This window comes from Sphingomonas sp. (assembly GCF_019749955.1).
Classification (GTDB): domain Bacteria; phylum Pseudomonadota; class Alphaproteobacteria; order Sphingomonadales; family Sphingomonadaceae; genus Sphingomonas.
Window position 1 is genome coordinate 53,349 of record NZ_JAIEPC010000033.1, and the last position, 56,217, is coordinate 109,565.

At 65.6% G+C, this 56,217-nt stretch carries 54 protein-coding genes (1 of these 54 cut by a window edge); 23 read left to right on the forward strand and 31 right to left on the reverse strand.

The window, feature by feature from the left end; translation table 11 throughout:
• Window positions 1–42 precede the first annotated feature (42 nt).
• The 3 genes from K2W81_RS09270 (at window position 43) to K2W81_RS09280 (ending at window position 2,800) form a co-directional block, all read left to right on the forward strand.
• The gene (locus K2W81_RS09270) at window positions 43–672 is read left to right on the forward strand and encodes a histidine phosphatase family protein (protein WP_294103605.1); all 630 of its coding nucleotides are present in this window, start codon (window positions 43–45) and stop codon (window positions 670–672) included.
• Window positions 669–1,148, forward strand: a complete 480-nt coding sequence (locus K2W81_RS09275; RefSeq protein WP_294103606.1) for a hypothetical protein — start codon at window positions 669–671, stop codon at window positions 1,146–1,148. Before K2W81_RS09270 ends, K2W81_RS09275 begins: the two co-directional genes overlap by 4 nt.
• A gap of 101 nt (window positions 1,149–1,249) precedes the next feature.
• The gene (locus tag K2W81_RS09280; RefSeq protein ID WP_294103608.1) at window positions 1,250–2,800 is read left to right on the forward strand and encodes a DUF1570 domain-containing protein; all 1,551 of its coding nucleotides are present in this window, start codon (window positions 1,250–1,252) and stop codon (window positions 2,798–2,800) included.
• A gap of 1 nt (window position 2,801) precedes the next feature.
• Here K2W81_RS09280 and hemA read toward each other — a convergent pair whose 3' ends face one another.
• Window positions 2,802–4,043 (reverse strand): 5-aminolevulinate synthase, encoded by a 1,242-nt coding sequence (gene hemA, locus K2W81_RS09285; protein WP_294103610.1) that lies wholly within the window; start codon window positions 4,041–4,043, stop codon window positions 2,802–2,804.
• Between the two features lie 73 nt (window positions 4,044–4,116).
• Window positions 4,117–4,914: a glutamate racemase gene (gene murI, locus K2W81_RS09290; RefSeq protein WP_294103612.1), complete on the reverse strand. Its 798-nt coding sequence runs from the start codon at window positions 4,912–4,914 to the stop codon at window positions 4,117–4,119.
• A 131-nt stretch (window positions 4,915–5,045) separates the two neighbouring features.
• Between murI and plsY the strand changes: the two genes are divergently transcribed.
• A complete protein-coding gene (gene plsY / locus K2W81_RS09295) occupies window positions 5,046–5,633 on the forward strand; it encodes a glycerol-3-phosphate 1-O-acyltransferase PlsY (protein ID WP_294103708.1) in 588 nt (195 codons plus the stop codon).
• Window positions 5,626–6,705, forward strand: a complete 1,080-nt coding sequence (gene dprA, locus K2W81_RS09300; RefSeq protein WP_294103613.1) for a DNA-processing protein DprA — start codon at window positions 5,626–5,628, stop codon at window positions 6,703–6,705. The genes plsY and dprA overlap by 8 nt, the downstream gene beginning before the upstream one ends.
• 23 nt (window positions 6,706–6,728) lie before the next feature.
• On the opposite strand, the gene K2W81_RS09305 is transcribed toward dprA, so the two are convergent.
• Together K2W81_RS09305 and K2W81_RS09310 are read right to left on the reverse strand one after the other, a co-directional pair.
• A complete protein-coding gene (locus K2W81_RS09305) occupies window positions 6,729–6,995 on the reverse strand; it encodes a Txe/YoeB family addiction module toxin (protein WP_294103617.1) in 267 nt (88 codons plus the stop codon).
• Window positions 6,992–7,240: a type II toxin-antitoxin system Phd/YefM family antitoxin gene (locus K2W81_RS09310; protein WP_294103618.1), complete on the reverse strand. Its 249-nt coding sequence runs from the start codon at window positions 7,238–7,240 to the stop codon at window positions 6,992–6,994. Before K2W81_RS09310 ends, K2W81_RS09305 begins: the two co-directional genes overlap by 4 nt.
• A gap of 124 nt (window positions 7,241–7,364) precedes the next feature.
• Between K2W81_RS09310 and topA the strand changes: the two genes are divergently transcribed.
• Window positions 7,365–9,974 (forward strand): type I DNA topoisomerase, encoded by a 2,610-nt coding sequence (gene topA / locus K2W81_RS09315; protein ID WP_294103620.1) that lies wholly within the window; start codon window positions 7,365–7,367, stop codon window positions 9,972–9,974.
• A gap of 147 nt (window positions 9,975–10,121) precedes the next feature.
• Here the strand turns inward: topA and K2W81_RS09320 are convergent, their stop codons facing one another.
• Both K2W81_RS09320 and K2W81_RS09325 read right to left on the reverse strand, forming a co-directional pair.
• Window positions 10,122–10,481, reverse strand: a complete 360-nt coding sequence (locus K2W81_RS09320; protein WP_294103621.1) for a bleomycin resistance protein — start codon at window positions 10,479–10,481, stop codon at window positions 10,122–10,124.
• A gap of 2 nt (window positions 10,482–10,483) precedes the next feature.
• Window positions 10,484–11,272, reverse strand: coding sequence for an SDR family oxidoreductase (locus K2W81_RS09325; RefSeq protein WP_294103622.1), 789 nt, complete (start codon window positions 11,270–11,272; stop codon window positions 10,484–10,486).
• A 51-nt stretch (window positions 11,273–11,323) separates the two neighbouring features.
• Here K2W81_RS09325 and K2W81_RS09330 point away from each other — a divergent pair, with 51 nt between their 5' ends.
• Window positions 11,324–12,106: an ABC transporter ATP-binding protein gene (locus K2W81_RS09330; RefSeq protein ID WP_294103623.1), complete on the forward strand. Its 783-nt coding sequence runs from the start codon at window positions 11,324–11,326 to the stop codon at window positions 12,104–12,106.
• Window positions 12,103–13,635 (forward strand): ABC transporter permease/substrate-binding protein, encoded by a 1,533-nt coding sequence (locus K2W81_RS09335; protein ID WP_294103625.1) that lies wholly within the window; start codon window positions 12,103–12,105, stop codon window positions 13,633–13,635. Before K2W81_RS09330 ends, K2W81_RS09335 begins: the two co-directional genes overlap by 4 nt.
• 144 nt (window positions 13,636–13,779) lie before the next feature.
• Here the strand turns inward: K2W81_RS09335 and K2W81_RS09340 are convergent, their stop codons facing one another.
• From K2W81_RS09340 to panC, 11 genes are all read right to left on the reverse strand, one after another.
• Window positions 13,780–15,750 (reverse strand): ferritin-like domain-containing protein, encoded by a 1,971-nt coding sequence (locus tag K2W81_RS09340; RefSeq protein ID WP_294103627.1) that lies wholly within the window; start codon window positions 15,748–15,750, stop codon window positions 13,780–13,782.
• An 8-nt stretch (window positions 15,751–15,758) separates the two neighbouring features.
• Complete coding sequence (locus K2W81_RS09345; RefSeq protein ID WP_294103629.1) at window positions 15,759–17,225, reverse strand: efflux transporter outer membrane subunit; 1,467 nt, start codon at window positions 17,223–17,225, stop codon at window positions 15,759–15,761.
• Complete coding sequence (locus K2W81_RS09350) at window positions 17,222–20,416, reverse strand: efflux RND transporter permease subunit (RefSeq protein WP_294103631.1); 3,195 nt, start codon at window positions 20,414–20,416, stop codon at window positions 17,222–17,224. Before K2W81_RS09350 ends, K2W81_RS09345 begins: the two co-directional genes overlap by 4 nt.
• 1 nt (window position 20,417) lies before the next feature.
• On the reverse strand, window positions 20,418–21,620 hold the full coding sequence (locus K2W81_RS09355) for an efflux RND transporter periplasmic adaptor subunit (RefSeq protein WP_294103633.1): 1,203 nt from the start codon (window positions 21,618–21,620) through the stop codon (window positions 20,418–20,420).
• A 156-nt stretch (window positions 21,621–21,776) separates the two neighbouring features.
• Entirely contained in the window at window positions 21,777–22,709 is a 933-nt protein-coding gene (locus tag K2W81_RS09360; protein ID WP_294103635.1) for an acetyl-CoA carboxylase carboxyltransferase subunit alpha, read from the reverse strand.
• A gap of 11 nt (window positions 22,710–22,720) precedes the next feature.
• Window positions 22,721–26,404, reverse strand: a complete 3,684-nt coding sequence (locus tag K2W81_RS09365) for an SDR family oxidoreductase (protein WP_294103637.1) — start codon at window positions 26,402–26,404, stop codon at window positions 22,721–22,723.
• A gap of 133 nt (window positions 26,405–26,537) precedes the next feature.
• Window positions 26,538–32,009, reverse strand: a complete 5,472-nt coding sequence (locus tag K2W81_RS09370; RefSeq protein WP_294103639.1) for an AMP-binding protein — start codon at window positions 32,007–32,009, stop codon at window positions 26,538–26,540.
• Between the two features lie 171 nt (window positions 32,010–32,180).
• Window positions 32,181–32,588 carry an MAPEG family protein gene (locus K2W81_RS09375; RefSeq protein ID WP_294103640.1) on the reverse strand — a complete coding sequence of 136 codons (408 nt, stop codon included), beginning with the start codon at window positions 32,586–32,588 and terminating at the stop codon, window positions 32,181–32,183.
• Between the two features lie 66 nt (window positions 32,589–32,654).
• Window positions 32,655–33,533: an aminoglycoside phosphotransferase family protein gene (locus tag K2W81_RS09380; RefSeq protein ID WP_294103641.1), complete on the reverse strand. Its 879-nt coding sequence runs from the start codon at window positions 33,531–33,533 to the stop codon at window positions 32,655–32,657.
• Between the two features lie 37 nt (window positions 33,534–33,570).
• Window positions 33,571–33,867, reverse strand: coding sequence for a hypothetical protein (locus tag K2W81_RS09385; protein WP_294103643.1), 297 nt, complete (start codon window positions 33,865–33,867; stop codon window positions 33,571–33,573).
• 71 nt (window positions 33,868–33,938) lie between these two features.
• Window positions 33,939–34,793, reverse strand: coding sequence for a pantoate--beta-alanine ligase (gene panC / locus K2W81_RS09390; protein WP_294103644.1), 855 nt, complete (start codon window positions 34,791–34,793; stop codon window positions 33,939–33,941).
• Between the two features lie 77 nt (window positions 34,794–34,870).
• Here panC and K2W81_RS09395 point away from each other — a divergent pair, with 77 nt between their 5' ends.
• Genes K2W81_RS09395 through pgmG form a run of 3 tightly spaced genes read left to right on the forward strand, consistent with a single transcriptional unit; the run spans window position 34,871 to window position 37,358 of the window.
• On the forward strand, window positions 34,871–35,653 hold the full coding sequence (locus K2W81_RS09395) for a division plane positioning ATPase MipZ (RefSeq protein ID WP_294103645.1): 783 nt from the start codon (window positions 34,871–34,873) through the stop codon (window positions 35,651–35,653).
• Window positions 35,653–35,937: a DnaJ domain-containing protein gene (locus tag K2W81_RS09400; RefSeq protein ID WP_294103646.1), complete on the forward strand. Its 285-nt coding sequence runs from the start codon at window positions 35,653–35,655 to the stop codon at window positions 35,935–35,937. Before K2W81_RS09395 ends, K2W81_RS09400 begins: the two co-directional genes overlap by 1 nt.
• 38 nt (window positions 35,938–35,975) lie before the next feature.
• Window positions 35,976–37,358, forward strand: coding sequence for a phosphoglucomutase/phosphomannomutase PgmG (pgmG, locus tag K2W81_RS09405; RefSeq protein ID WP_294103647.1), 1,383 nt, complete (start codon window positions 35,976–35,978; stop codon window positions 37,356–37,358).
• 15 nt (window positions 37,359–37,373) lie between these two features.
• Here the strand turns inward: pgmG and K2W81_RS09410 are convergent, their stop codons facing one another.
• Window positions 37,374–37,559 carry a hypothetical protein gene (locus K2W81_RS09410; RefSeq protein ID WP_294103648.1) on the reverse strand — a complete coding sequence of 62 codons (186 nt, stop codon included), beginning with the start codon at window positions 37,557–37,559 and terminating at the stop codon, window positions 37,374–37,376.
• A 140-nt stretch (window positions 37,560–37,699) separates the two neighbouring features.
• Between K2W81_RS09410 and K2W81_RS09415 the strand changes: the two genes are divergently transcribed.
• Window positions 37,700–38,458: a 3'-5' exonuclease gene (locus K2W81_RS09415; RefSeq protein WP_294103649.1), complete on the forward strand. Its 759-nt coding sequence runs from the start codon at window positions 37,700–37,702 to the stop codon at window positions 38,456–38,458.
• 30 nt (window positions 38,459–38,488) lie between these two features.
• Here the strand turns inward: K2W81_RS09415 and gyrB are convergent, their stop codons facing one another.
• Window positions 38,489–40,981 carry a DNA topoisomerase (ATP-hydrolyzing) subunit B gene (gene gyrB, locus K2W81_RS09420; protein ID WP_294103650.1) on the reverse strand — a complete coding sequence of 831 codons (2,493 nt, stop codon included), beginning with the start codon at window positions 40,979–40,981 and terminating at the stop codon, window positions 38,489–38,491.
• Between the two features lie 293 nt (window positions 40,982–41,274).
• Between gyrB and K2W81_RS09425 the strand changes: the two genes are divergently transcribed.
• The 4 genes from K2W81_RS09425 to K2W81_RS09440 all read left to right on the forward strand — a co-directional run bounded on the left by K2W81_RS09425 (window position 41,275) and on the right by K2W81_RS09440 (window position 44,057).
• Entirely contained in the window at window positions 41,275–41,856 is a 582-nt protein-coding gene (locus K2W81_RS09425) for a TlpA disulfide reductase family protein (protein WP_294103651.1), read from the forward strand.
• A gap of 120 nt (window positions 41,857–41,976) precedes the next feature.
• Window positions 41,977–43,107: a hypothetical protein gene (locus tag K2W81_RS09430; protein WP_294103652.1), complete on the forward strand. Its 1,131-nt coding sequence runs from the start codon at window positions 41,977–41,979 to the stop codon at window positions 43,105–43,107.
• Window positions 43,108–43,114: 7 nt separating this feature from the next.
• Complete coding sequence (locus K2W81_RS09435) at window positions 43,115–43,558, forward strand: MarR family transcriptional regulator (RefSeq protein WP_294103653.1); 444 nt, start codon at window positions 43,115–43,117, stop codon at window positions 43,556–43,558.
• Between the two features lie 88 nt (window positions 43,559–43,646).
• The gene (locus K2W81_RS09440) at window positions 43,647–44,057 is read left to right on the forward strand and encodes a hypothetical protein (protein ID WP_294103654.1); all 411 of its coding nucleotides are present in this window, start codon (window positions 43,647–43,649) and stop codon (window positions 44,055–44,057) included.
• Here K2W81_RS09440 and K2W81_RS09445 read toward each other — a convergent pair whose 3' ends face one another.
• The 8 genes from K2W81_RS09445 to K2W81_RS09480 all read right to left on the reverse strand — a co-directional run bounded on the left by K2W81_RS09445 (window position 44,058) and on the right by K2W81_RS09480 (window position 50,256).
• Complete coding sequence (locus tag K2W81_RS09445) at window positions 44,058–44,591, reverse strand: TetR/AcrR family transcriptional regulator (RefSeq protein ID WP_294103655.1); 534 nt, start codon at window positions 44,589–44,591, stop codon at window positions 44,058–44,060. It abuts the gene before it with no gap.
• Window positions 44,592–44,623: 32 nt separating this feature from the next.
• The gene (gene recF / locus K2W81_RS09450; protein WP_294103656.1) at window positions 44,624–45,694 is read right to left on the reverse strand and encodes a DNA replication/repair protein RecF; all 1,071 of its coding nucleotides are present in this window, start codon (window positions 45,692–45,694) and stop codon (window positions 44,624–44,626) included.
• A 39-nt stretch (window positions 45,695–45,733) separates the two neighbouring features.
• The gene (locus K2W81_RS09455; protein WP_294103657.1) at window positions 45,734–46,171 is read right to left on the reverse strand and encodes a DUF3429 domain-containing protein; all 438 of its coding nucleotides are present in this window, start codon (window positions 46,169–46,171) and stop codon (window positions 45,734–45,736) included.
• Window positions 46,171–46,824, reverse strand: a complete 654-nt coding sequence (locus tag K2W81_RS09460) for a class I SAM-dependent methyltransferase (protein WP_294103658.1) — start codon at window positions 46,822–46,824, stop codon at window positions 46,171–46,173. Before K2W81_RS09460 ends, K2W81_RS09455 begins: the two co-directional genes overlap by 1 nt.
• A 3-nt stretch (window positions 46,825–46,827) precedes the next feature.
• The gene (locus K2W81_RS09465; protein ID WP_294103659.1) at window positions 46,828–48,045 is read right to left on the reverse strand and encodes a DUF3419 family protein; all 1,218 of its coding nucleotides are present in this window, start codon (window positions 48,043–48,045) and stop codon (window positions 46,828–46,830) included.
• Window positions 48,046–48,319: 274 nt separating this feature from the next.
• Window positions 48,320–48,871 (reverse strand): fasciclin domain-containing protein, encoded by a 552-nt coding sequence (locus tag K2W81_RS09470; RefSeq protein WP_294103660.1) that lies wholly within the window; start codon window positions 48,869–48,871, stop codon window positions 48,320–48,322.
• A gap of 96 nt (window positions 48,872–48,967) precedes the next feature.
• Window positions 48,968–49,690 carry an anti-sigma factor gene (locus tag K2W81_RS09475; RefSeq protein WP_294103662.1) on the reverse strand — a complete coding sequence of 241 codons (723 nt, stop codon included), beginning with the start codon at window positions 49,688–49,690 and terminating at the stop codon, window positions 48,968–48,970.
• Entirely contained in the window at window positions 49,687–50,256 is a 570-nt protein-coding gene (locus tag K2W81_RS09480; RefSeq protein WP_294103664.1) for a sigma-70 family RNA polymerase sigma factor, read from the reverse strand. The genes K2W81_RS09475 and K2W81_RS09480 overlap by 4 nt, the downstream gene beginning before the upstream one ends.
• Before the next feature lie 181 nt (window positions 50,257–50,437).
• On the opposite strand from K2W81_RS09480, the gene rpiB reads away from it, so the two are divergent.
• Genes rpiB through K2W81_RS09505 form a run of 5 tightly spaced genes read left to right on the forward strand, consistent with a single transcriptional unit; the run spans window position 50,438 to window position 53,649 of the window.
• Window positions 50,438–50,884, forward strand: a complete 447-nt coding sequence (gene rpiB / locus K2W81_RS09485) for a ribose 5-phosphate isomerase B (protein WP_294103665.1) — start codon at window positions 50,438–50,440, stop codon at window positions 50,882–50,884.
• The gene (glyA, locus tag K2W81_RS09490; RefSeq protein WP_294103667.1) at window positions 50,881–52,194 is read left to right on the forward strand and encodes a serine hydroxymethyltransferase; all 1,314 of its coding nucleotides are present in this window, start codon (window positions 50,881–50,883) and stop codon (window positions 52,192–52,194) included. Before rpiB ends, glyA begins: the two co-directional genes overlap by 4 nt.
• Window position 52,195: 1 nt before the next feature.
• On the forward strand, window positions 52,196–52,450 hold the full coding sequence (locus K2W81_RS09495) for a hypothetical protein (protein WP_294103669.1): 255 nt from the start codon (window positions 52,196–52,198) through the stop codon (window positions 52,448–52,450).
• 3 nt (window positions 52,451–52,453) lie between these two features.
• Complete coding sequence (nrdR, locus tag K2W81_RS09500) at window positions 52,454–52,927, forward strand: transcriptional regulator NrdR (protein ID WP_294103671.1); 474 nt, start codon at window positions 52,454–52,456, stop codon at window positions 52,925–52,927.
• On the forward strand, window positions 52,924–53,649 hold the full coding sequence (locus K2W81_RS09505) for an RNA methyltransferase (protein ID WP_294103674.1): 726 nt from the start codon (window positions 52,924–52,926) through the stop codon (window positions 53,647–53,649). Before nrdR ends, K2W81_RS09505 begins: the two co-directional genes overlap by 4 nt.
• A gap of 12 nt (window positions 53,650–53,661) precedes the next feature.
• Here the strand turns inward: K2W81_RS09505 and K2W81_RS09510 are convergent, their stop codons facing one another.
• The gene (locus tag K2W81_RS09510) at window positions 53,662–53,967 is read right to left on the reverse strand and encodes a chorismate mutase (RefSeq protein WP_294103676.1); all 306 of its coding nucleotides are present in this window, start codon (window positions 53,965–53,967) and stop codon (window positions 53,662–53,664) included.
• Between the two features lie 225 nt (window positions 53,968–54,192).
• Between K2W81_RS09510 and rpsD the strand changes: the two genes are divergently transcribed.
• Together rpsD and K2W81_RS09520 are read left to right on the forward strand one after the other, a co-directional pair.
• On the forward strand, window positions 54,193–54,807 hold the full coding sequence (gene rpsD / locus K2W81_RS09515; RefSeq protein ID WP_294103678.1) for a 30S ribosomal protein S4: 615 nt from the start codon (window positions 54,193–54,195) through the stop codon (window positions 54,805–54,807).
• A 9-nt stretch (window positions 54,808–54,816) separates the two neighbouring features.
• Window positions 54,817–55,104: a hypothetical protein gene (locus K2W81_RS09520; protein WP_294103680.1), complete on the forward strand. Its 288-nt coding sequence runs from the start codon at window positions 54,817–54,819 to the stop codon at window positions 55,102–55,104.
• Here the strand turns inward: K2W81_RS09520 and K2W81_RS09525 are convergent.
• From K2W81_RS09525 to K2W81_RS09535, 3 genes are all read right to left on the reverse strand, one after another.
• Complete coding sequence (locus K2W81_RS09525) at window positions 55,098–55,565, reverse strand: GNAT family N-acetyltransferase (protein WP_294103684.1); 468 nt, start codon at window positions 55,563–55,565, stop codon at window positions 55,098–55,100. The genes K2W81_RS09520 and K2W81_RS09525 overlap by 7 nt on opposite strands.
• Before the next feature lie 74 nt (window positions 55,566–55,639).
• A complete protein-coding gene (locus K2W81_RS09530) occupies window positions 55,640–56,161 on the reverse strand; it encodes a tail fiber protein (protein ID WP_294103686.1) in 522 nt (173 codons plus the stop codon).
• Window positions 56,162–56,172: 11 nt separating this feature from the next.
• A protein-coding gene (locus K2W81_RS09535; RefSeq protein WP_294103688.1) for a tail fiber protein crosses the window boundary here: on the reverse strand, window positions 56,173–56,217 show its end. The gene runs 471 nt beyond the window's last position; 45 of the gene's 516 nt are visible here — the last part of the coding sequence; its start codon lies beyond the right edge, outside the window; the stop codon is at window positions 56,173–56,175.

Sequence of the window (56,217 nt, forward strand, 5' to 3'; positions counted from 1 at the left end):
GCCGTCAAGCGTTGCATCTGGGGCGGACTATCGGGAGGCGACATGCGGCAGGGCAGGGATTTCATCGCGCGGCACGGCGAGACGGTGTTCAACGCCGCGCGGCGGTTGCAGGGCGATGCACCGCATACGCCGCTGACGCGCGCGGGCTTTGCGCAGGCCGATGAAATGGGCGCCGCGCTCGCCGCCTATCTCGGCCAACGTCCACCGTTGACGCTCTGGTCTTCGAGCGCGGGCCGCGCACTGCAAACGCTGGCGATCATGGCCGAGCATATCGGGCTCGATTGGCACGCGGCGCATCCCGACGACCGGCTGGTCGAAATCGGCATGGGGCGCTGGGGCGGGCGCTATTACGCTCAGCTGATCGCCGAAGTCGGGTCGGTGATCGATCCGGCGAGCGGGTTGCTGACCCCGTCGCCCGATGGTGAGACTTATCCGCAGATTGTCGCGCGGGTCTCGGCGTGGCTGGCCGATACCAACGATCATCCGGGCGATCGGCTGGTTATCATGCACGGCGTGTCGAGCTGCGTGCTGCGCGGGGTGATGACCGGCCTGCCGGTGTGGCCCTCGCTCGGCGCCCCGGCCGCCAAGGGATTGCCGCAAGGATCGCTGGTGATGATCGAAGGCGGCGCTGAAACGGTGATCCACTTGGGTGGCGGGCACGCTCCCGCATGAAGCGATTGCTGCTCGCCGGGCTGTTGGTGGCGGGGTCGGCGCAGGCGCGCGACGCGCTTGGCGTTTATGATCGTTGGGCTGCCTTTCGCGATCCGTCGCCGCTGCATTGTTATGCGATTTCGAGCCCGGTCGGGGCGGCAAAAGCTGCTGCTTCACGCCCCTTCGTCAGCCTCAACAGCTGGCCGCGCCAAGGTACGCATGGTCAGCTCCATGTCCGGCTCAGCCGCGCGCGCGATCCCCGCGCGCGGGTGACGCTCAGCATTGGTGAACGGCGTTTTGAACTGGTCGCGGGCGATGCCGATGCCTGGGCGCCTGACGCGCGGACCGATGCCGCCATCGTTACCGCGATCCGCGAAGGGCGTTCGCTCAGCGTCGAGACATTGGCGAAGGGCGGACGCCCCTTTGCCGATGTCTATCCGTTGCGGGGTGCTGCAACCGCGATCGACGCCGCCGCGCTCGGCTGCCTGCCGCGCTGAGCGCGCTCGTTCAAATTATTCCGGCCTCACACGCGAGATTCCACCTTCATCACCCGAAAAATCGCTTTAAACATGCGGTGTTGCACGAAGTGGAGAAGGTGATGCGTCGCATGCTCAGGTGGCTGGCTTTAGCGCTGGCGTTCGCCGCGATAGCGGGGCCCGCGCAAGCCGAATGGCTGGAGGCCAGCAACAAGCATTTCATCGTCTACGGCAATATTTCGCGGCGTCAGCTCGCCACCTTCACCGATCGGCTCGAACGCTATGGCGCAGCGGTGCGCTATTTGTTCCGGTTGCCTGAGCCGCCCGGCGCTGGCGCCAATCGCGTCACGATCTATGTCGTCGGCGGCACCGGGGCGGTCCAGAAATATTATGGCGGGCGCGGTGGCGGCAATGTCGCAGGCTTTTATCGCACCAGCGTCGAAGGGTCGTTCATCGTCACCCCGCTCAACGTCGACAGCGACAGCGAAGACTTTAACGCCAATCTCGTCCTGTTCCACGAATATGCCCACCATCTGCTGCTCGGCAACAGCAGCGCCATTTACCCCGGCTGGGTGAGCGAAGGGCTCGCCGAACTGCTGTCGACCGCGATCATCAACGATCAGGGCGCGGTGACGTTCGGCGCGGCGAACAATGCGCGCGCGGAAAGCATCTTTGCCGACAGCCTGATGTCGGTGAAATCGCTGCTCGATTCCGATGCGCGCAAGCTTGACGATCAGGCGACCGACCAGAAATATGCGCGCGGCTGGCTGCTGGTGCATTATCTGATGTTCAGCCGCAAACGCGACGGCCAGATCGACCAGTTTCTGCGGCTGATCGCGCAAGGCACGCCGCCGGTAACAGCGGGGACGCAGGCCTTTGGCGACCTCAGCAAGCTCAATGCCGAGGTCAACGCGTATCGGACCCAGCGGCTCAACGGGCTGATCATCAAGCCCGACCGATTCACCACCGATCCGGTCACGGTGCGCGCGCTGTCGCCGGCCGAAGCCTCGATCATGCCGCTGCGCTTCGAATCGGCGACCGGTGTGACCACGGCGGAAGCGAAGAAGCTCATCCCCGGCGCGCGCAAGATCGCCGCTGCCAATCCGACCAATGGCTGGATTCAACGCATCGTGGCCGAGATGGAATATGACGCTGGCAACGACACCGAGGCCGAGGCAGCGTGCGACCGTGCGCTGGCGATCGACCCCAAAAATCTGATGGCGATGGTCTATAAGGCGCGCGTCCATCTGCGCCGCGCCGTAACGGCGAAGCCCGGCGATCCAGCGCTGTGGCGCGATGCGCGGCAATGGATCGTCAAGGCGAACCGCATCGATCCCGATTATGCGCTGCCGCTGGTACTCTTCTACACCAGCTATTTGCTGGCGAACGAAACCCCGCGGCCCAGCGCCATCGATGGACTGCTCCGCGCGGTCGAGCTGGCGCCGCAGGAAGACGAGGTGCGCGTGTTGGCGTTCCGTGAGCTGCTCGACAAGGGCGATTTGCCCGCCGCACGCCACGTGCTGGCGCCGGTCGCGTTCAATCCGCACGCAACCGGCGACAATCCCGTGCGCGCGATCGTTCAACTGATCGATTCGGGTGCCGATGTGGCGGCGGTCCGCGCGGCCGCTGCCAAGGCGAAGCTCGTGGGCGACGCCGAGGCCGCTGGCGAATGACTCAGGCCGCGAGTCGCAGCGCCATCCGGTCCCAGATTTCAACGAGTGCCTGCGTCAGCTCGTGCATCATCGCTGCATCATGCGCGGGGCCGGGCGTGAAGCGCAGCCGCTCGGTGCCGCGTGGCACGGTCGGGTAATTGATCGGCTGGACGTAAACGCCATATTCGGCGAGCAAAATGTCGCTGATCCGCTTGGCCTTGACCGGATCGCCGACCATCAGCGGCACGATATGCGTTTCGCCCAGCATCACCGGCAGCCCGGCGTCGGCGAACATCGCCTTGAGCTGCGCGGCGGCAGCTTGCTGGCCGTCACGCTCGACGCTTGATGCTTTCAGATGGCGCACGCTGGCGAGCGCGCCGGCCACCAGCACCGGCGACAGGCTGGTGGTGAAGATGAACCCCGGCGCATAGGACCGGATCACGTCGACGATCACCTGATCGGCAGCGATATAGCCGCCCATCACCCCGAAAGCCTTGCCGAGCGTGCCTTCGATGATCGTCAGCCGGTGCGCGAGCCCGTGCGCTTCGGAAATGCCGCCGCCGCGCGCGCCATACATGCCGACGGCATGGACTTCGTCGAGGTAGGTCAGCGCATTATAGTTGTCGGCGAGATCGCAGATCGCAGCAATCGGTGCGACATCGCCTTCCATCGAATAGACGCTCTCGAACGCGATCAGCTTCGGCGCCTGGGGGTCAGCGGCGGCGAGCAATTCTTCGAGATGCGCCACGTCGTTGTGCCGGAAGATACGCTTGTCGCAGCCCGAATTGCGGATGCCGGCGATCATCGACGCGTGGTTCAGTTCGTCCGAAAAGATGATCAGTCCGGGCAGGATCTTGCCCATGGTGCCCAAAGTCGCTTCGTTCGAGACATAGCCCGAGGTGAACAGCAGCGCCTGTTCCTTGGCGTGCAGATCGGCGAGTTCGGCTTCGAGGTCGACATGATAATGGGTGTTGCCGCCGATATTGCGCGTGCCGCCCGAGCCTGCGCCGACGTCGTGCAGCGCTGCCTCCATCGCCGCGATGACAGCGGGATGCTGGCCCATCGCGAGATAGTCGTTCGAGCACCACACCGTGATCGGCTTCGGGCCATTATGCCCGGCAAAGCAGCGCGCATTCGGGAAGGCACCCTTGTTGCGCAAAATGTCGATGAAGACGCGGTAGCGGCCCTCGGCATGCAGCCGATCGATCGCCTGAGTGAAGGCGCGGGCATAATCGACGCGCGGCGCGGGCACGGGGGAGTTCATGCCGCGCGCCTTAGCGACGAATGCGCGGCCGTGAAAGGGCACAGAATCGGTCACGTAGATCGCTTTTGCCGCGCTACAGCGCCTCGATCCGGGTGAGGCCGTGGCGAGCGAGCGCGGGCGCCAGCGCCGCTTCGGGCGCGCCGAGCCTAGTGAACACGGCAATTCCGTCAGGGCGCGCGTCGGGCCATGCCTGTCCTTGCGTCAAATGCGCGATCCGCTGCGCGATCCCCGCGCTGCCGTCGACAAAAGCCAGCGGGCGGGGCGCGGCGGCGGCAAGTTCGGCCTGCACCAGCGGAAAATGCGTGCAGGCCAGCACGACCGTATCGATCCGCGCCCCGCCCGGCTGGTCGAGCAGTCCGGCGAGCGCCGCGGCATAGCGCGCAGGATCGATCGGCTCGCCACGGAGTTTCGCCTCGGTCGCTGCCACCAGATCGGCCGAGCCGTGGCGGAGTACGAGGCAATCGGCAGCAAATTGCGCCGCCAGATTGTCGACATAGGCCTGCCGCACCGTCGCATCGGTGCCGAGCACGCCGATCGCCCGGGTAAGGCTAGCCTCCGCAGCGGGCTTGATCGCGGGGACAGTCCCGACAACGGGCAGATCGAGCGCGGCGCGCACGCCGGCCAGCGCGATCGTCGAGGCCGTGTTGCAGGCGATCACGATCAGTCGCGGGCGATAGCGTTCGGCCAGCCGCCCCAGCAATGCCGGCACGCGGACGGCAATCTCGGCTTCCGATTTGGTACCATAGGGAAAGCCCGCCGAATCGGCGGCATAGACGATCGGCATCAAGGGCAGGCGCGCGCGCGCCGCCGCCAGGACAGATAGTCCGCCGACACCGGAATCGAACAAAAGCACGGGGCGCGGATCGCTCATCCGCGTCAGATGGCGGCAATGCGCCATTTTGGCAATTGATGCAGCGCGATACCGATTATTGCGTGCTTGGCACGCTGACGGCTATTGAAGAGGTCAGATCGGGGGCACACGTGGCGCAGAACATGGACTGGATGACGCTGCTGCTACCCGCGCTGACCGGCTATTTGCTCGGGTCGATCGCGTTCGGGCTGCTCCTGACGCGGGCAGCGGGCGCGGGCGACCTGCGCCAGATCGGCTCGGGCAATATCGGCGCCACCAACGTGCTGCGCACCGGGCGCAAGGGGCTGGCCGCCGCGACTCTGCTGCTCGATGCGGCCAAGGGCTGGGCGGCCGTGGCGATTGCGGGGCATTTCTGGCCCGGCAGCGAACTGGTGGCAGCGGCGGCTGCCTTCATCGGCCATTGCTATCCCGTCTGGCTGCGGTTTCGCGGCGGCAAGGGCGTCGCGACGCTGATGGGGATCGTGCTCGCGCTCCACCCGCCGAGCGCGCTGGTTTATGCGCTGGTATGGCTCGGGCTGCTGGGGCTGGTGCGGATTTCGTCGGTGGCGGGGATGGCGGCGGCGGTCAGCGCGCCGGTCGCCGCCGCGTTCTTCGGTCGGATCGATCTCGTGCTGGTGCTGCTCGCACTGAGCGCCATCGTGCTCTGGAAGCACCGCGAGAATATCGACCGGTTGGTCAAGGGCATCGAACCCCGCATTGGCAGCAAGCAGGATGGCTGACGACGCCGCCGATCGGCTGCGGCTTATCCGCTCGGCCAATATTGGCCCGGTGACCTATGGCCAGTTGATCGCGCGTTTCGGCACGGCAGCCGCCGCGATCGAAGCAATCCCGATGCTTGCCGCACGGGCGGGGGGGCGAGCGCCAGTGGTGGCCGACGCCGCGATCATCGCGCGCGAGCAAGCAGCGGTTGCAAGGCTCGGCGCGCGCTACCTGTTTCTCGGCGACGACGACTATCCGCCGCTGCTGGCGGAGCTTGAGACGGCCCCGCCGGTGCTGATCGTGCGCGGCGACCCGGCGCTGGCGTTGCGACGGGTGGTGGCGATCGTCGGGGCGCGCAATGCATCGGCGGCGGCCTGCCGCTTCGCGCGTGACCTCGCCTTTGCGCTGGCGGGCGAGGGGCTTGTTGTCGTCTCGGGATTGGCGCGCGGGATCGACACCGCCGCGCATCAGGGATCGGTCGACGGCGGCACGATCGGCGTGATCGCGAGCGGCATCGACGTCGCTTTCCCGCCCGAAAATGCCGAGCTGCAGGAACGCGTCGCGCGCGAAGGGCTGCTCGTCACCGAACATCCACCGGGGACCGAACCGCTCTCGCGTCATTTTCCACAGCGCAACCGCATTATTGCCGGGATCGCGGTCGGCACCGTCGTGGTCGAGGCGGCGCCGCGGTCAGGCTCGCTGATCACCGCGCGGCTCGCTGGCGAAGCAGGACGCGATGTGATGGCCGTCCCTGGCTCGCCACTCGATCCGCGCGCGCAGGGCTGCAATCTGCTGATCCGCGAGGGCGCAACGCTGGTCCAATCCGCCGCCGATGTGATCGAAGCAATCGGCCCGATCGACGCACGCATGCTGCGCTCCCCCGCCAGCGGCTATGGCGCGCCACTGCCGACCGACGCGAGCGATGCCGAGCGGCGGCGCGTGATCGGGCTGCTTGGCCCGGTTGCGGTCACGGTCGATGAACTCATCCGCCAATCGGGGATGGCCCCTGCCGTGGTCCAGATGGTGCTGCTCGAACTCGAACTCGGCGGCAGGCTTGAGCGGCATTCGGGCGGGCGCGTGAGTTTGGCCTGAGGCCACAGGCGCCTGTGCCTTCCTCAATAATGATAGCGGCATTGCGCGATCTGGAGCGTCTGCTCGTCGCCGCTGCCGGATACGCGGTACACCAGCCGGTGCTCGTAGTTGATCCGACGCGACCACCAGCCCGACAGATTGCCGCTGAGGGCTTCGGGCTTGCCGGTGCCCTTGAAGGGATGGCGGCGGCATTCCTCGATCAGGCTGTTCAGCTTGGCCGACATCTTGTCGTCATGGTCCTGCCAATGGCGGAAATCCTCCCACGCCGTCGGCCAGAAGGCGACGTTCACGGGTAGGGCACGCCCTTCGGATCGCTCGCCTCGAGGCCGCGGACGGCTTCGATCAGCCGCTGGGCATTGGCGGGTGACGACAGCAGATAGAGCGTTTCCTGGATCGCCTCCCAATCGCTTTGTGACACCAGCACGGCGCCTTCGCCGCGCTGGCGCGTGATCGCGATGGGAGCGTGATCGGCGACGACCTGGTCGATCACCGACTTCAGATTTTCGCGGGCTTCGGAATAGCTGATGGCGTACATGTCAGTTCATTGGACAATTTTCTGTCCAATGTCAAGATCACCGCCGCTCCGCGCCGAGGCGCATGCCGCTTGACGAACACCGCAAAGGCTTCCCACCCTCGCGCGTACGCGTAAGGGAGCATCCATGCAGCTTGTGATCGTCGAATCGCCCGCCAAGGCGAAAACCATCGAAAAGTATCTGGGCAGCGATTACCGCGTGCTCGCGAGCTATGGCCATGTCCGCGACTTGCCCGCGAAGGATGGCTCGGTCGATCCCGACCATGGCTTTGCGATGGAATGGGAAAATTACGCCGACAAGGCCAAGCAGCTCAAAGCGATCACCGATCTGGCGAAAACCGCCGACCGCCTGATCCTCGCGACCGACCCTGACCGCGAGGGCGAGGCGATTAGCTGGCACGTGCAGGAAGTGCTGCGCGCCAAGAAAGCGCTGCCCAAGGATGTCCAGCGCGTTACCTTCAACGCGATCACCAAGGCGACGGTGACCGAGGCGATGAAGCACCCGCGCGCGCTCGATACCGATCTGATCGACGCTTATCGCGCGCGCCGCGCACTCGATTATCTGGTCGGTTTCACCTTGTCGCCGGTGCTGTGGCGCAAGTTGCCGGGCGCCAAGTCGGCGGGGCGGGTGCAGTCGGTCGCGTTGCGGCTGATCGTCGAGCGCGAGCGCGAGATCGAAGCGTTCGTCGCTCAAGAATATTGGTCGGTCACCGCCAACCTTGAGCATGACGGCACGCCCTTTACCGCGCGGCTGAGCAAATGGCGCGGGGCCAAGATCGACCGGCTGACGATCGGCAAGGAAGGCGATGCGCTTGCCGCCAAGGCCGATGTCGAGGCCGGACGCTTCAGCGTCGCCAGCGTCGAGACCAAGCCCGCCACGCGCAATCCGCCGCCGCCCTTCACCACCTCGACCTTGCAGCAGGAAGCATCGCGCAAGCTCGGATTCTCGGCCGATCACACGATGCGGATTGCGCAGGCGCTCTACGAGGATGGCGCGATTACCTATATGCGCACCGACGGCGTGCAGATGGATTCGAGCGCGATTTCGGCGGCACGGCTCGCGGTCGCCAACCGCTATGACGCGAGCTATGTCCCCGACAAGCCGCGCCAATATACGTCCAAGGCGAAGAACGCGCAGGAAGCGCATGAAGCGATCCGTCCGACCGATTTCGGCAAGGACCGCGCGGGTTCGGGCGATCACGCGCGGCTGTACGAGTTGATCTGGAAGCGCGCACTCGCGAGCCAAATGGCGTCGGCGCGGATGGAGCGCACCACGGTCGAGCTGACCGACGGCACCGGCCTGCACGCCCTGCGCGCGACGGGGCAGGTGGTGCTCTTCCCCGGCTATCTCGCGCTGTATGAGGAAGGCAGCGACGACGTTTTTGTTGGCGGCTCTGGCAAAAATGCCGACGCCGTGGCCGACGAGGAAGCCCGCCGCCTGCCGCGCCTGCGCGAAGGCGATGCGCCGGCCAAGAAAGCCGTCAACGCCGATCAGCATTTCACCCAGCCGCCGCCGCGCTTTTCCGAAGCATCGCTGGTCAAGCGGCTCGAGGAGCTCGGCATTGGGCGGCCTTCGACCTATGCGTCGATCATCAAGACATTGAAGGACCGGCTCTACGTCCGGGTCGAAAAGAACCGCTTTTTCGCCGAGGAAAGCGGGCGGCTCGTCACCGCGTTTCTCGAACGCTTTTTCGAAAAATATGTCGGCTATGATTTCACCGCCGGGCTGGAAGACGAACTCGACGAAGTCTCCGGCGGGCGCGCCGAATGGCAGGCCGTGCTCGAAGCCTTTTGGCGCGACTTCAAACCGCGCACTAGCGAAGTGATGGCGTTCCAGCCGAGCGAAGTAACGGCTGCTCTCGACGAATTTCTCGGCGCCTATCTCTTCCCCGACAAGGGCGACGGCAGCGATCCACGGTTATGCCCCAATTGCGGTGAGGGCAGGCTTTCGCTGCGCGGCGGGCGGTTCGGCGCCTTCGTTGCCTGCTCCAATTACCCCGCATGCAAATACACCCGCCGCTTCGCCCAAGGCGGGGCGGAAGCGACCGGCGATGCCGGGCCCGAAGTGCTCGGCACCGATCCCGAAACCGGGCTTGAGGTGTCGAAGCGGTCGGGGCGGTTCGGGCCGTATGTCCAGCTCGGCGACGGCAAGGAAGCCAAGCGCGCATCGATCCCGAAGGATCTGCCGGGCGAGCTTGACCTCGACTGGGCGTTGAAGCTGCTGAGCCTGCCGCGCACGATCGGGACGCACCCTGAAACGGGCGAGCCGATCACGGCGTCGATTGGGCGCTATGGGCCGTATCTCGCGCACAACGGCAAATATGGCCGACTGACCTCGACCGCCGAAGTCTTCGAAACCGGCATGAATGCTGCGGTGGTGAAGCTCGCCGAAGCAGCAGCAGGCGGCGGACGGCCGCAGCGGGGCGCTCAGGCGGCGCTCAAGGTGCTCGGGCTGCACCCGCGCACCGAGCTCGAAATCAAGCTGATGGAGGGCCGCTACGGCGCTTACGTCACCGACGGCACCACCAACGCGACCTTGCCCAAGACGATCGAGAAGGACGCGCTGACGCTGGAGGAAGCCGCGCAACTGATCGACGCGCGCGCGGCGGCAGCGCCGACGAAGGGCAAGAAGAAGGTCGCCAAAAAGGCCCCGGCGAAGAAGGCAGCGCCCAAGGCTGCGGCGAAGAAAGCGCCCGCGAAGAAAGTGGCCAAGCCCAAGGCGAAGGCGGCGGGCTGAGCTGGGCGTCCGCGCCAGTTTTGCGCCTTATGCCCCCCACCCGTTGGTCCCGAGCGACGTCGAGGGACCGGCCACAGGCGGTGCGCGAGGTGTCTCGACTTCGCTCGACACGAACGGCTGGGGATTGAGTTGGGTAGGGCGGCCGTCCTAATTCTGGATCAGCCGCACCAAGGCCCCATCGGGATCGACCAGATAGGCGATCGTGATGCCGCTTGCTTCTTTGCGTGGCGGATGGAGGCGCGGGAAGCCGACTGTCTGCTCGGGAATTCCCGCCGCGAGGCACGCCGCGTAGAGCCCCGCCAGATCGTCGACCCGGAGGCAGCAGCTGAACGAACTGCTCCACGGATCGAGATCGGGATAAGGGAAGAACTCGAGCATCAGCCCGCCGCGCTCGAGAATCATCCACCCGTTGTCGCGCCAGCCCTGCTCGAACCCAAGCCTGCGATAGAAATCCGCGCTCGTAGAAAAATCGCGCGACGGCAGATTGGGGGTGGCATGATCGACCATTGTCAGCCCCCCAGCCCGCGCTTCCTCATGCCCTTGCGCAAGCCACCGGGCATCCAGCGCGCGGCGAACATCAGCCGCTTCGCCGTCTTGCCGACGGGCGTGTGCAGCCGCTCACCGTGCACGGCGTCCCACGCCGCCTGCGCCACTTCCTCGACGGGGGTAATCTCCAACCCACCCTCGACCACCGTCTCACGCACGCTGCGGTTCGATCCCGCCATCCCGGCGGCGAGCAACGGCGTTTCGATGAAGCTCGGCATCAGCGCGCGCACCTTGATGCCGTCCGCCGCCCATTCGCCATCAAGGCTTTCGGTCAGCGCGCGAACGCCGAACTTGGTGACCGCATAGATGCCGATCCCCGGCCCGCCATAGATCCCCGCCGCCGATGACGTATTGAGCAGGCACGATCCCGGCGTCGCCTTGAGATAGGGATAGGCGAGCTTGGCACCGTTCACCACGCCCATGAGGTTGATGCCGACGACGCGGTCGATCTCCTCGAAGCTGTTGGCGGCGAGCGTCCCGCCGACCGCGATCCCGGCATTGTTGAACACCACGTCGAGCCGCCCGCCGCTCACCGCTGCAAACGCTGCGAGCGACGTCTCCCACGCATCACGGTCGCGGACGTCCATCTGATAGCTGGTCGCCATGCCAGCGGGCAGCATCGCCGCGGTTTCGGCCATCCCGGCTGCGTTCACATCGGCGAGCCCCACGCGCCAGCCGCGCGCGGCAAACAGCAGCGCCACCGCGCGCCCGATGCCCGATCCGCCGCCCGTGATAAAAATCGCCTTCGTCATGTCGCCGTCCCCGTTTGACCTTGCCGCTCTCATCCCGCATCACCGCGACCGATGCCACAGGAATCGACCCGCGGACCCTCGGTCGCTTTCGAGCGCGTGTCGAAACGCTATGCTGGCACCGCCGATGCCGTCGCCGATGTGTCGCTGACGATCGCGGCCGGGAGCTTTGTGGCCTTGGTCGGGTCCTCAGGGTCGGGCAAGTCGACTTTGCTCAAGACCATCAACCGCTTGGTCGAGCCGAGCGACGGTCGCGTGCTGGTGGGTGGTGCGCCCGTCGGCGATGAGGAGCCGCACGCCCTGCGCCGCCGGATCGGCTATATCTTCCAGAACATCGGGCTGTTTCCCCACTTCACGGTGGGCGAAAACATCGCCATCGGGCTGCGGTTGACCGGCACCAAGCATAATGCTGCCCGGATCGATGAACTGCTCGATCTGGTCGATCTACCCCGCGATTTTGCCAGCCGCTTTCCCGATGAACTTTCGGGCGGGCAGCGCCAGCGCGTCGGCGTCGCACGCGCGCTCGCGACCGAACCGGGGCTGCTGATCATGGACGAGCCGTTCGGTGCGCTCGATCCGGTGACGCGCGACCAGCTTGGCGAAGCGATTCGCGGCCTGCACGACCGTCTGGGGCTCACCACGATCATGGTCACGCACGACATGGCCGAGGCCCTGCTGCTCGCCGACCGCGTGCTGGTGATGGACGCCGGGCGGATCGTCGCCGATTGCACCCCGGCGCAATTGATTGCGGGCGAAGGCGGCCCCGAAGCCGCCGCGCTCGTCGCCGTGCCGCGCGAGCAGGCGCGACGGCTGCGCGCGCTGGAGGAGCGCGCATGAGTCCCTTCCTCGAAGCGATGCAGCGCGTGCCCGATCTGCTGGCGGCGCATCTGCTCTTGGCGGCGTCGGCGTTGGTGCTCGGCCTGGTGATCAGCCTGCCGCTGGCGATCTGGTCGGCGCGGCGGCCGCTGGTGGCGCGCGCCGCGCTCGGTTTTGCGAGCCTCGTCCAGACGATCCCGAGCCTTGCCTTGCTCGCACTCTTCTACCCGCTGCTGTTGTCGCTCTCGGCGTTGGTCGGCGGCGGGATTCCCGCGCTCGGCTTCCTGCCGTCGGTGCTGGCGCTGACGCTCTACGCAATCCTGCCGATCCTGCGCAACGGGGTGACGGGCCTCGCCAATCTCGACCCGGCGGTGATCGAAGCGGCGGATGGCGTCGGCATGACCGGTTGGCAGAAGCTGATCATGGTCGAAGCGCCGCTGGTCTCGCCGGTACTGATGGCGGGCATCCGCACGGCGGCCGTGTGGACGATCGGGGCCGCCACTCTTTCCACCACGGTCGGCCAGCCCAGCCTTGGCGACATGATCTTTGCGGGGCTCCAGACCCAGAATTGGGCGCTGGTGCTCGCCGGTTGCCTGAGCGCCGCGCTGCTCGCGCTCAGCGTCGATGCGCTGCTCGGCGTCGTCGAGCATGGCATTGCCGAGCGCAAGCGTGGCCGCGTCATCGTCGCGCTGGTCGTGCTCGCGATCGGGGTGCTCGCGGCGCTCGCCCCGGCAATGCCGACGGGCCAGAAAACCGTCACCGTCGGCGCCAAGGGCTTCGGCGAGCAATATATCCTCGCGCGGCTGATCGGCCACCGGCTCGAACGCGCAGGCTACCGCGTGCAGTACCGCGAGGGGCTGGGGTCGGCGGTCGTGTTCGGCGCGCTCGTGGGGGGCGATATCGATGTCTATGTCGATTATTCGGGCACGATCTGGACCAACGAAATGAAGCGGCAGGACGTGCCGCCGCGCCCCGACATCGTGCGCGGGATCGGTGCCTGGGCCGCGAAGACGCACGGGATCAAGCTGCTCGGCCCGCTCGGGTTCGAAAATGCCTATGCCTTTGCGATGCGGGAGAGCGAGGCGACCAAGCGCGGGATCAAGTCGCTCGACGATCTGGTGGCCCAAGCGCCCGCGCTCAAACTCGGCTCGGATTTGGAGTTTCTCGAACGCCCCGAATGGGCCGCCGTGAAACGGTCCTATCCGCTAAAGTTCAAGGCGGCGCAGGCCTATAATCCCACCTTCATGTACCGCGCTATTGAGAGCGGGCAGGCCGATGTGATCTCGGCCTTCTCCTCCGACGGGCGGATCGCCGCGCAGAAGCTGACGGTGCTGAGCGACCCCAAGGGCGCGATTCCCGGCTATGACGCGATCCTGATGGTGACGCGGGGGCACGCCGACGACGCCGATTTCATCGGCGCGATCCAGCCGCTGGTCGGCGCGATCCCGGTCGATCTGATGCGCGAGGCCAATTACATGGTCGACCGCGACAAGGACAAGGTCAGCCCCGAGCAGGCGGCAAGGTGGCTGGAGGGGAAGTTGCGGCGTTAGTTGGTTGGGTGCGCAAACCCCCAACCGTTCGTGCTGAGCTTGTCGAAGCACCGTTCTTCTATCGCGAGCCGGCGGCGGAAGAAGGACAGCCCTTCGAAAAGCTCAGGGCGAACCGGGGAGTGGGTTAGCTCTGTCCGAAATCGGTCAACTCACGAACCCGATCCGCCGATGCGTCCCGTCGCAATAGGGCTTGGTTGCCGATCCGCCGCAGCGGCACAGCCGCGCCGAGGTTACCCGGTCAAAGGTGCGCCCCGTTCCCGAACAAAGCTCGAGATTGCCCGTCACCACCAATGGCCCGTTGCGCTCGGGGTCGATCGCGAGCGTCCCGCCGCGCGCGGCCAGGGGTTGCGACTCACGCGTCGCGGGTTCGCCGGTCGCTTCGAAGGGGATCGCGCTATGGCTGCCGTCGCAGAACGGCTTGTTCTTTGAGGCACCACAGCGACACAAAGTCGCTCTATAGCCGACGCGCTCGCCATCCAGCACCATATCGGCGCGCACGCCGATCGGGCCATTTTCGCGCAATTGGACGAGATTGACCGGCGGCGCTTCTTCTTCCGGCCCACCGTCATGGCGCTGATACTGGATCGCGCCCGAGGGGCACATGTGCGCAACCGTCACCAGCCCTTCGGTGGTGGTGGCGTCAGGGTCGATCCACGGGCCGACGACATTGGCCTTGAACACGCCGGGCTGGCTGAGCACGCAGTGGCGCGCGTGGATGCAGCGCGGCATGTTGAAAATCAGATCGACGTCCTCGCCGGGGATGCGCTCGACGCCATCGCCCTCGGCAATCGGGGCAGGCGGGCCGTCCGCGGCAGGGGGAGTGTCAGTCACCGGCGCCGCTTGCCCGGCATCGGCACGATCGGCAATCTGCGTCCGGCCGAGTTTCGTCGCGAGCGTTTCAAGCGCAGAGGCCGTGAGCTCGGTCAGTTCGGCCACGCTCGCGTCCCCCGCGCCAATCGAGGTCGCTCGGGCGGCAATATCGCGCAGCCGCTCGACCAGCACCGGAATCGCCCCCGGCTCGGGTGGCAGCGCCGACGCCGACCGCAGGGTCGCGAAGCTCAAGCCCGCGGTGCAGCCGGGCGCTTCGTCGTTTGCGGGCAGCGCCGTCAGCCGCTCGGCGACCGGCGTCAAAATCCGCATCAGCTCGATTGCGGCGTCGACGAGGCCGCGCTGCGCCTGCCGGTCGACCCCGGCATAGCCGAGCGCGAGGCAGCGCAGGCTGTGATTGTAGATCGCATTCCCCAGATCGAGCAGGCTCGCGGCCGGCTCGGCACCGATCCACAGCTTGCCCTCGGGCTTCGGCGGGCGCCGCATCACCGGGTTGTGCGCGGCGGCGCGGCCCGGCGCGAAATCGGCGCGGCTGCCCAACAGTGCCTGATACTCGTCGCGAATCTTCAGGAAGCGGCGATAGTGCGACCCTTCCTCATCGGGGTCCGATCCCTCGCCCTGGCGGACAATCGCGTCGATCGCCGCAATCGCGCTCTTCACGCAGCGGACCACGGCCAGATTAGGCAGCGACACCACTTCGGGGCTGATCTGATGGCAAGGATCGCCGACGAACAGCGCATCCTCACCCAGTTCCTGCGCGAGCCGCTGAATGCCTTCCTCGATTGACGCATAGAGCTGGCCGACGGTCGCATAATCGAACGTCCCCGACATCAGCCGGTCGGCGGCGAGCGTGCGGCTATAGACGTGGTCGGGTGCGAAGCCCGCGCCATCGGGCATCTCGATGCTTTCGGGGCGTTCGAGGAAGATGAAATGGTCGAGCGTTTCGGCATTGAACGGCGCGAGCTTCACGACGACACCGGCCGGGTGATAGCCGGGCGCCACCGGGAAATTTTGGCGCCAGAAATGCGCCGGGGCGCCGACCGCCGACAATATGTTCGACACGATCGCCAGATGCGCCATTTCCTCGATGGCCACATCAAGGATTTCGCCGCGCCAACGCCGGATCGCGACCAGCTCTTCGTCAGACACGCCCTCGTCAACCGCGCTCTTCAGGCTGAACATCGCATAGAGATAGCAGCACATCAGATTATGCTCGATCTCGGCCGCCTCAAACAGGATCGCCCACAATTGCTCGCGGGAGGCAGGGACGGGGCGCTGTTCGGTCATATCGGCTCCTATTGGGCGGCGGCGGGGGTGTCGCGGCGGATGGGGGCAGGCGCGTCCTGCCAGCCGCCGCCGAGCGCCTTGAACAGGCTGACCTGTGCATCGGCGACCGCTGCGTCGGATTGCGCGCGCGCGGCCCGCGCGCTGGCGCGGTCGCTCTCGGCCTGGATCAGCTGGAGGAAATTGTCGGCGCCCGCATCAAAGCGCAGCCGCGACAGCCGCGCTGCTTCGCCGCTCGACTTTTCGGCGCGCACAAGCGCGGCATTGCGATCGAGTGCCCCGGCGTAGCGCGCCAGCGCCTGTTCGGTTTCGTTAAGCGCGGTCAGCACTGCGCCGTCGAACCGCGCGAGGCTGGCATCGGCGGATGCGCGCGCTTGCCGGATGCGCGCGCGCGCGATCGTCTGGTTGGGGAAATTCCAGCTGATCAGCGGGCCGAACGAATAGCGGACGGCGGTCGGCTGAAAGAACTGGCTGCCGCGCGTCGCATTCTGGCCGATGCTGCCGAGCAGCTGGATCCGGGGATAGAGATCAGCAATCGCCACGCCGATGCGCGCGGTATCCGCGGCGAGGCTGCGCTCGGCGGCCCGGATGTCGGGACGGCGGGCAAGCAGCGCGGCGCCGTCGCCTGCGGGAATCACCGACTTGATCGTCGGGGGCGCCGTGCAGTTCGCCGCGTCGGCGTCTATTTCCGCAGCCGGTCTGCCGGTCAACGTCGCCAGCGCATAGAGCGCGGCACGCCGCTCGGCATCGAAGCCGGGAAGCTGCGCCTGTGTTTGCGCGAGCAGGACATCGGCGCGCTCGACGTCGCGCCGTGTCCCGCGCCCGGCATCGAATAGCGTCGTCGTCAGCTTGAGCGTCTGCTCCTGCAACTCGACCGTCTCGTGCGCGACCGCGAGCTGCGCGGCATTGGTGCAGACGGCGACATAAGCACGCGCGGTTTCCGCCGCGATCGAGACGCGCGCCGCATCGAGCTGCGCGGCGGATGCCGCAACATCGCCGCGTCCGGCCTCGATCGCGCGGGTCACGCCGCCGAACAGGTCGAGTTCGTAGCTGACGTCGAAGCCCGACTGGAACAGATCGAACTGGAAGGTGCGCACGCCGGCGCCCGTGCCGCCAAAAGCGGCGGCGGCGGCGCTATTGCCTTGCTGGCGCGAATATTGCGCGCTGAGATCGGTCGACGGCAGCCGCGCGCCGCGCTGCTCGGACAGGACGGCGCGGGCACGCTGCAGATTGGCGGCGGCTTCGCGGATGCTGGCGTTGTGCGCCAGCGCTTCGGTCACCAGCCGGTCGAGTGCCGGATCTTCGTACAACTGCCACCAATGATCGGGCAGCGGTTGCGCTGACACGGCAGCGGGCGTCTGCACCCCTTCGGCAAGCGTCCCGCTTGCGCGCGGCGCGGTGCCGGGCCGCTCGTAATTCGGGCCGACCGCGCAGCCCGACAGCAGCGCCGCAATGGCGACGGTCATCGATCGCTTCATGGCAATGCCTCCGGGGCGGGATCGGCGGGGGGTGTGGCGGGCTTGCGGCGCAGATAGCGGCTCGCGTGGTCGCCCAGCTTGCGGCTGATCACATAAAAGCTCGGCGTGAACAGCAGCCCGAAGGTCGTCACCCCAATCATCCCGAAGAACACCGCGACCCCCAGCGCGCGGCGCATCTCCGCGCCCGGCCCCGTGCCGATCACGAGCGGCAAGGTGCCGAGGATGAACGCGATCGAGGTCATGATGATCGGGCGCAGGCGCTGCGCGGCGGCATGGCGGGCGGCTTCGCGCAGCTCCATCCCGGCGTCCTCATTCGCTTTCGCAAATTCGACGATGAGGATGGCGTTCTTGGCTGCCAGGCCAATCAGCACCACCAACCCGATCTGTGTCAGAATGTTATTGTCCATCCCCATCAGATTGACGCCGACAATCGCTGCCAGCAGGCACATCGGCACGATCAGGATCACCGCGAACGGCAGCACGAGACTTTCGTAATTGGCCGCCAGCAACAGGAACACGAACAGCACAGCGAGGCCAAACACCAGCGCGCCGGTATTGCCCGCCTGCTGCTGTTCGAACGCGAGTTCGGTCCATTCGAACTTCATGCCCGCCGGCAGCGTTTCGTCGGCCAGCTTCGCCATCGTTTTGAGCGATTGCCCCGACGAGAAGCCGGGCGCGGTATCGCCCTGCAGCTCGGCCGACGGATAGAGGTTGTAGCGCACGACGCGGTACGGCCCGCTGTCGTTCTTGAGCGTCAGCACCGCGTCGAGCGGCACCATCGCGCCCGATGCCGACCGCGTCTTCAATTTGCCGATATCGGCGATGTCGTCGCGGTAGGGCGCATCGGCCTGCGCCGTCACGCGGTAGGTACGGCCGAGGAAATTGAAGTCGTTGATATAGCTCGAACCGAGATAGGTGCCGAGCGTGCGGAAGATATTCTGCACCGGCACGCCTAACTGTTCGGCGCGCGGCCGGTCGATATCGGCATAGAGCCGCGGCGTGCGCACGTTGAAAGTGGTGAAAGTGCTGGCGATGCCGGGGGTCTGGTTGGCCTTCATCATCATCGCAAAGGCAGCACCCTCGAGCGCGGCATAGCCCTGATTCTGCCGATCCTCGATCAGCATTTTCCATCCGCCCCCCGTGCCGATGCCGCGCACCGGCGGTGGCGGGATCACGAGCAGCACGCCATCGGTGATCGACCCCATCGCCTGCCGCAGTTCGTTCGCGACGGCATCAGCACCTTTGCGCTGATCATGCGGCTTGAGCGGGATGAACATCGCGGCGGCATTGGGCGCGTTGGAGAAGGTCGCGCCGTCGAGCCCGGCAAAGGCAACCGTGCCGATTGCTGCGGGGTTCTTGAGCGCGATCGCCTGCGCACGCTGGAGCACATCGGTGGTGCGCTGGAGCGACGATCCCGGCGGCAACTGCGCCGCGACGATCAGATAGCCCTGATCCTGCGCCGGGATGAAGCCCGTCGGTGTCGCGGTGAAGCGCCAGCCGGTCAGCCCGATCAGCACGGCATAGACGATGACGATCAGGCCAAGCGCCCGGATCGCGCGCGCGGTGAACTTGCCATAGCGATCGGCTAGTGCATCGAACGCGCGGTTGAAGCCGCGCGCAAACCGCGTGCCCCAGCCGCGAACGCCGGGTGCGGGCGGCGGGGCGGCGTCGCCGTGCGGCTTGGGTTTGAGCACCAGCGCGGCGAGTGCGGGCGACAGGGTGAGCGACACAAAGGCCGAAATCGCGGTCGCCGACACGATCGTCAGCGCGAACTGGCGGTAGAACTGCCCCGAAATGCCCGGAATGAAGCTCGTCGGGATGAACACCCCGCACAGCACCAGCGCAATCGCGATCAGCGCGCCCGACACTTCGTCCATCGTCTCATGCGCAGCGGCGAGCGGCGTCAGGCCCTTTTCGGCCATCAGCCGTTCGATATTTTCGACGACGACGATCGCGTCATCGACGACGATGCCGATCGCCAGCACCATGCCGAACAGCGACAGATTGTTGATCGAAAAGCCAAACGCCGCGAGCACCGCGAACGAACCGATGAGCGACACCGGAATGGCGATGATCGGGATCAGCGCCGCGCGCCAGCTTTGCAGGAACAGCAGCACGACCAGCGCGACCAGAATCAGCGCTTCGAACAATGTGCGCTGCACTTCCTCGATCGACGCCGAGATATATTCGGTCGGGTTATAGGGGATGGCATAGGTCATCCCCGGCGGGAAGCTCTTGGCCGAACTCGCAATCTCGTCGCGCACCGATTTGGCGGTGGTCAGCGCGTTCGATCCGGGCAGCTGGGTAATGCAGACCGTCGTCGTCGGCTGGTTCGAGAAAAAGGGATTAATCCCGTAATCCTGCGCGCCCAGTTCGATCCGCGCGACATCGCGCAGGCGCGTCAGCCGCCCTTGATCATCGCGCTTGATGATGATCTCGCCGAATTGTTCGGGGCTGGTGAGGCGCCCTTCGGTCTGGATGCCAAGCTGGAATGCGGTGCCGCCGCGATTGAACGGCGGCGCGCCGATCGATCCGACGGCGACTTGCGCATTCTGGTTGCGAACGGCGCCCGTGATTTCATCGACCGTCAGGTTGCGCGCGGCCGCCAGATCGGGATCGATCCAGACGCGCATGTTGTAATCGCGCGCGCCGAAAATGCGCGCCCCGCCGACGCCCTGGATGCGGGTGAGCCGGTCGATGATCTGGGTTGTGGCGTAGTTGGAAATATATTGCCGGCTAAGCGACTTGTCGGGCGAGAACAGCGTCGCGCACATCAGAATGTCGGGTGAATTCTTGCGTACTGTAACGCCGATCTGGCGTACTTCCTCCGGCAGGCGCGGTTCGGCGGAGGACACGCGGTTCTGCACCAGCACCTGCGCCTGATCGACATTGGTGCCTTGCTTGAAGGTCACCGTAATCGCGATCGCGCCGTCGCCGGTTGATGACGACGACATATAGATCATGTGTTCGACGCCGTTGATCGATTCCTCGAGCGGGGCGGCGACCGTTTCGGCGAGCGTTTCGGCGGTGGCACCCGGATAACTGGCGCTCACCACCACGGTCGGCGGCGCGATTTCGGGATATTGCGCAACGGGCAGGCCGGGATAGGCGACCAGCCCGAACACCACGATCAGGATCGACAACACAGCCGCGAAGATCGGCCGGTCGATGAAGAAATGCGGAAAGCGCATCCTACTTGGCTTGCGCTTCGGCGGCGGGCGGTGTCGAAAGGGGCGCCGAGACGGGCGCGGTATTGGCGGCGCGGGGCTTGAGCACCGTCATCGTCGCCTTCACCGGCATACCCGGCTGGAGTCGTGTCAGGCCATTGATGACGACATGGTCGGTCGGGGCAATCCCTTCCTTGACGACGCGCAGACCCTCGACCGGGGGGCCAGTGACGACGGGGCGGGGGCTGGCCTTCCCGTCCTTGCCAACGACATAGACGAGCTTGCGGGTCTGATCGGTGATGATCGCTTCATCCGGGACAAGCAGTGCGCGATAGGTGCCCGAGCCGAGGAGCCGCGCGCGACCGAACAGCCCCGGCGTCAGAAAGCCATCGGGATTGGCGACGACGGCATGCGCGCGGATCGTGCCCGAATTGGCGTCGATCGCATTGTCGACGAACTGCATCCGCCCATGCCAGCGATAGCCGCTTTCGTCGGCGAGCTGGATTTCGATCGGATTGGGCGTGTTGCGCGACGATCCGCGCGAGCCATCCTTATCCTGGCGCAGATATTTCAGATAAAAACTCTCGGCGCCCTCGAACGAGAACCAGATCGGATCGGTCGACACGACGCGCGTCAGCACCGTCGTCCCCTCGGCGACGAGATTGCCGCGGCTGACCTTGCGGTCCGAAATCCGCCCGGTGATTGGCGAATGCACCGTGGTGAAGCCCAGATTGAGCGCGGCGGTCGACGCCTGCGCTTGTCCGGCGGCGACATCGGCGCTGGCAGTGCGCACCACCGCCAGTTTCTGCTCATATTCCTCTTTGGAAATCGCCTGCGCGTCGAGCAATGTCTTGGCGCGCGCGAGTTCGGTCTGGGCATTGGCGAGCGTCGCACGCGCCTTTTCGGTCTGGGCGCGCGCTTGGGCAAGCACCGCGCGATAAGGGCGCGGATCGATCACGAACAGCGGCTGGCCCTGGCGCACGAGCTGCCCATCGGTGAACAGCACACGGTCGATCGCACCCGACACGCGCGGGCGCAGCTCGACATCCTGAATCGCTTCGAAGCGACCGATATACTCGTCCCAATCGACGATTTCGCGCTTCAGTGGCGTGGCGACGGTGACCTGCGTCGGTGGCGGCGGCGGCGGGGGCGTGCCGTTCGAGCAGGACGCCAGCGCGCTGCCCATCATGGCCGCCACGATACCACCGCGAATCATCCGAGTGCGCATTGCCTGATCCCCTGTCGCATTGGGCCGTGCCCCGGCCCGTGAACGCGTCGCAGAGATGCTGCACATGCTCACGTTGGTTAAAAGGTGCGGTTTCGTCTCTCGATTTGCAAGGGTCGCAATGAAAACATTCAGTTACACAAATATTTCGACTGACGGTCAGAGCGCGCGACCGAGCCGCAGGAACTTCTCGCGTCGCCCCGCAACCAAGGCGTCGCGTGATCGCAGCACCAGTGGGGCGAGTTCTTCGGCGATTGCCGTGGCGGTGCGGCGCATCGTGAGCGCGTGGTCGCGGTGCGCGCCGCCGGCGGGTTCATAGATGATCCGGTCGATCACGCCGAGCCGCAGCAAGTCGGCGGCGGTGATCCGCATCGCTTCGGCGGCCTCCCCCGCATGATCGGCACTGCGCCACAGGATCGACGCACAGCCTTCGGGCGAAATCACCGAATAGACCGAATGTTCGAACATCAGCACACGGTCGGCGGAGGAGATCGCCACCGCGCCGCCCGATCCGCCTTCGCCGGTGATAATCGCAATCATCGGCACGCCAAGCGACAGGCACCGCTCGGTCGAGCGCGCGATGGCCTCGGCCTGACCGCGCTCTTCGGCATCGAGCCCGGGGAAAGCACCGGGGGTGTCGACTAAGGTGATCACGGGCAGCCCGAAGCGGTCGGCCAAATCCATCAGCCGGATCGCCTTGCGGTATCCCTCGGGCCGCGCCATCCCGAAGTTATGCTTGAGGCGGCTGGTGGTGTCCTCGCCCTTGGCATGGCCGATCACCAGCACCGACCGGCCCTGAAACTTGGCGAGGCCACCGATCAGCGCCTGATCATCGGCAAAGGCACGGTCACCGGCGAGCGGCATGAAGTCGGTGAACAGCCCGCCCACGAAATGGCTGAAATGCGGGCGCGCCGGGTGGCGCGCGACTTGCGCGCGCTGCCACGGGGTCAACTGGCTATAGAGGTGCGCGAGCTGGCGCTGCGCGCGTTCCTCCATCTGCCGCGCTTCATTCTCATGCGCGCCGTCGCGCCGCAGTTGGACGGCGTTCTTGTCGAGCAGCTCGATCGCTTTTTCGAAGGGCAGATAGTGCATGCGCGCTTCCGTCAGACCGTCATCGCCATGCCGCGATAGATGCGCGCACGGTAGCGCGAATCCTCGGCATCGGGCAGCGGCGCCCCGAGCAACAGCACCGCACGGGCAAAGCGCTTCACTTCTTCGAGATGCTCGTCGAGATCGCGCGGCTCCTCCGACTGGACGCGGCGGGTGAGGTTGACCTGATTGACCGGCACGTCGTGCACCAGTCGCTCATTCTCGACCGCGAGCGTCGCGGTGAAGGCATGCAAGGTCGTCTTGATGAAATTGGCGAGTGCGAAGGCCGGACTCTTGTCGCCCATTGCGACATCGGGCGAGGCCAGCACGAGCTGGCAATCATCATAAAGCGAGGCCTTGCGCGCGACGCGGAAGTGGTTGGTCAGATTGTCGGCGACCAACTGCCGGAAAGCGTCGGGCGTCAGCGGCGCGTCGAGCTCGAACAGCCGCTGCGGCAACGGTTCGAACGGCGTCGACAGGATCGTCGTCGGGCGGCCCCAGTGCAGCAGCGCGGCATTCATCGCGCCTTCGATGCCGCTTTCGGCAACGATCGACGGCAGATCGGCATCGGGCAGATCGGCCAGCTCGGTCTTGAGCGCGGCATAGCCTTCCGCCGTCTTGGTGATCAGCACCACGCGCGCAACATGGCAGTCATTGACGAAGGCGCGCACCGTTTCGGCGATGTAATCGACCAGATGCTCGCCGATGATCCACACGGTCTTGCCGCGCATCGCCTCGAGCCGTTCGGCCTTCGGGCTGCCGAACAGCTCGCGCTCGGTGGTCGAACGTTCGACGCTCAGGCCACCCGAGGGCATGAAAGTTTCGCCCGAGACGGCGCGGTCGGCGAGGAAAAACACGGTCGCCTGCGCGACATCGGTTTCGGTCGGCATCTTGCCGAGGTGGAGCTTCGACAGCACCCCGCCGCCGACCTTCTTGGCTTCGATCGCGATCCTGTCGGCGGGCAGGAAGGGCTTGTCGGCGGGCGGCGAGCGCAGCAGCCAGTTGCTGTTGGCTTCCTCCGTGTCGGGCCGATCGGCCCAGCCCGGCGAATCGAGGAAATAGCCGCCCTTGCGCAACCGCGAGACGAGCGCGGCTGCAATCGGCGGGGTCAACAGATACTGGTCCCAGGTGCAAACGCCGTCGCCTTCGCGCGCGCAGGCAAGCGCCAGATCGCGGATTTCGCGCGGGTTGTTGGTGTCGTGCGACATCCGCACGGTGTCGTTGCGGGCAAGCCGGGTGAGCAAAGCCTCGACACGCACCCCGCGCCGCAAGGCCTTGACCGACGCCGCGTGGATGGCGTTCAGCCGCTTGTTTTCGAGGATCAGCTTGCCGCGCCGCTCGAACAGCCCGGGCTTGCCGCCCGTGCCCGCCAGCCGGTCGCCGTCGACCGGGCCGGGCGCAATCGCGTTGAACTGGACTTCGGGGCCAAGGTAGCGCGCCATGCTCTCGACCATCGCGCGTTGGCCCGATTTTGACACGGCATAATCGGCGCGATTGGGATAGGCGACCGCGAGATATTTCTCACCGCCGAAATAGGACGAGACGTTGAGGATATAGCCCGAACCCTGCGCCTTCATCAGCGGCACGACATGGTGCATCAGGAAATAATTCGACACCAGATTGGCATCGAGCGTGTAGTTCCATGCATCGACGCTCATGTCGACGACCATGTCCTCGGCGCCCGCGACACCGGCATTGTTGATCAGATAGTCGATCCGGCCAAAGGCTTTGAGCGTCGCGTCGACCGCCCCTTTGAGCGACTCGAAATTGCTGACATCGACATTGGCGAGTGTCTGCACCCGGCGTTCGACCCCGGCAAAGCCGATGTCTTCGAGCTCGGATACGATCCGCGCGCGGGCCACTGCGAGTTCGCTGTCGCGGCGTGCGACCATCATCACCTTGGCGCCTGCAAGCGCCAGCAACCGCGCGACTTGCCCGCCGATCCCGGCCGAGCCGCCGGTGATCAGTGCAACCTTGCCGAGGTGCAAGCCGGTGATGTTCTCGCTGAACCCCGGCATCGCCTTGCGCGATCCGGTCGCGTCGCCGATGCTGGCGGGCACATAGAGCGTGACTTCGCGGATCTTGCTTTCCTTGAGCAAAATGCGCGCGGCATGCCCGGCGGTGAAGCGCGTATTCTCGGCTTCGGCATTGGTGAAGCGCACGATCTGATTGCCCCATTCGGCCTGCCGACGGCGGCCGTGCGCGACATCGATCTCCGATTCGTCGCGCCAGATGCGGATGAGCTGTTCTACGCTCGCGCGCAGCATCTGCGCATAGACATCGCCCTTGCCGTCGCTCGGGTTGGTGAGGAAGACGAAGCGCGGCTCCTGCAGCAGATTGTCGTGCCGCTTCCAGTAACGGCTGAGCGTGCGGGCGAGCGCGATGCTGCCTGCGAGTTCGACGTCCATGAAGCTCACAACATCCTCGTCGCTGGCATCGACCAGATCGCCGACCAACTCGCCCGGCCCGAGCACCGGCATGAACACCGCCGCCGTGATTGGCGCGTTTTCCTGCGTGTACGCTTCGAGCGCGGCTTCCATCGCCGCCGGCTCGGTACGGTTGAAGCGGATGATGCTGAGTTTGTCGCCGACATCCTCGGCCTTGGCGCGCGCCTGCGCGATGGCGACATCGGCTTGCCGCGTCAGCCCGAGCAGCACTTGGGCGCCGCATGCGATCTGGATGCGCGCCATCTCCAGCGCTTCCTCCCAGCCATCGCCCGCCGCGATCAGCACCGCGAGCCCCGATCCATCCATCGACCGCATCGTCGGGCGCGACAAATAGGTCGATCGCTCTTCCTTGCGCACCGTCATGCCGTGCGTCACTTCGAAATCATGGCCGTTGAGCGCGGCCGATTCGTCGCTGCCCAGGAACACGCACGTGGTGGCGATGTCGGCAGGCGTCGGGAAGGTCTTGGCCTTGGCATTGCCGCCGGTTGCGCGTTCGAGCGACATCATGTCGAAGAATTGCGTCGCGGTGGTGCCCGCTTCGTCGCCGCGCATCTTGTCCATCGTTGCGAACACGCTGCGAATGCGCTCGCTTTCAATCGGGCCAGGGAAGACGAGATTGACGCGGATACCGCGTGGCCCGAGTTCCAGCGACAATTCGCGCGAAAAGGCATTCATCGCGGCCTTGGGCACGACATAGGCGGTGCGGGCATAATAAGGCGTGCGCGAGAAGATCGTCGACACGTTGATGATCGACCCGCCCTCACCCATCGCCGAGGCGGCGGCGCGCGACACATTCCACGCGACGCCGAAGATGTTGCGGATCGCATCGCCCACGGTCTCGCTATCGGTCGAGCCTGCTGTTTGGAGCGCGGCGAGTTCGTCCGCCGTGACGGGGAGCTGCTCAAGTGGTGCTTTCGGCCCCGCCGATCCGGCATTGTTGACCAGAATGTCGATGCGCCCGAAGCGCTTGACGATATCGGCAATGCCCGCGCGCACCGACTCCGGATCGCCGCCGTCGAGCGCCACCGTCGCCAGCCGTTCGGGCGCAACACCGGTTTCGGCGCGAATCGCTTCTGCCGCCGCATCGGTGCGGGCAGGCGTGCGCCCGGTCATCACCACCGTCGCGCCCTCGGCCAGATAATGGCGCACGATATGCCCGCCGAGGTTACCGGCAGCACCCGTTATGACGGCGATCTTGCCTGCCAGCCGACCGGTGGTCGCAGGGGTCGATGGGGTCGGTGCCTTGGCCATGTCACTCTCCAGTATAGCTTGAGGCGCTCAACGCCCGCTGCAACTTGATGTCTTTCCGAGCCTGGGGAGGGCTTGTCGTGTCTATCGCGGGTCGGGGCTGAACTGCAACGCTGCACAGCTCGCTCGCGTCGCATTACGGGTCAGGCGGCCCCGCTTCCGCCGCTGCCCATGCCTCGAGCAACGCATCGCGGCTGCGCAAGCCGAGTTCGGGCAGCGCATGGTTGACGACATAAGTCGCGCCCGCATGCCGGTTTTCCCACATCGACTGATGCGCCTCGGGCAGGCCTTCCCATGGCACCACGCTCGGCTCGGTCACTTCGAGCAGGCCGGCCGCGATCATGTCGTTCATCCGCGCGACTTCGTAAGCGTTGCACAAATGCGTGCCGAGGATCGACGCGGTCGGCATCAGGATCTTGCGCTGCCGCGTCCAGACCTGCGGCGCGTAGAAGGTGAAGCGCTGGCCGGTCAGGTCTTCGGCAAACACCACGCGGCCCGTGAACGGCTTCACCAGCGACGTCGAAACGCCCAGCGTATCCTGGCCTGCGCGCTCGAATATCAGATCGGGGCTGCCGCGCGGGTTGTCGGGCGAACGCAGGATCTTGCCGACGGCCGAGCCGAACGGCTTCATCACCCGGTCCTGATAATCGCGCACTGCCGCCTTGAAGACTTCGATGTCGAGCTTCGAATCAGGCAGGCGCGGCATCGTGTCGGGCCAGAGGAAATTCGCCCCCTCGCGCCGCCGGATTGCCTCCAGACTGACGATGCCTTCGATCGCGTCTTCGAGGCCCAGCGATTGCAGGAATTCGCGCTGGCCGTCGGTGGTGGTCGCCACCACGCTGCGCGCGTTGAAGCGTCGTGCCGCCTCGATGATCTCGAGCCCCTTCTCGTCGAGCAAGTCGGTCGAGCCCGGGCCGTAATAAATCAGCACCGCTTCGCCGCCGCGTAAGCCCGCCTTGCGCAGCATGTCCTCCGGCGACGCCGCCCCGGGCTTGCCCATGAAGCTGAAGTGATAGCCCGACGACGCGCCGTAGAAGGCGAGCGTCCCGCCTTGCGCCAACAACTGGAAACTGCGCGGGAACGCCGTCTCGCCGGCATGGCTGACGACATAATCGGCGAGATTGCCGCCGTTGAGCGCCTGATATTCGGCGACCAGCGGCGCGCCCGCCGCTTCCCACGCGCGGGCCTCATCGGCATCCTCGGGCACCACGCTGTAGAGCGCGGCGAAACGCGGGTCCTTGCGGTCGATCGCGCCGGTTGCCCCTTGCTGGCCGGTGATGAAGTCGGCGCGCTCGCGGCTCGACACCAGCCCCGTCACTTGCAGGCCCGTCCGCACCGATGAGCGCAGCGCATCGAGCCCGGTGCCGGTCGCGGCCCCTTCGACGAACAATGTCCGACCCGGCGCGATCTGCAGCGTGGTGAACAAACAGCGCGCGACGGTGCCGAGATTGAGGACATAGCTGCCCGCCTGTTCGAGCGTCAGATCGGGCGGGATCGCGTGCATCTGCGGCGCTTGCACCGTCAGGAACTGCGCATGGCTGCCGGTCTCGGTCTCATAGCCCTGAATCGAGAAATCGGCGTACATCGGGTCGTTGCCGACTTGCGGGGACAGCAGATCATTGGTGCCCGAATAGACGGTGACGAGATCGCCGACCTTCACCCGCCCCTCGGCCCGCGTCTCGCTGCCGAGTGCCGCGACCAGCGCAATGCCGCCCGATCCGGTGATCTGGACGTCTTCCTCATGGCTGTCGAACGGCGAGACCGGAATGCCGGTCAGCGCCCAGATGTCGTTGAAGTTGACCTCGCTGGTCAGCATGTAGAGCAGCGCCTCGTTCGGCGCCGGTTCGGGCACCTTGACGATAAGCTCGCGCTCATGGGTCGCGGGCGGGCCGAAGCGTGGGCTTCCGGTGTCGGGATCGCGCGCGATGCCGAAGGCGTATTGGAATTCCGGGATTGCGGTGACGCCGGGGTAGAAGGGCGCACCGACCGGGAGCAGCACGCCTGATGCTTCCAGCGCCTTGCCACGCGCTTCGTGTTCATCGTCCATCCACACGCCGTCGCGGCGCACGGGGAGCGGTGGGCTGACCTTGTCGATGAACTGGCGGATGCCGGTTTTGCCGCCCTCAGGGTCAACGATCGCATCGGCGAACAGGGCGGCTTCGCGCGCAAGGCCGGCAGCCATGCCTTCAGCAAGGCCCGTGTGCACGGCTTCGATCGCGCGCGCGCCCGCCGTGCCGCGACCTGCCCAGTCGAGTTGGCGCAGGATGCGCTGAAGGAAGTCGTCCTGCAGCACCGTGTCGAGGTCGATTGCGGCGCGGCTTTCCCAGCGCTCGGTCTGCGCCTGGCGTGCGGTAAAAGCAGCGCCGAGCGGACTGGCGGCACCGTGCTTCACATATGTCCGCACCGCGGCATGCGCCTGCGCCAGTGCATCGCACGCGCCGTCGACCAGTTCGTCGACCACGCCAATGCTCCGCGCTGCCGCTGCGTCGATGCTCCGCCCGCCGAGGATCAGGTCGAGCGCGTCGCGCACCCCTTCCGACCCGCGCTTGTCGAGCAGCAGCCGCGGCAGCCGCTGCGTCCCGCCATAGCCCGGCAGCAGCCGCAGACGGATTTCGGGCTGGCCAAAACGCGCGGTCGGCTCGGCAATGCGGTAATGGCAGGCGAGCGCAAACTCCATCCCGCCGCCGAGTGCCACGCCTTGGACGGCGGCGATGCACGGCTTGCCCATCGTCTCGATCTTGCGGAACGCGAGCTGGGCATTGTTGGGCAGCACCATCGCTTCGTCCCGGGTGTGGATTTCCTCGAGCATCTGGCGGATATCGGCGCCCGCCACGAACGAGGCGGTGCCCTGGCCGGTAAAGACCACCGCGACGACATCATCCTTGCGCGACAGATGCTCGACCACGATCACCAGCTCGTCGATCGCGCGTTCGTTGAGCGCGTTGACCGGCGGATTGGTGACGGTGACGGTTGCAACGCGCTTGCCGGGCGCCACGACATTGTACTGGATCAGGAAATAGCGATAGCGCTCGAACAGCGATTGCTCTTCGGACAGCTTCTGCTTGCGCTGCCAGATGTCGATCGCGGTCTTGAGTTCGGTGAGCGCTTCGGGATTGCGCAACGTCGTCACGTCGCCGACCCCAACGCCTTCTGGGCCGCCTTCGACCAAAGCGCGGACCATCCGGCGCATGTACTTGCCTGACCGCGTTTCGGGGAACTGGCTGACTTCGATGAAGTCGGCAGGCACCGCGACCGCGCCCTTTTCGCTGCGCACCAGCTCGAACAAGCGGCGCTTGTCGTCGATCGTCAGCTTGCGCCCGGCGACGGGCACCACGAACGCGAGCGGGGTCAGCCCCTTCTCGCGGTGCGGCGCACCGACAACGAGGACATTGCCGACGGGCGAATCGGGATCGAGCGCCTTGTCGCGCAGTACCGCGCCTTCGATTTCCTCGGTCCCCATGCGGTGGCCCGAGACGTTGATGACATCGTCGCTGCGCCCGTGCAGCGAGAAGGAGCCGTCCGCGTGGCGGATCGCGAAATCGCCCTGAGTATAGGCCCAGGCACCGCGCCAGCGGCGCCAGTAACCGTCGGTCCAGCGCGCCGCATCGCCGCGCCAGTCGGCCGAAACGCTGCCATTCTCGACGGTGAAGTTGCCAACATCGCCCCAGATCGTGCGCGCGAGATAGGGATAGGGTGCCGCGATGACGATCTCGCCCTTTTCGCCCATTTCGGCGGGGCGCCACGCGACGCCGTCGTCGCCGTCGCGCGCAAACGGCACGAAATCTATGGCTGCGTCGGGTTCTTCCACCCAGACGTCGCCCAAAATCCACGGCAGCGGATAGGCATGCGCATCGGGCCGCAGCGGGAAATCATCATTGCCGAAGAAATGCGTCCAGGCGATCCCGCCATGCTCGGTCGCCCAATAGCTGTTGATATATTGCGGTACGACATGCGCCATCCCGAATGCCTGCACGGAAGGGCTGGTCGGCTCGGCGCAGAAAGTCGCGACGCGCAAAGACGATCGGTCGTAGCGCTCGACGTCGGCGAGATTGGCCGGGTCTGACATCACCGATTTGAGGAAAGTAACGCCGGCCTTGAAGATGCTGACCTTGTGCTTCTCGATCATCGCCATGAAGCGCCCGGCGTGCGGGAACACCGGCGATCCTTCGGAGACGACCGTCGTCACCCGGGTAACGAGCGGCGCGCTGATCAGATAGCTCTGCCCCGTGATCCAGCCCGGATCGGCCACCACGTAAAGCGTGTCGCCGGGACGCGCGTCGAACGACACCTTCATCGTATGCGCGACACCGGCGGTATAGCCGTGCGCGTGGACGATCCCCTTGGGCTTGCCCGTCGATCCCGAGGTGTAGATGAAGAACATCGGATAATCGGCATCGACCGGCACCGGCCGCGACGACGCCCAGACGGCGCGGACGAAATCACTATCGGGCAGCGCGAGCAATTCGGCCTGCGTCGTCACCGCAAACCCCGCGTCGCGCGCCCTCGCCAGGATCGTCTCGAGCGCCGCGTCGGTCAGCGCGTGGCTCCAGCGATCGCGCTCCTCGCGCCAGATCACATCGGGTTGGGCAGTATGGCGCACGACGATCACCGCTTCGACGCGCGGCGGCAGGGTGACGAGGCTCGACGCAATCGCGATCCGCACGCGTGCGGCATCGCTGGTGCTGATCCGCCCGTCCTTGCCGAGCGCGATCAGTGCGCGGCCGACCCCGCGCATCACGTCCGAGCGTTCGACCGTGACTTCCCCGGCGAGCGTTTCCTTCACCGTATCGCGGATCGTCGCGGCATCCTCGTCGGGCAAGCCGAGATCGGTCTCTGCAAGGATCGCGAGCGCGGTCGACACGGGCACATAATTGTCGAGCGCGGGATCGGTATAGGCATTCTTGAAGGCGGCTACCTGCGCATTGCGATAGCTGCCGTCGGAGGTGACGATGACGCGCGCCCCCGCGTCGCAGATGCGATCCGACAGCGTCTTGTCGCTGAACCCGCCGAACACGGCGGTATAGACAATGCCCAGCCGCTTGGCCGCTTCGGTCCAGTAAATCTGCGGCACGATGCTCGGCATGTTGAGCGCGATGCGGTCGCCCGCCTTGAGCCCGAGCGCCTCAAGCGCGACGGCGCATTTGGCGGTTTCCAGCAGCAATCGCCTGCGCGACACGGTGAAACAGTCGACCGGCGCGCCGCGCCCGCCGTCGGCGGCCATGTCCCAGCGGTCGCCTTCGAAGATGACCGCGCTCTCGTCGCCGTGCCCGTTCAGGACGTGGCGGTCGACTTCGCTGAAGCAGGCGTTGGTGCGCCCGCCGACGAACCAGCGCCAGTGCGGCGGCTCGCTGGCATCGAACGCGGTGGTCCAGGGTGCAAAATCACCGGGCAGGTCGGGCGTGACGGGTGCGGCGGTTACGGCGTCCCAGCCGGTCCAACGGCCACCATCGCCCTTGGTGAGCCAAGCGCCGTTGGCACCCACCGAGCCGACGAACCAATGCAGCGTCGACGCCGCAATATCGCCGTGGAAAGCGCCCGGATCATTGAGGGCCGCCGCGCGCTGCGCTTCCCAGTCGGCGCGGGTCTTGACCGGATTGGTGCTGCTCACGCGGCGCGGCTCGGATCGCTGATCATCGGTCCCAGTCCCTGCACGCGCCACCCCCTTCGGCCTTGCCCGATCATTGCTGGCCCCGTCTCACGCCACTGCATGGCGGGGCCTTATGGAAGCCAAGCGACCACGAATCGCTCTATTTCGCAAGTGCAGTATTTTTTGTCGCGGTTAGAAGCCCAGATAGGGCCGCGCGATCAAGGCAAGCAGCCAGCCCGACATGGTGGCAAGCACCAGCAAGGTACCGATAATCCCCACCGAGCGCCCAAGCGTCAGCTTGTCGTGCGATCCGCGCAGGCCATAGGCATGCGCCAGCCGGACGAGCACGAACAGTGCCGCGACGATCGACAGCGCGAGCGGTTGCGCGCCGTTCGATTCGAGCAGACCGATCTGGGCAAGACCGATCGGCATATATTCGGTGAGATTGGCATGCGCGCGGATGGCCGCCATCAGCCCCTGGTCACCGCCGTCGCCAAAGGGGACGCGCAACACCATCCGGCGGTTGATGGCGTCGATCGACAGTGCGATCAGCAACAGGCCAAGCGCGGCGGCAGTGGCCGCGGTGATAATCAAGTGCATTGTCGCTCCAGCGGTTATTGGCTGGCACCAGTCTATCGGGCGGAAAGCGCCCGGCTGCAAACCGAATCAGGCGTCGAGCACCGCGTCGAGCATCGCCCGCGCCCAGGCGATTTCAGCGGGCGGGCGCGGCGTTATCCCGGCAATGATGATGACGGCTTTCCACAGCGCCCAGCCACGCCCGCGCGCGATCATCGCGCGATCGGCTCCAGCGGCGTCGAAAAACGCCGTACGTGCTGCACCTTTGAAATAGCTCCAGGCAATCATCAGGTCGCACGCCGGGTCGCCGACCGCCATCAGGCCGAAATCGATGACGCCGACCAGCCGATCGCGCGCCACGAGCAAATTGCCCGGCAACAAATCGCCATGCAGCCAGTGCGGCGCGGCCGAAGTGCCGGATGCCAGCGCCTGCGCGAGCACCGCTTCACCGCGCCGCCGCGCTATCGGGTCGCTCAAGTGCGTCAGCGCGGTTGCGGCTTCGTCGGCGTAATGGGTGAGCGGACCGCCGCGATGAAAATTGTCGTCGCCCGGGGTGATCCCGGCGTGCGGCGCGATCGCCTCGAGCCGGCGCAGAAACTGGCCAACGTCCGTCGCGAACGCGATCGATTCGCCCGATGGCTCTCCCGATGCGGGAACCCCGGCAAGCCAGGTGCGGATCGCCCAAGGCCAGGGGAAAATCGAACTCGGCGCGCCAAGCGCGACTGGTTTCGGAATAGGGATGTCGAGTTGCGGCGCGAGGAAGGGGAGCCAGCGATGCTCACGTTCAACCTGCGCGGCATAGGGCTCAGCGCTGGGGAGCCGCACGCTCAGGTCAGCGCCAAGGCGAAAGCTGCGGTGGTCCCAGCCGCCATCGATCGCCACGATAGGCAGCGGCGCAAATTGCGGAAATTGCTCGTGAATCAATGCCTCGACAAGCGCGGCATCGATTGTCGGCGTCGGGTCAGACATCGCACCAGCCTATGGCAAGCGCGGCGTCGCAACAAGGTCAGGCGGCGCGGCGTCCGGTCTGGACCAGCCACGAGCGCGCCTGACGTTGTGCCTCGGCAATTTCGCGCGCGGTCATGTCTTCGGCGATGTCGCTACGGCACGCCTGCGCGGCGTCGCTGCCCCAGACGGCAGCCAGATTGAACCATTTATGCGCTTCGATCAGATCGATTGCTGTCCCGCTCGCGCCGGTCGAATAAATAATGCCCAGATCATAACAGGCATTGCAGTCTCCGCGCGCTGCGTCCGCGATCCGACTTTCGATCAGGAACGTTGCGCTCTTCAGGCTATGCGCCATCTTCGCCACCCCTTTTGCACCCTAGTGATGCGGGTTGTGGCGCGGCGGGCGTCAATAAATGGTTAACGCGGTTAACCTTGTTCGATTAATTCGACGGCAATGTTGTCAATGAGACGCGTCCCGCCGATCCTTGCCGCCGCGAGCAGGCGCAGCGGTCGGCCAAGATCGGTCGTCGGCACAAGCGTTTCGGCATCGACCAGGGCGACATAATCGACGGCATCAAAGCCGCCGCCGAGGAGCGCAGCTTCAGCCGTCGCCAGCGCGGCGGCGGGATCATTGCCGCGCCCGATCGCCCGCGCGGCCACGCCCAAAGCGCGCGGGAGCGTCACGGCGCGCGCGCGGTCGTCGTCAGCGAGATAGACGTTGCGCGACGACAGCGCGAGGCCGTCATCCTCGCGCTGCGTCGGCACGCCGATGATGTCGATGCCGAAATCGAGATCGGCGACGAGGCGGCGGATGACCGCGAGCTGTTGAAAATCCTTCTCGCCGAACAGCGCGACATCGGGTCGCACCTGATTGAACAGCTTGGCGACAACGGTCGCGACGCCATCGAAATGGCCCGGCCGCGCCGCGCCGTCGAGCCCGTCGCTGACGCCCGACACCGAAACATTGGTGGCAAAGCCCGCCGGATACATGTCTTCGGCCGATGGCAGCCACAGGATCGCGCAGCCCGCATCGGCCAGCATCCGCGCGTCCTGCAACTCGCGCCGGGGATAGCGCGCGAGGTCTTCGGAGGGGCCGAATTGCTTGGGATTAACGAAGATCGAGGCGACGATCTTGTCCGCCACATGCTTGGCCGCTTCGATCAGCGCGATGTGGCCGGCGTGCAGCGCCCCCATGGTCGGCACCAGCGCCACCCGCAGATTTTGCGCGCGAAGGCCCGCGATTTCTTCCCGGAGCTGGTTGATCTGACGGATGGTTTGCACGCGCGATGAGCCTTCGATAAGGAGCCGAGCGCGGCCTTCTATGGAGGGACGGCGCGCGATTCAACAAGGGAAGCGGTTTGGCCAAGACGCACGTCATTGTGTTCGCGAACGAAAAGGGCGGGACCGGGAAATCGACCACCGCCGTGCACGTCGCGATTGCGCTGGCGACCAAGGGCGCGCGCGTCGCCGCTTATGATCTCGATCACCGCCAGCGCACGCTCGGGCGATATCTCGACAATCGCACGGCAACGATCAAGCGGCTGGGGCGCGAGCTGCCGATGCCGACCTATCTGACGCATGATGGCGACAGTCTGCCGCGCTTTACCGAACAGCTCGAGCAGCTTGGCGAAGGCGCCGATTTCCTGATTATCGACACGCCAGGCCGTGACGATCGCTTCGCGCGGATGGCGGCGCAGCGCGCCGATACTTTGGTCACGCCGATGAACGACAGCTTCGTCGACTTCGATCTGATCGGGCAGGTCGACCCGACCACGTACAAAGTCACGCGCCCAAGCTTTTATGCCGAGCTGATCTGGGACGCGCGCAAGGCCCGGGCCAAGGCCGATGGCGCGACGATCGACTGGGTGGTGTTGCGCAACCGGCTCCAGCATATCGAAGCGCGCAACATGCGCCGCGTGTCGGATGCGCTCGGCCAGCTCGCCAAGCGCGTCGGATTTCGGGTGATCCCGGGCTTGGGCGAGCGCGTGGTCTACCGCGAGCTTTTCCCCAATGGCCTGACGCTGATCGATTCGCGCGAATTTGGCGAAATGGGGCTGGGCCATGTCGCGGCCCGGCAGGAGCTGCGTGAGATGATGGCGGCGCTGGGCTTGCCTGAACCTGCTTTGCCGCTGTTCGCCTGATGGCCAAGCTGCTGTTCTTTGCAGCATTGGCGGCGGTCGCCTGGTGGTGGCTGCGCCCTTATCTCTCGCCACCGCGCGCCGACCGTGGGCCGCGCTTCGAACGCAGCCCCGACGAGGCGGAGGCGCGCGCGATTCTGGGTGTCGGCCCATCGGACGACGCCGACGCGATCCGCGCAGCGCACCGGCGCCTTGCCGCTGCCGTCCATCCCGACCGCGGCGGATCGACCGAACTGATGCGGCGGATCAATCTGGCGCGTGACGTGTTGCTCAAATCCGGGGCGTAACGACGCCCAAACCCCTAGCCAAAAGGCTCTCTTCGCTGATGACGCACCAATTCGATCGCACCTCGCTTCGCGAATATGACATTCGCGGGATTGTCGGCAAAACGCTGGGGACGGCGGATGCGACCGCCATTGGTCGCGGCTTTGCCACACGCGTGCGGCGCGCAGGCGGCACCCGGGTCGCGGTCGGCTATGACGGTCGCAATACCTCGGTCGAACTCGAAGCCGCGCTGGTCGCGGGGCTTACGGCGAGCGGCGTCGATGTCGTGCGGATCGGCATGGGGCCGACGCCGATGCTCTATTATGCGGAAAGCGTGCTAGAAGTGGATGGCGGCATCCAGATAACCGGCAGCCATAATCCCGCCGAGTATAATGGCTTCAAGATGGTGCTCCAGCATCGCCCGTTTTTCGGCGATGACATTCAGGATCTGGCGCGGCTGGCGGCGAGCGGCGATTGGGAGAGCGGCGCCGGATCGGTTGAAACCGCCGATGTCGTCGACAATTATGTCGACCGGTTGATGGCGGGCTATGCCGGTGGCGCCTATCGCATCGGTTGGGACGCCGGCAATGGTGCGTCCGGCCCGGTGATCGAGAAGCTGGTGAAGCTCCTGCCGGGTGAGCATCACCTGCTGTTCACCGATGTCGACGGCAATTTTCCCAATCATCATCCCGATCCGACCGAAGAAAAGAATCTCGCCGATCTGAAGGCGCTCGTCGCCGACAAGCAGCTCGATTTCGGAGTCGCTTTTGACGGCGATGGCGACCGAATCGGCGCGATCGACGGCCTGGGCCGCGTGATTTGGGGCGATCAAATCTTGTCCATTTTGGCGGAGCCTATTTTGCGCGAGCTGCCCGGCGCGACGATCATCGCCGATGTGAAGGCGTCACAAGCGCTGTTCGATCGCGTCACCGAACTCGGCGGCGTGCCGCTGATGTGGAAGACCGGGCACAGCCTGATCAAGACCAAGATGCGCGAAACCGGCGCGCCGCTGGCGGGCGAAATGAGCGGGCATATCTTTTTCGCGCATGACTATTATGGCTTTGACGACGCGCAATATGCGGCGGTTCGCTTGATCCGCGCGGTGCATATGATCGGCAAGTCGATGACCGAGATCCGGGGGGCGATGCCTGCGCTCGTCAACACGCCCGAAATGCGCTTTCAGGTCGACGAGAGCCGCAAATTCGCCGTGGTCGACGAAGTGCTCGCGCGGCTCGAGGCCGAAGGCGCCAAGGTCGACCGCACCGATGGCGCGCGCGTGACGACGCCCGATGGCTGGTGGTTGCTGCGCGCGTCGAACACGCAGGACGTGCTGGTCGCGCGTGCCGAGGCGCATTCGCAGGAAGCGCTCGATCGCCTGCTCGCGATGATCGACGCGCAACTGGCGGCCAGTGGGCTCGCGCGGGGGCCGCAGGCGGCGCATTGAGCGCCACCGGCGCATTTAGCTCGGGTCGCGGTCCTTGGTCTTGACCACCCAGTTGCGCTTGGCCAGCCGCACCATCGGGACACCGCAAAAGCTGCAGACGCTTTCATAGCGATCCGATCCTTCGGGTCGGAAAACGCGGCGCTCAGAGCGCTGGTGTTCGCCCGTCAGGCACCGTGCACGCCCCGTGATCCAGCCGATCATGGCCGACCCGTCCCTGCTTCTCGCATTACGCCCTCTCCCGAACTGTTGGCATTCTTTGTTCCAACATCGTCATGATAAACCGCAACAGCCACAACTGGAAAGGGGGTGGCATTCACGGCTTGAACACGTCACCTAGGATCATGGCCAGCGCCCCCCAGATCATCCGCGTCATCGATCTCGAAACCACGGGGCAGGCACCACCCGCGCATGGCGTGTGCGAAATCGGCTGGCAGGATGTGGCGCTGGGCGCTGATGGGCGCTGGGCGCTTTATGGCGACGGCGGCGCGCTGTACGTCAATCCGGGGCGCCCGATCCCGCCGATCACCCAGGCGATCCACCATATTCTCGACGAACAAGTCGCCGACGCGCCGTTCTGGCATGATGTCGCGCGGCCGGTGCTCGATCCGTGGCCGCGCCGCGTCGCGCTGGCCGCACACCGCGCCGATTTTGAGCAGAAATTCTGCACGGCGTCGCTCACCCACGGCGCCGACTGGATTTGCACCTGGAAATGCGCGCTGCGGCTGTGGCCCGATTCGCCATCCTTCTCCAACCAGGTGCTGCGTTATTGGCGGCGGCCCGACGGGCTGGAGCATGAGCGCGGCCTGCCGATGCACCGCGCTTTTCCTGATTCCTACGTCACCGCGCATCATCTGCGCGATATGTTGAACGCGGTCGGCGTCGCGCAGTTGATCGAGTGGTCAAAACTGCCCGGCTTGCTCCCGCGCGTGCGCAACGGCCCTGATCGCGGCAAGGAATGGCGCGAGCTCGAAGAAGAAGCGCTGGCGGTTTTCGCCGCCGATCGCGATCCCGATGTCCGCTTCACCGCCGAGACCGAGCAAGCACGGCGGCGCGGCGGCGGCTCGATTGGTCGCCAGACGGCGCAGGACAGCTTGCTCTAACCCGCTCGGCGCTTCGAAGTCCGTCGCCGACTAAACGTCGAGATTGGCGACGCTGAGCGCATTGTCCTGAATAAACTCGCGGCGCGGCTCGACGACATCGCCCATCAGCCGGGTGAAAATCTCGTCGGCGACGTCCGCCTGGTCGACTTCGACGCGCAGCATCGACCGGTTCTGCGGATCGAGCGTCGTTTCCCACAGCTGGTCAGCATTCATCTCGCCCAGCCCCTTGTAGCGCTGGATCGACAAGCCCTTGCGCCCGGCGGCGAGGATAGCGTCGAGCAACTGGCTGGGGCGCGCGACCATCGTTTCGCCCTTGCCAACAGCGACGGGGGCGTCGTCCTCCTCTTCGATTGCAGCATCGGCTTCGGCCTGCACCGCTGCCGCCGCTTTGGTCGAAACCAGCTTCGCCGTTTGCGCGAAGGCATCGCCTTGTTCAACCGCCAGCGCATGCAGCTTGCGGGCTTCCTGCGACATCAGGAACGCGGCTTCGATGATGTGATGATCGGTCACGCCGCGCCACACCCGCTTGAAATGGATGCTGCCTTCCTCGGTCAGGCTCGCCGACCAGCGCGCATCGGCATCCGCCGCGTCGAGCCCGGTCACTGCCGTTGCCAGCAACGCCGTGCGCGCGTCGCGGCTCAGCGCGGGGTCGAGCACCCCGCCCATTGCCAGCGCCTCGACAATCGTCGCGTCATAGCGGCGCGGGACATAGCGCATCAGCGTGCGCATCCGCCGAGCATGTTCGACCAGCGCGCGCAGATCGGCCCCTGATCGCGCGCCGCCGGCCCCTTCGAGCACCGACAAGGCAACGCCATTGTTGACCAGAAACTCGTCGAGCGCGGCGTCGTCCTTCAGATAGACTTCGGACCGCCCCTTCGCTGCTTTGTAGAGCGGCGGCTGGGCGATGTAGAGATACCCCTGTGTGATGATCTCGGGCATCTGCCGGTAGAAGAAGGTCAGCAACAGGGTGCGGATATGCGCGCCGTCGACATCGGCGTCGGTCATGATGACGATCTTGTGGTAGCGCAATTTCTCGATGTTGAAATCGTCGCGGCCAATGCCGGTGCCCATCGCCTGGATCAGCCCGATGATTTCCTTTGACGACAGCATCCGGTCGAAACGTGCGCGCTCGACGTTCAGGATTTTGCCGCGAAGGGGCAGGATCGCCTGATATTCGCTGTCGCGCCCCGATTTGGCCGAGCCGCCAGCCGAATCACCTTCGACGAGGAATAATTCGGCCTTGGACGCGTCGCGCTCGCGACAGTCGTGGAGCTTGCCGGGCAGGCCGCCGACATCCATCACGCCCTTGCGCCGGGTCAGCTCGCGCGCCTTTTTGGCGGCTTCGCGCGCGGCAGCGGCATCGATCACCTTGGCAATGATCGAGCGGCCATGCGCCGGATTTTCCTCAAGCCATTCGGCGAGCTTGTCCGCCATCAGGCTTTCGAGCGGCTGGCGGACTTCGGAGGAGACGAGCTTGTCCTTGGTCTGTGAAGAGAATTTCGGATCGGGCAGCTTCACGGAGACGATCGCGGTCAGCCCTTCGCGCATGTCGTCACCAGTGAGCGTCACCTTTTCCTTCTTCAGCATTCCCGATTTGTCGGCGTAATTGTTGAGCGTGCGTGTCAGCGCCGCGCGGAACGCGGCGAGGTGCGTGCCGCCGTCACGCTGCGGGATGTTGTTGGTGAAGCACAGGACGTTTTCGTAATAGGAATCATTCCATTCGAGCGCGACGTCGATTGTCACATCGTCACGCGTCCCGTTAATCGCGACCGGCTCGGGCATCAGCGGTATCTTGTTGCGATCGAGATACTTCACGAAGGCGGCAATCCCGCCTTCATAATAAAGCTCGACCGTCTTCACGTCCTCGTGCCGCGCGTCCGACAGGAACAGCCGCACGCCCGAATTGAGGAATGCCAGTTCGCGGTAGCGATGCTCGAGCTTGTCGAAATCAAATTCGGTGATCTTGAACGTGGCAGGCGAGGGGAAGAAGGTGACCTTGGTCCCCTTGCGCCCCGGTGCTTCGCCAACGACCTTGAGCGGCGCCACGGCATCGCCGAACGCGAAGCGCATGTAATGCTCCAGCCCGTCGCGCCAGATCGTCAGGTCGAGCCATTCGCTCAGCGCATTGACCACCGACACACCGACGCCGTGCAGCCCGCCCGAGACCTTATAGGCATTGTCGTCCGACGTATTTTCGAACTTCCCGCCCGCATGGAGCTGGGTCATGATCACTTCGGCGGCGGAGACGCCTTCCTCGGTGTGGATGCCGGTCGGAATGCCGCGACCATTATCCTCGACCGAGACCGAGCCATCGGCATTGAGCGTGATGTCGATCCGGTCGCAATGACCGGCGAGCGCCTCGTCAATGGCGTTATCCGACACCTCGAACACCATATGGTGGAGGCCCGATCCATCATCGGTATCGCCGATATACATGCCGGGGCGTTTGCGGACCGCGTCGAGGCCCTTGAGCACCTTGATCGAATCGGCGCCATAGTCGTTGGTATTGGGGTCTTCTGCCATAGCGAGCATATAGGGATTCACTCGGCGGAACGAAAGCAAAATGGACAGTCAGGATGCGCGCCGCCGTTCATCGCCGGTATTGCTTTTTGCCGGTACCATCGCCCGCGCAGAAATCGTGAACCGAGGGCAAGATGGCGATTGATCGACGACATTTCATGACCGGGGTGCTGGCAGCAGCGGCGCTCCCTGCCACTGCACTTCGCGCGGCAAGCAGTTCGCCGGAGCCCCGCCTCTATGCTGGAACGCCGCTGGCGAAAAACCCGCTCGCGCGCAGTTTTGCGGCGGTCGATCTTGTGCTGCCGTCGATCAAGGTTTCCGACGGCGCACGCAAGGTCAGCCTCGCGTCGTTGACCGGCAAAATTCGGATTGTAACGCTGTGGGCAGAGTGGTGCGCGCCATGTCTGGTCGAGGCGCGGGATTTTGCCGAGCTTCGAAAGCGGTTTGCCAACGCGGATTTCGATATTGTCGCCGTCCTGACCGGGAGCATTGCGAAGCTCGATCACGCCGACGCCGTGGCGCGCCTGCAAAAAGCGGGTGCCGGGGATCTGCCAGTGCTGGTGGAGGAGGGGGGCGGCAACCAAATCATGCGGCGCCTCGCGCTCGATCCGGCAGTGCCGCAAGCGAAGTTTGGCACGCTGCCCTGCACCTTGCTCGTCGATCGCGAGGGTCGCATTCGCGGGCGCGCGCATGGCGCGCCGATGCAGGCTGGCGTGCAAGGCATTGATCGGCCTTCGCTGGCAGGCGCGGAGCGGGTGCCCCGGGTGCTAACACAGGCTGAAAAGGCGGCATTGCTGGACGGCAAGGTGCACTCGGCCTGGGCTTCCCCGGCTGGCGATGCCTTCGTGATGGCGCTGCGCGACGGGCTGCCCCGCTAGCCCCGGCGGCCCCGACTCTCGCGGCCATCCGTTCGATTAATCAACCAATTTCGCATCTGATGCTTGATAGTGGTTCGATATCTTACTAGATAGTTAGATATCGAACATACGGAGGCAGTGATGCGGATTTCTCGGCGATCGATGATCCTGGGTGCGGGCACAGCATCGGTTGCGCTGGTGGGCGGTGGCGCGGTGTGGCGGGTGATGCGCCAGCCGACCACGGCCCTTGCGCCTTGGGCGATTGATCCCAAACCGCCCGCTGACATCCGGCTCGACGCGCTGCGCTACGCGATCCTGGCGCCAAACCCGCATAATCGCCAGCCTTGGTTGATCCGGTTGGTCGGCGCCGATCAAGTCGAGCTGACCTGCGATCTCGCCAAGCGGCTGCCTGAGACCGATCCCTTCGATCGGCAGATCATCATGGGGTTCGGCACCTTCATCGAATTGGCCCGGATCGCAGCAGCGGAACGGGGCTATGGCGTCGACGTGCTGCCCTTTCCCGATGGCGCGCCGCAGCCTCGGCTTGATGCCCGACCCGTGGCGCGGCTCGTCTTTCGCAAGGACGCGTCGGTCGCGCGCAGTCCCTTGTTTGCCGCCGTCACGCAGCGCCACACCAATCGCAACCTCTATGATCCGACCCCGCCGACGCCGGGCCAGCTCGCCATGGTCGGGCAGCAGGATGCAATGACGAGCGCTGATCCCAAGCTGATCGCGCAGGTCCGCACGCTCGCGGTGCGCGCGATGACGACCGAGACCGTCACCCACCGCACCTTCATGGAAAGCGTCAATGTGATGCGGATCGGCGCCGACGAAATGGACGCGACACCCGATGGCTTGCCGATCGGCGGGCCGCTGGTCGAGGGGTTGCACGCGCTCGGGATGCTCGATCAGGTGCAACTTGCCGATCCGTCGAGTTCGTCGTTCAAAATGGGGCTGAAGCAAGTGCAGGATAGCTGCGGATCGGTGCCTGCCGTGGTCTGGATCGCAACCCCGGGCAATAGCCGCGCCGAGCAGCTTGATGCTGGGCGCCGCTATGTCCGCGCGCAATTACGCGCGACGACGCTCGGGCTGTGGATGCATCCACTGAGCCAGGCATTGCAGGAATATCCCGAGATGGCTGAGGATTACGCGCGGGTGCACGCGATGTTCGGTTTGACCGGCAGTCAGCGGCTGCAGATGCTCGCGCGGATCGGCATGGCCGCGCCCACCGGCCCAGCGCCCCGCTGGCCGCTGGCAAAGCACCTGATATGATACTGGCATGAGCCAGACCCCGATCGCCTTCGAATTGTTCAACGAGATCGGCATTATCGATCAGCTCGCGGGGACGATCCTCGAACGGTCGCTGCCGAACGGCATGACGCGCGCGCAATTTGCCGTGCTCAACCATTTCGTCCGGCTGGGTCATCACGAGCAATCGCCCGCCCAACTCGCCAATGCCTTCCAGGTCACCCGCCCAACGATGACGAGCACTTTGTCGCGGCTCGCGCGCGACGGGCTGGTGGCGATCCGGGATGATCCGGCGGACGGGCGCGCCAAGCTGGTGTCGCTGACGCCGCAGGGGCGGGCGGCGCGCGAAGCGGCGATTGCCGCCGTAGCGACCGTGCTGCCCCTGCTCGACGGCATTCTCGATCCGGGCGAGGTTGAGACCATCCTGCCCATCCTCCGGCGCCTGCGCATCGCGCTCGACGCGGCGCGCGATTAGCAGGGCGCGCCTCGCGACAGTAGATTTACGTAGCGCTCACTACATAAATCATGTAGCGCCGTAGCAGCCACTACACAGGAGCCATCCGATGTCCGAAGCGTCCGCTACAGTCAGCCGATTGGGCATGAAGCCCATGACGATCCTGATCGCTTGGGGCGCCTTGCTCTGGGCGAGCGGCGTGCTGATTCTCCGCTGGCTGGTATCGATGGACGCGCTGCACGGGACGCCGCAGGTGCTCGCCTATGCGCTGACGATTGCGGGGACAGTTCCCCTGATACCGCTCACGCCGCGCCTTGCGGGACTGCCGCGCAGCGACATCGTCAGCGCGATTGCCGTTGTATCGATGACCGCGCTGCTGATCGACGGCATCGTGATTGGCTATTTCCCGGCGCTCTATTCGGCCGATCCGGCGCAGGCGCGGGCGTGCGCCGGGGCATTGCTCTGGGCGGTTGGCGTCGCCCTTGCGCTCGGCTTCGCGATGCAGCCGCGCACCCGCTGATCATCGATCGACGCGGGGTGCCGTCGCCACGGTGACGACATCGGCCAAGCCGACCGAGTTCAGCAGAATCGACCCCTCGATCAGTTGCAGCAGCAGCGCCGCCTGCTGATCGCGCCGCGCGGGGTCGCCCTCGATCCGCCCGGCAATCCACACCAGAAAGCCGCGCCCGATTGCTTCCCCCACCGATCGGCAAACTTCGTCGCCACCCGCCGCCATCGCCGCTGTCTGGAGCCAGAAGCGCATATAGGGCCAGAAATCATCGCCCATCGCCAGCGTCGTCAGCTCGCGCGCGAGCACCGGCGCGGGCTGCGGCGGGGCGGTTGCCAGCACGCCGAGCTGGAGCGTCAACCGAGCGGCGACATTGTGCATCAGCGCGGTCATCAGCGCGGCCTTGTCGGGGAAATAGTAAAGCAGCATGCGGTCGCTGGTGCCGATCGCCTTGCCGAGCGTGCGCAGGCCGGTGTCGCCCATGCCGTTTGCCAGCACATGGTCGGTCAGCCGATCGAGCAGATCCTCGCGCTTGTCTCGCTTCATGGCGTTGGGTTTCGAACCTGCGGTCGATTTGGTCAAGCCGCCGTGACCCCGCCGTCGCCCAAGTGGAGCCGGGTGGCGTCCGCGCCGACTTCGGCGAACAGCCCCGGCTCGGTCCCCGTCATCCAGACCTGACCCGTGCCGGACAGCCGATCAAACAGCGCGGCGCGGCGGCGCGGGTCGAGATGCGCTGCCACTTCGTCGAGCAGCAGCACCGGCGCGCGCCCGGTCCGCGCGGCGACCAGTTCGGCGTGCGCGAGGATCAACCCCAGCAGCAGCGCCTTCTGCTCGCCGGTCGAGCACAAGCCCGCAGGCTGGTTCTTGCCGAGATGGGTGACGATCAGGTCGCAGCGATGCGGCCCGGCAAGCGTGCGTCCTGCGGCAGCATCGCGGCGGCGCCCGGTCGCAAGCTCGTCGGCCAGCGCGGTGCCTGACCAGCCCTCAAGCGCCAGCCCTGCGCGCGCGAAAACGCCGTCGGGCTGGTCGGCCAGGCGCGCGGCAAGCAGCGCCACCAACTCCCGCCGCGCCGTGTCGATCGCCAGCCCATGCTCGGCCATTTGCATCTCGAGCGCGGATAGCCACGCCGGATCGGGCTGCCCGCCCTCGAGCATTTCGGCAAGCAGCCGGTTGCGCGCGCGCATCGCGGCTTCATAGCGGTTGGCATGCACCGCATGGCCGGGAAACAGCGCCAGCGTCAGCCGGTCGAGGAAGCGGCGCCGTTCGCTCGCGGGTTCGGCGAACAGCCGGTCCATCGCGGGGGTCAGCCAAAGGATCGTCACCCAGTCGGCCAGCGCCGTCGCCGCCGCACTCGCGCCTTGCACCCGCACCAGCCGCCGCTCGGGCGCGTCGGGCTGGGTGCCCGTGGCGATGTCGACATCACTCGCCAGCGTGGCGGCGACGCCAAAGCTGCCGTTCCCGCCCTGGCGCGCCATCTCACCGGGGGCAGCGCGCCGCAAGCCGCGACCGGGGGCGAGCAGCGATACCGCTTCAAGGACATTGGTCTTGCCCGCGCCATTTTCGCCGGTCAGCACGACGAAACCCGGCCCCGGCGCAATCGTCGCGGCCGCGTGGTTGCGGAAATCGGTGAGGATCAGGCGAGTCAGCACAGCGCTTAGCCTTAGCCCAACTCGCTTGTGTGTCGCGGGCTAAAGCGCCGCCATCGCGATCGACAGGGTGCCGAGCCCAAGCGACAGCGGCAACCGCAGCCGAAGCCACCAATCGGGCGCTAGGCCAAGCCGGTGGAGCTGCCAGTCGACGCCGAGCGCGGCGATCAGCGCGACGCCGATCACGATCAGCGACGGGCCTGGCCAAGGCTCACCGGTTGCCCAGGGCAGGAAACTCGCCAGCGCGATCAGCGAAGGGATGACCGCCGCCACCCACAGCCAGCCCGGCGCCCGCTCGGCACGCGCAGCGAAGCCCCACCAGATCCCGCCGAGAAAACTCAGGATCAGCGCGGCATAAGCATAGCCCATCGCCAGCGCGAAGAAGCGCAGTTCGTTGTTGCGCTCAAGCAGGACAAGCACGACCGCGATGTGCGGCAGCAACCCGGCAAAGCCGAGCAGGCGGGCAATCGTGGGCGGCATCAGGCGCTCAGCCGTCCCGACCAAGCATAGCCGCGATAGAGTGGCATGAATCGTGCGGTCAGGCCATTGGCGGCGGCAATCCGGTCGAGCGTGGCGGGTAGCTCGGCGCGCGGCGACACGTCGAACTGCGCGAGCCAGCCGAACAGCAGCGCGCGAAACGCCCCAGGCAACCGCTCCTGCTGGCCGAAATCGACGACATCGAGCCGCCCGCCCTGCGCCAGCTTGCCCGCCCCTTCGCGGAGTGCCCCCTGCCAGTCAGGGATCATCGACAGCGTGTAGCTTTGGAACACCCGGTCGAAGCGCGCGACGCCGAACAGCGCCATCGCGTCAAATGCCGTCGCATCGCCCTGCGCCAGCGTGATGCGGTCGCTCAAGCCCGCCTTGGCGACATTGGCACGCGCCGTTTCGAGCATCGCTTCGGAGATATCGATCCCGAAATAGCGCGCATTGGGGAAGCGCTTGGCGGCGGCGATCAGATTGCGCCCGGTGCCACAGCCGATCTCGATCACGGCGCCGCCCGCAGGCGGCGCGAGCTCGGCAATCAACCGATCACGCCCCAGCAGATAATATTTGCGCGTCAGGTCATAGAAATGGCGCTGGCTGCGATAGATCGCATCCATATGCCCGGCATGATCGCCGGTGGCGCTCGCCATGCGTCAGTCCTTCAGCACGTAGAGATGCACGCCGCCATAGATCGAGCTGCGGTCGCGCCGGGTATAGTCGAGTGAATCTTCGGCGCGGTAATCCCATTGGCCCAGAATTGGCTCGGGCACGCGGCCGGGCAGGATCGAGGGTGCGCCGGCGGTGCGGAACAGCACGCGCGCGGCGGGCTTGGCGGTGCGGGTAATCTCGGTCCACAACAAGGTCAGGATCTCGTCGGTCATCCAGTCCTGCGCGTCGAGCAGCACATAGCGGTCGAGCGATTGCGCGGGCATCGACTTCAGATAGTCGATAAAATTGGCGTGGCGCACTTCGACCCGGTCGGCGCGCGCGCGCACGGCTTCGTAGTTCGCCTGTTGCAGATAGGGCGGCAGCGACGCGTCGGGCGCATCTTCATAGCCGCGCCCAAAGGCCTGCCACGCGAAGTAATTTTCGCGCAGATCGAAATCGCAGGCGAGCTTTTCGAGCCGCTCGCGCAGCACGACCGCCATTTTGGAATCGCCCGCCAGTGCTTCATATTGCGCGGGCGGAATGCCCAAGCCAAACAGCGACGCGGGCTGGTCGGTCAGCCAGCGCACGAACGCTTTGTCGAAAAAGGGCGCGAAGTCGCGGTCGAAAATCTCGCGCTGCTCCTCCATTGAGGAGGCGCGCAGAATGATCTTCGGGTTCACGCCGTTGATGCGCGCCAGAAAATGCGCCGCGCCAATGAAATTGCCGAGCAGCCCGCGCTTGTACACGCCCTTGGCAAAGCCCGAAATGCGGCGGCGGCCAATGATGTCGCGGCCTTCCCAATAGCGGCGCGTCGTCTCGTCGAGATGCGGCCGCACATGTTTGCGATAGGCGGCGATATTCTCGCGCGTGTTGGCGCGGCCGAAAAAGCGGTGGAACGCGGCATAATCGGGCAATTCGCGCGCCGCGACGAGCTTCAATTTGTTGAGCGCGATATGTGCGGTGTTCAGATCGACGGCGGTGATCGCCTTGGGATCGGCCGTCAGATAGCTCAGCACATTGCACCCGCCCGAGGCGATCTGGACGATGTGGCAATCGGGCGTCACCGCCAGCGCTTCGAGGTCGACCGCCGGATCTTCCCAGATCTGCGCATAGACCAGCCCGCGAAAGGCAAAAGTGAAGGCGCGTTCGAGCAGGCCCTGTTTGCTCAAATGATCATGGCGGTGGACCGCACTGCGGACAGCGCGGTTGCGCGGGGGTTTCATGCCGAATATCTCCTTGGCGCCGCAATCGGGACAAGGCGCCACATTGCCCCGATAAGCCAATGGGGCGGCGGTGACAATCTTTGCCCGCAGAGTGGATGATCACCCGCAAACAAAATGGGGTCTGCCATCGGTTTGATGGCAGACCCCGATCTGGCGCCGACAAGGGGGAGGGACCGGCGCCACTGATGTCCGCTTGAAGGGGACATCAGTCATTACGGCGGCCCGACCCGAAAGGTTTCAGTCGCCGCATATTTTTTTTGAGCAGTTCAAGAAATTACGGCAGCAGCACGCCGTCGATCACGTGGATCACGCCGTTCGACTGGTTGACGTCGGCGATCGTGATGTTGGCCGCATTGCCCTTCGCGTCGGTGACGGTGTAGCCCTTGCCCGCCTTGGCAAAGGTCAGCGTGCCGCCCTGCACGGTCGTCAGCATCGCCTTGCCGCCGCCCATCTTGACCTTGGCGGCGAGCTGGGTTGCGCTGACCTTGCCGGCGACGACATGATAGGTCAGCACCGCCGTCAGCGTGCCCTTGTTTTCAGGCTTCAGCAGCGTTTCGACGGTGCCGGCGGGCAGCTTGGCGAAAGCGGCATTGGTCGGCGCGAACACCGTGAACGGGCCCTTGCTCGACAGCGTCTCAACCAGACCGGCGGCCTTGACGGCGGCGACCAGCGTGGTGTGATCCTTCGAATTGACGGCGTTCTGGACGATGTTCTTGGTGGGGAACATCGCGGCGCCGCCGACCATCGGGTTGGTGGCAGCAATCAGCGAACCGGCGCCGAGCGTGAAGGCGCTAGCAATGAGCGAAAAGCGAAGGGCAGTGTTCATGGGGAATATCTCCTGAAGGGGTGCGCCCGTTGTCGGGGTGCGGCGGAGATACGGGGGCGCTCCCCCAAAGGATGCACTGCCGGGATTTGGCTCGCGTCAGATGCGCGCGAGTGGCCCCGCCGCAACCAGCGGCCCCTGTGGCAGCCCGGTCGGCGAGCCGCCCGGCACTTCGATTGTGATCGCCAGCGTGGCGCCAGCGATCAGCCGCTGGCGATCGATATCACGCAGCGCGATTTGGGTTTCCGACGCCGCGCGCAGCACGCCGAGCGAGTGCGGCTTCTTGTCCTCAGCACCGATCACCCAAAGCTCGGCGCTATGGGCGCCGTCGGCCAGCGCGGCCGCGCCGATCCGCAGCGCGCCGCTGCGCGGATCATAAAGCGCGGCGACCGGCGCGCCCTTGGCGGTCGGCGTGATCGCCGCGATCAACACCGGGTTGGGCGCGGCATTGACCACCGGCGGCGTCACCGCCGTCGGAGTGAGGATCATGAAGCCGAGCAGCACCGCCGCCGCGGCCGTCGATAGCCCCGCGATCGCCTGCCACAGCCGCGCGCTGCCATTGTCGTTCGCGACCACGGGCTTCGGCGCCAGCGCCGCTTCGATCCGCGCTGCGCCACCGGTGGGAGCCGCCGCTTCGGGCCATGCATCGAACAGCAGGCCGAAATGGTCGCGCCAACGCTCAACCTCGGCCGCGAAGTCGGGCTCGGCGAGCATCCGGCGCATCGCCGCCGCACGCTCCTCGCCTTCGAGCAGGCCAAGCGCGAATTCGGCGGCCATCGTCATCGGCGCGTCGTCTTCAGGGGGGAGCGGCGTGTCGGTCATGCCTCGACACACTCCTTCAGCCGCATCAAGCCGCGCCGCACCCAGCTCTTCATCGTCCCGAGCGGCACGCCCAGTCGCTCGGCCAACTCGGCATAGGTCACGCCGTCGAAAAAGGCTGTGCGGATCGCCAGTCGTTGCTTGTCCTCAAGCTGATCGAGGCACAGGTGCAGCCGCCGATCGGATTCATCCGCGAGCATTGTTTCGGATACGAGCGGGCGATCATCGGCCACCGGCAGCGCATCGTCGATCGCCGCCATCTGACGTGATCCCTGCGCGCGGCGCCAATCGATCGCGCGGTTGCGCGCGATCGTCGCCAGCCAGGTGATTGGGCTCGCACGGCCAGGGTCATAGCCGCCCGCGCGCTTCCACACCGTCAGATATACTTCCTGCAACACGTCTTCCGCTGCCTGCCTTTCCCCACAGATACGAAGGCATATCCCAAAAAGTTTAGCACTGGTGAGGGTATATAGCGGCGCAATCGCGGCACGGTCTTCCTGGCCGACGCGCCAGAGCAGCTCGGCAAGCCGGGCACGCGCGGCATTGGCATCGGTCACAGGCTGGCTCACGCGCGCTTGACTAGCCGCCACGGGTGCAAGCGACAAATGTTTTTGCGGGCAAAATCCGTACCCATCGCCGTCATCGCCTGCCCGTTGGTGCAGGGGCAGACCAAAGCGGGTGTGGCAATGCGTGAACGCTTTCGCTAGAAGCGCCGCTCGCCTTTCGACCAGCCGGAGTACAGCGCCGACCATGCGCATCGCTATCGCATCCGATCACGCTGCCTTTGCCCTGAAGCAGGTGCTGGTGCCCTGGTTGCAGGACCAGGGTTATGCGGTCGACGATCTCGGCACGCATGGCACGGCGAGCGTCGATTATCCCGATTTCGGCCATGCGGTCGGCGCCGCCGTCGCCAGTGGCGCGGCAGAACGCGGCATCGCGCTGTGCGGCTCGGGGATCGGCATTTCGATTGCTGCCAATCGTATCCCCGGCTGCCGCTGCGCGCTGGTGAGCGAGCCGCTGTCGGCGACGCTCGCGCGCCAACACAATGATGCCAACACAATTGCGCTGGGCGCGCGCCTGATTGGCGAGGAAATGGCGCGCGCCTGCATCACTGCTTTCCTGAGCACCGATTTCGAAGGCGGTCGCCATGCCGCACGGGTCGCCAAACTCAGCCAGACCGAAGGATTTTTATCATGAGCACCAACCCCCGCGATCTCCACGACGTCCAGCCCGACGGCTTTTTCACCCGCGGCCTCGCCGATGCCGATCCCGCGATCTTCGCAGGCGTGCAGCATGAACTCACGCGCGAGCAAACGCAGATCGAATTGATCGCGAGCGAGAACATCGTCTCCAAGGCCGTGCTCGAAGCGCAGGGGTCGGTGTTCACCAACAAATATGCCGAAGGCTATCCGGGCAAGCGCTATTATCAGGGCTGCCATCCCTCGGACGAAGTCGAGCAGCTCGCGATCGATCGCGCCAAGCAATTGTTTGATTGCGCCTATGCCAATGTCCAGCCGCATTCGGGCGCGCAGGCGAATGGCGCGGTGATGCTCGCGCTGGTCAAGCCCGGTGAGACTATCCTGGGCATGAGCCTCGACGCGGGCGGCCACCTGACCCACGGCGCCAAGGCGGCGATGAGCGGCAAATGGTTCAACGCGGTGCAATATGGCGTCGATCCCGTCACCCATCTGATCAACTACGACGAAGTTGCCGCCCTCGCGCGCGAACACCAGCCAAAGCTGATCATCGCGGGCGGCTCGGCCTATCCCCGCCAGATCGACTTTGCGAAGTTCCGCGCGATTGCCGATGAAGTCGGCGCTTATTTCCTCGTCGACATGGCGCATTTCGCCGGCATCGTCGCGGCGGGCCTGCATCCCTCGCCACTCCCGCACGCGCATGTCGTGACGACGACGACGCACAAGACGCTGCGTGGGCCGCGCGGCGGCATGATCCTGTCGAACGACGAAGCGCTCGGCAAGAAGCTCAACTCGGCGGTGTTCCCCGGGCTTCAGGGCGGGCCGCTGATGCACGTCATCGCCGCCAAGGCGGTCGCGTTCGGTGAAGCGCTCCAGCCGGGCTACAAGAGCTATATCGCGGCCGTCGTTGAAAATGCGAAAGTGCTGGCGGCGACGCTCAATGAACGCGGCTGCAATCTTGTCGCGGGCGGCACCGACACGCATCTCGCGCTGGTCGACCTGACGCCGTTGGGCGTGAGCGGCAAGGATGCCGACGAAGCGCTCGAACGCGCGGGCATCACCTGCAACAAAAACGGCATCCCCAACGATCCGCTGCCGCCGACCAAGACCAGCGGCATCCGCGTCGGCTCGCCGGCGGGGACGACACGCGGCTTTGGCCCCGCCGAATTCCGCGAAATTGGCCATATGGTCGCTGATGTGCTTGATGGCCTTGCCAAAAACGGCGAACAGGGCGACGCACAGGTTGAAATGGCTGTACGTGAGCGTGTTATTGTACTATGTCACCGGTTCCCGATCTATCCGGAGGCATGACATGACCGAACAACCCATGGACGACAAACCCAAGGCGACAATCGAAGATACCCTTCGCGCGGTTGGCGAGGACGTGGTCGAGGTCCTCGACTCGGCAGTCGATCAGACGAGCAAGTTCATTGGTGGCGAGAATGGCAACAAGCTGATCGGCGGCGCTGCCGTCGGGGCGCTCGCGGCGATTGTGCTGCCGATCTCGATCGTCACCGGCGCGCTGCTCGGCGCGGGCTATGCTGTTTTGCGAAAGTCGAACCGCTAGGCGATGCGCTGTCCTTTCTGTGGTCATGAAGACAGTCAGGTAAAGGACAGCCGCCCGACCGAGGACGGCGCCGCGATTCGGCGCCGTCGCCAGTGCGAAGGCTGCGCCGCGCGGTTCACGACGTTCGAGCGGATCCAGCTCCGTGACCTCGTGGTCGTCAAGAATGAAGGCGCTGGGGGGCTCCGGCGCGAGCCGTTCGAACGCGACAAGCTGATGCGATCGGTGTCGATCGCCTGCCGCAAGCGGCCGATCGATGCGGTTCGGATCGAAAAGCTGGTCAGCGGTATCCAGCGCCAGCTCGAAACGCTTGGCGACAGCGAAATCGCGTCGAAGCTGATCGGCGAAATGGTGATGGACGGGCTCAAGGGCCTCGATTCGGTCGCCTATATTCGCTTTGCCAGCGTCTATAAGGATTTCCGCGAAGCCCGCGATTTCGAGGAATTCGCCGGCAACGTAAGCGAAGTCGGCAAGAGTTGAGCGCGCCACCACCCCCCGCGATCGTCCTCGTCCGCCCGCAGCTTGGCGAGAATATCGGCAAGGCCGCGCGCGCCATGCTCAATTTCGGGCTGACCGAGTTGCGGCTCGTTGCCCCGCGCGACGGCTGGCCCAATCCTTCGGCGGGGCCAGCCGCATCGGGCGCCGACATCGTCATCGAGCAGGCGCAAGTCTTCGATAGCGTGGCCGAGGCGGTTGCCGACAGCGCGCATGTTTACGCAACCACCGTGCGCAAGCGTGGCGTCACCAAACCCGTCGTCACGCCCGAACAAGCCGCGACACTCGTCCGCACGCAGCCCGGCAAAAGCGCGATCCTGTTCGGTCCCGAACGCGCGGGGCTCGAAACCGACGATGTCGCGCTGGCCCGCACCATCATTACCGCGCCGATTAACCCCGCCTTTGGCTCGCTCAATCTCGCGCAGGCGGTGATCCTCGTCGCTTATGAATGGTCGAAGGGCGAAAAGCTCGCGATGCCGCCCGAAACCGAGCTGCCATTGCCCGCACCGCAGGAGGAGCTCGACGGCATGATTGCCCAGCTCGATGTCATGCTCGACGCGGCCGGCTTCTTCCACCCGCCCGACCGCACGCCGGTAACGCGGCGAACCTTGCGGACGTTGCTGACCAAGCCGGGCTGGTCGAGCCAGGAAGTGCGAACCTTGCGCGGCGTGCTCTCAGCAATCGATCGTCCGCGCGACCGTGGCTAGCGGGCGGGGCGGTCAGCCGCGCCGGTCAAAGGCGTCGAATTCATAGGCGATCGACGCTTCGACGAGCGTCTCCCACAGGGCCGCGACGGCGGCCTCAGGCACGCCAGCGGCGCGGGCGTGCCCGCGCACATTGGCAATCACTTGCGCCTTGCGCGCTTCGTCGCGCACCGCCTCGCGCGTCGGCTTGATGCGGGCGGCGGCATCCATATAGGCGAAGCGGCGCTCCAGCAGCGCGACCAGCTCGCGGTCGACCTGGTCAACGCCGGCGCGAACCTCGGCCATCGTTGTGCAGGCGGAGCCGGGAAGAGTATCTGTCATGCGCGCCCTGATAGCCGCGCGCGCGGGCGTGTCCAGCCCGTGCCCTCCGCTCTTGACCCCGCTCTTGACGTTCGCGTTCCGCTCTGCGAAAGGCGCGCGCTCGCAATTGGCCCCGCACCCCGGTGAAGCGGTGGCCCTGCCGTCGTCCAAGACCCAGCAGCGCGATGACCGGGAAGCCCTGTGTCGCGGTGGCATGGGGCGTTGTTGGCAATTGAAGGAACTATCATGTCGAAGCGCCAGAGCGCCAAGTACAAGCTCGATCGCCGGATGGGCGAGAATATCTGGGGTCGCCCCAAGAGCCCCGTCAACAAGCGTGAATATGGCCCCGGCCAGCACGGCCAGCGCCGCAAGGGCAAGACCTCGGACTTCGGTCTTCAGCTGCGCGCCAAGCAGAAGCTGAAGGGCTATTACGGCGACGTGACCGAAAAGCAGTTCCGCGCCTGCTATCATGAAGCCAGCCGGATGAAGGGCGATACCAGCCAGAATCTGATCGGCCTGCTCGAACAGCGGCTCGACATGATCGTCTATCGCGCCAAGTTCGCGCCGACGGTGTTTGCCGCGCGCCAGCTCGTCAGTCACGGCCATGTCCGCGTCAACGGCGTCAAGTGCAACATCGCTTCGCGCCGCGTCTTCCCGGGTGAAGAAGTCACGCTGGGCAGCAAGGCGCAGGAAATGGCGCTGGTGATGGAAGCGCAAGCGCTCGCCGAGCGCGAAATCCCCGATTATGTCGCCCCCGATGGCGCGGCAAAGGTGACCTTCACGCGCGTCCCCACGCTCGATGAAGTGCCCTATCCGGTGAAGATGGAACCCAATCTGGTCGTCGAATTCTATTCGCGCTAAGGATTGCCCATGACGGGGCTGACGCACGACCAATTCGCCGACAAGCTGGGCACGACCTATCAGGTCGCGCTCGGCGACGGCGGCGCCGTGCCGCTGACGCTGCGGGCGTTTGAACCGCTCAACGATTCGGGACGGCCCGGTGGGTCGTTCCGGCTCGAATTCGTCGGACCCAGCGCACCTTATCTGCCGCAGGCGATTTATGCGTTTGCCGAAGCGGGCGCCGAGCCAGTTGACATCTTCATCGTGCCGATTGCGTCCGAGGCCGACGGCTTGATCTATGAGGCCGTGTTCTACTGATCGACCGGCGCTGGCGCGGGGTGGCGAATCAGCAAGTCATAGATATCGTTGGCGGTCTTTTCGAACACGAAGCCCAACCGCAGATACAGCCGTCGCGCCGGATTTTGCTGCTCGACATGGATCGACGCGGTTAGCCCGCGCGCCTGTGCGTAAGCGATCACATCGCTGAGCAGCGCCGCGCCGATGCCGCTGCCCCGCGCGTCGGGGAGCAGGGCAATATCGACAATGCGCAGGTCGCTCGCGCCTTCATACAGGTATAGCCGTCCAACATCGGCACCCGCGTGCTGGATCGCATAGCGAATGATGCCGGGGTAATGCGCGGTGTAATGCGCGTGCTGGGCATCATGCTGCTGCGTCAGAAAGGCGTGGATCATGGGCTGCGGCCAGCCCGTCTGGGCGACCTCCTCGAATCGGGTTGAAGCATAGACCCGGGCGGCAAAGGCAAGATCGGCGTCGGTCATCAGGCGCAGGGAAACGCCGATCCCGGCAGCAACCGGGACCGGCAGTTCGCCTGCGCTAATCGGCGTAACGATCCTCAACCCCGGGGCGGGAAGACGCCCTGCATCGCAATGTTAAAGTACAGCGTCAGATACGGCATCATATTATTGTGGGGCTGGCTGCCCCCGGTGACGGCAACCGTCTGGGGTGACATGGGTGTCGTGGCTGCCGCTGGTGCATAGCCGCGCCCCTTGGAACTCAACGAGAGAAAGACACTCGGCGATGGCGCCTGCACGTCGGCGGGGTCCTGACTGTTGGCGCGCATGGTGTGATTATGCTGAGGCATTTCGGTTTGCAGCAGCGTTACATTCTCGACACCGCCGACCTCACCCAGATCGTGCAGCGACAGGCCCGGCCCTTGACCCGGGTGCATCGGCGCCGATCCCTGCAGATTAGGGAGCGCGAAGTTAGATTGCCCATTGCCGCCATAAGTGGTGCCGAGCAGCGAGAAGAGCGCCGTGTTCTGGGAGATCGGCAACAACTGGCCATCGCACCAAGCCCAGCCCTTGGGAGCGAAATTGAACGGAAAGATGCGGATCTCCGCGACAAAAGGATCCATCGGACAGTCCTTCAATTTGGGCTGGGGAAAATCCCGAACAGCGAGATGATGAAGTT

Coding starts and splice junctions, on each gene's coding strand:
- K2W81_RS09270 (WP_294103605.1), top strand. CDS start 43: ATGCGGCAGGGCAGGGATTTCATCGCGCGGCACGGCGAGACGGTGTTC.
- K2W81_RS09275 (WP_294103606.1), top strand. CDS start 669: ATGAAGCGATTGCTGCTCGCCGGGCTGTTGGTGGCGGGGTCGGCGCAG.
- K2W81_RS09280 (WP_294103608.1), top strand. CDS start 1,250: ATGCGTCGCATGCTCAGGTGGCTGGCTTTAGCGCTGGCGTTCGCCGCG.
- hemA (WP_294103610.1), bottom strand. CDS start 4,043: ATGAACTCCCCCGTGCCCGCGCCGCGCGTCGATTATGCCCGCGCCTTC.
- murI (WP_294103612.1), bottom strand. CDS start 4,914: ATGAGCGATCCGCGCCCCGTGCTTTTGTTCGATTCCGGTGTCGGCGGA.
- plsY (WP_294103708.1), top strand. CDS start 5,046: ATGACGCTGCTGCTACCCGCGCTGACCGGCTATTTGCTCGGGTCGATC.
- dprA (WP_294103613.1), top strand. CDS start 5,626: ATGGCTGACGACGCCGCCGATCGGCTGCGGCTTATCCGCTCGGCCAAT.
- K2W81_RS09310 (WP_294103618.1), bottom strand. CDS start 7,240: ATGTACGCCATCAGCTATTCCGAAGCCCGCGAAAATCTGAAGTCGGTG.
- topA (WP_294103620.1), top strand. CDS start 7,365: ATGCAGCTTGTGATCGTCGAATCGCCCGCCAAGGCGAAAACCATCGAA.
- K2W81_RS09320 (WP_294103621.1), bottom strand. CDS start 10,481: ATGGTCGATCATGCCACCCCCAATCTGCCGTCGCGCGATTTTTCTACG.
- K2W81_RS09325 (WP_294103622.1), bottom strand. CDS start 11,272: ATGACGAAGGCGATTTTTATCACGGGCGGCGGATCGGGCATCGGGCGC.
- K2W81_RS09330 (WP_294103623.1), top strand. CDS start 11,324: ATGCCACAGGAATCGACCCGCGGACCCTCGGTCGCTTTCGAGCGCGTG.
- K2W81_RS09335 (WP_294103625.1), top strand. CDS start 12,103: ATGAGTCCCTTCCTCGAAGCGATGCAGCGCGTGCCCGATCTGCTGGCG.
- K2W81_RS09340 (WP_294103627.1), bottom strand. CDS start 15,750: ATGACCGAACAGCGCCCCGTCCCTGCCTCCCGCGAGCAATTGTGGGCG.
- K2W81_RS09345 (WP_294103629.1), bottom strand. CDS start 17,225: ATGAAGCGATCGATGACCGTCGCCATTGCGGCGCTGCTGTCGGGCTGC.
- K2W81_RS09350 (WP_294103631.1), bottom strand. CDS start 20,416: ATGCGCTTTCCGCATTTCTTCATCGACCGGCCGATCTTCGCGGCTGTG.
- K2W81_RS09355 (WP_294103633.1), bottom strand. CDS start 21,620: ATGCGCACTCGGATGATTCGCGGTGGTATCGTGGCGGCCATGATGGGC.
- K2W81_RS09360 (WP_294103635.1), bottom strand. CDS start 22,709: ATGCACTATCTGCCCTTCGAAAAAGCGATCGAGCTGCTCGACAAGAAC.
- K2W81_RS09365 (WP_294103637.1), bottom strand. CDS start 26,404: ATGGCCAAGGCACCGACCCCATCGACCCCTGCGACCACCGGTCGGCTG.
- K2W81_RS09375 (WP_294103640.1), bottom strand. CDS start 32,588: ATGCACTTGATTATCACCGCGGCCACTGCCGCCGCGCTTGGCCTGTTG.
- K2W81_RS09380 (WP_294103641.1), bottom strand. CDS start 33,533: ATGTCTGACCCGACGCCGACAATCGATGCCGCGCTTGTCGAGGCATTG.
- K2W81_RS09385 (WP_294103643.1), bottom strand. CDS start 33,867: ATGGCGCATAGCCTGAAGAGCGCAACGTTCCTGATCGAAAGTCGGATC.
- K2W81_RS09400 (WP_294103646.1), top strand. CDS start 35,653: ATGGCCAAGCTGCTGTTCTTTGCAGCATTGGCGGCGGTCGCCTGGTGG.
- pgmG (WP_294103647.1), top strand. CDS start 35,976: ATGACGCACCAATTCGATCGCACCTCGCTTCGCGAATATGACATTCGC.
- K2W81_RS09410 (WP_294103648.1), bottom strand. CDS start 37,559: ATGATCGGCTGGATCACGGGGCGTGCACGGTGCCTGACGGGCGAACAC.
- K2W81_RS09415 (WP_294103649.1), top strand. CDS start 37,700: ATGGCCAGCGCCCCCCAGATCATCCGCGTCATCGATCTCGAAACCACG.
- gyrB (WP_294103650.1), bottom strand. CDS start 40,981: ATGGCAGAAGACCCCAATACCAACGACTATGGCGCCGATTCGATCAAG.
- K2W81_RS09430 (WP_294103652.1), top strand. CDS start 41,977: ATGCGGATTTCTCGGCGATCGATGATCCTGGGTGCGGGCACAGCATCG.
- K2W81_RS09435 (WP_294103653.1), top strand. CDS start 43,115: ATGAGCCAGACCCCGATCGCCTTCGAATTGTTCAACGAGATCGGCATT.
- K2W81_RS09440 (WP_294103654.1), top strand. CDS start 43,647: ATGTCCGAAGCGTCCGCTACAGTCAGCCGATTGGGCATGAAGCCCATG.
- K2W81_RS09445 (WP_294103655.1), bottom strand. CDS start 44,591: ATGAAGCGAGACAAGCGCGAGGATCTGCTCGATCGGCTGACCGACCAT.
- K2W81_RS09455 (WP_294103657.1), bottom strand. CDS start 46,171: ATGCCGCCCACGATTGCCCGCCTGCTCGGCTTTGCCGGGTTGCTGCCG.
- K2W81_RS09460 (WP_294103658.1), bottom strand. CDS start 46,824: ATGGCGAGCGCCACCGGCGATCATGCCGGGCATATGGATGCGATCTAT.
- K2W81_RS09465 (WP_294103659.1), bottom strand. CDS start 48,045: ATGAAACCCCCGCGCAACCGCGCTGTCCGCAGTGCGGTCCACCGCCAT.
- K2W81_RS09470 (WP_294103660.1), bottom strand. CDS start 48,871: ATGAACACTGCCCTTCGCTTTTCGCTCATTGCTAGCGCCTTCACGCTC.
- K2W81_RS09475 (WP_294103662.1), bottom strand. CDS start 49,690: ATGACCGACACGCCGCTCCCCCCTGAAGACGACGCGCCGATGACGATG.
- rpiB (WP_294103665.1), top strand. CDS start 50,438: ATGCGCATCGCTATCGCATCCGATCACGCTGCCTTTGCCCTGAAGCAG.
- glyA (WP_294103667.1), top strand. CDS start 50,881: ATGAGCACCAACCCCCGCGATCTCCACGACGTCCAGCCCGACGGCTTT.
- K2W81_RS09495 (WP_294103669.1), top strand. CDS start 52,196: ATGACCGAACAACCCATGGACGACAAACCCAAGGCGACAATCGAAGAT.
- nrdR (WP_294103671.1), top strand. CDS start 52,454: ATGCGCTGTCCTTTCTGTGGTCATGAAGACAGTCAGGTAAAGGACAGC.
- K2W81_RS09510 (WP_294103676.1), bottom strand. CDS start 53,967: ATGACAGATACTCTTCCCGGCTCCGCCTGCACAACGATGGCCGAGGTT.
- rpsD (WP_294103678.1), top strand. CDS start 54,193: ATGTCGAAGCGCCAGAGCGCCAAGTACAAGCTCGATCGCCGGATGGGC.
- K2W81_RS09520 (WP_294103680.1), top strand. CDS start 54,817: ATGACGGGGCTGACGCACGACCAATTCGCCGACAAGCTGGGCACGACC.
- K2W81_RS09525 (WP_294103684.1), bottom strand. CDS start 55,565: ATGACCGACGCCGATCTTGCCTTTGCCGCCCGGGTCTATGCTTCAACC.
- K2W81_RS09530 (WP_294103686.1), bottom strand. CDS start 56,161: ATGGATCCTTTTGTCGCGGAGATCCGCATCTTTCCGTTCAATTTCGCT.